57 protein-coding genes, 1 tRNA gene, 1 rRNA gene and 1 pseudogene (1 of these 60 running past the window's edge) are annotated in these 54,860 nt (G+C 64.6%); 33 read left to right on the top strand and 27 right to left on the bottom strand.

Annotated elements, in window-relative coordinates; translation table 11 throughout:
- The 7 genes from mutS to PCJ49_RS22215 all read right to left on the bottom strand — a co-directional run.
- Positions 1-1,948: the 5' portion of a DNA mismatch repair protein MutS gene (gene mutS, locus PCJ49_RS22245; RefSeq protein WP_269912965.1), read on the bottom strand. It extends 713 nt beyond the left edge of the window; only the first 1,948 of its 2,661 coding nucleotides appear in the window; it begins with the start codon at positions 1,946-1,948; its stop codon lies off the left edge, out of view.
- Positions 1,949-2,066: 118 nt separating this feature from the next.
- Entirely contained in the window at positions 2,067-2,600 is a 534-nt protein-coding gene (locus PCJ49_RS22240; protein WP_269912891.1) for a PAS domain-containing protein, read from the bottom strand.
- Positions 2,601-2,989: 389 nt separating this feature from the next.
- On the bottom strand, positions 2,990-3,490 hold the full coding sequence (locus PCJ49_RS22235; protein ID WP_269912890.1) for a hypothetical protein: 501 nt from the start codon (positions 3,488-3,490) through the stop codon (positions 2,990-2,992).
- A 181-nt stretch (positions 3,491-3,671) separates the two neighbouring features.
- Positions 3,672-3,914 (bottom strand): phosphoribosylformylglycinamidine synthase subunit PurS, encoded by a 243-nt coding sequence (purS, locus tag PCJ49_RS22230; RefSeq protein WP_269912889.1) that lies wholly within the window; start codon positions 3,912-3,914, stop codon positions 3,672-3,674.
- A gap of 56 nt (positions 3,915-3,970) precedes the next feature.
- Complete coding sequence (locus PCJ49_RS22225; RefSeq protein ID WP_269912888.1) at positions 3,971-4,393, bottom strand: hypothetical protein; 423 nt, start codon at positions 4,391-4,393, stop codon at positions 3,971-3,973.
- A gap of 17 nt (positions 4,394-4,410) precedes the next feature.
- Positions 4,411-5,175: a phosphoribosylaminoimidazolesuccinocarboxamide synthase gene (purC, locus tag PCJ49_RS22220; RefSeq protein WP_089285938.1), complete on the bottom strand. Its 765-nt coding sequence runs from the start codon at positions 5,173-5,175 to the stop codon at positions 4,411-4,413.
- 149 nt (positions 5,176-5,324) lie between these two features.
- Entirely contained in the window at positions 5,325-6,077 is a 753-nt protein-coding gene (locus PCJ49_RS22215) for an NRDE family protein (RefSeq protein WP_269912887.1), read from the bottom strand.
- Positions 6,078-6,248: 171 nt separating this feature from the next.
- Here PCJ49_RS22215 and PCJ49_RS22210 point away from each other — a divergent pair, with 171 nt between their 5' ends.
- Positions 6,249-6,569 (top strand): DUF1476 domain-containing protein, encoded by a 321-nt coding sequence (locus PCJ49_RS22210; RefSeq protein ID WP_269912886.1) that lies wholly within the window; start codon positions 6,249-6,251, stop codon positions 6,567-6,569.
- 47 nt (positions 6,570-6,616) lie between these two features.
- On the opposite strand, the gene PCJ49_RS22205 is transcribed toward PCJ49_RS22210, so the two are convergent.
- Positions 6,617-7,456: a 2OG-Fe(II) oxygenase family protein gene (locus PCJ49_RS22205; RefSeq protein ID WP_269912885.1), complete on the bottom strand. Its 840-nt coding sequence runs from the start codon at positions 7,454-7,456 to the stop codon at positions 6,617-6,619.
- 298 nt (positions 7,457-7,754) lie between these two features.
- Between PCJ49_RS22205 and PCJ49_RS22200 the strand changes: the two genes are divergently transcribed.
- Both PCJ49_RS22200 and PCJ49_RS22195 read left to right on the top strand, forming a co-directional pair.
- Entirely contained in the window at positions 7,755-9,140 is a 1,386-nt protein-coding gene (locus tag PCJ49_RS22200) for a DUF2142 domain-containing protein (RefSeq protein ID WP_269912884.1), read from the top strand.
- Positions 9,141-9,292: 152 nt separating this feature from the next.
- Positions 9,293-10,897, top strand: a complete 1,605-nt coding sequence (locus tag PCJ49_RS22195; RefSeq protein WP_269912883.1) for a phosphoenolpyruvate carboxykinase — start codon at positions 9,293-9,295, stop codon at positions 10,895-10,897.
- A 111-nt stretch (positions 10,898-11,008) separates the two neighbouring features.
- Here PCJ49_RS22195 and PCJ49_RS22190 read toward each other — a convergent pair whose 3' ends face one another.
- Together PCJ49_RS22190 and PCJ49_RS22185 are read right to left on the bottom strand one after the other, a co-directional pair.
- Positions 11,009-11,758, bottom strand: a complete 750-nt coding sequence (locus PCJ49_RS22190; RefSeq protein ID WP_269912882.1) for a hypothetical protein — start codon at positions 11,756-11,758, stop codon at positions 11,009-11,011.
- A gap of 334 nt (positions 11,759-12,092) precedes the next feature.
- Positions 12,093-12,500, bottom strand: a complete 408-nt coding sequence (locus PCJ49_RS22185) for a helix-turn-helix domain-containing protein (protein WP_089286824.1) — start codon at positions 12,498-12,500, stop codon at positions 12,093-12,095.
- Positions 12,501-12,578: 78 nt separating this feature from the next.
- Between PCJ49_RS22185 and PCJ49_RS22180 the strand changes: the two genes are divergently transcribed.
- The 5 genes from PCJ49_RS22180 (at position 12,579) to PCJ49_RS22160 (ending at position 16,844) form a co-directional block, all read left to right on the top strand.
- Complete coding sequence (locus PCJ49_RS22180) at positions 12,579-13,241, top strand: cation diffusion facilitator family transporter (protein WP_269912881.1); 663 nt, start codon at positions 12,579-12,581, stop codon at positions 13,239-13,241.
- Between the two features lie 226 nt (positions 13,242-13,467).
- Positions 13,468-14,433 carry a malate dehydrogenase gene (gene mdh / locus PCJ49_RS22175; protein ID WP_089285897.1) on the top strand — a complete coding sequence of 322 codons (966 nt, stop codon included), beginning with the start codon at positions 13,468-13,470 and terminating at the stop codon, positions 14,431-14,433.
- Positions 14,434-14,822: 389 nt separating this feature from the next.
- Positions 14,823-15,137 carry a hypothetical protein gene (locus tag PCJ49_RS22170; protein ID WP_089285896.1) on the top strand — a complete coding sequence of 105 codons (315 nt, stop codon included), beginning with the start codon at positions 14,823-14,825 and terminating at the stop codon, positions 15,135-15,137.
- 321 nt (positions 15,138-15,458) lie between these two features.
- On the top strand, positions 15,459-15,809 hold the full coding sequence (locus PCJ49_RS22165; RefSeq protein ID WP_269912880.1) for a hypothetical protein: 351 nt from the start codon (positions 15,459-15,461) through the stop codon (positions 15,807-15,809).
- An 81-nt stretch (positions 15,810-15,890) separates the two neighbouring features.
- Positions 15,891-16,844, top strand: coding sequence for an alpha/beta hydrolase (locus PCJ49_RS22160; RefSeq protein ID WP_269912879.1), 954 nt, complete (start codon positions 15,891-15,893; stop codon positions 16,842-16,844).
- A gap of 39 nt (positions 16,845-16,883) precedes the next feature.
- On the opposite strand, the gene PCJ49_RS22155 is transcribed toward PCJ49_RS22160, so the two are convergent.
- From PCJ49_RS22155 to PCJ49_RS22140, 4 genes are all read right to left on the bottom strand, one after another.
- The gene (locus tag PCJ49_RS22155) at positions 16,884-17,456 is read right to left on the bottom strand and encodes a YceI family protein (protein WP_269912878.1); all 573 of its coding nucleotides are present in this window, start codon (positions 17,454-17,456) and stop codon (positions 16,884-16,886) included.
- A 5-nt stretch (positions 17,457-17,461) separates the two neighbouring features.
- On the bottom strand, positions 17,462-18,061 hold the full coding sequence (locus tag PCJ49_RS22150; RefSeq protein WP_269912877.1) for a cytochrome b: 600 nt from the start codon (positions 18,059-18,061) through the stop codon (positions 17,462-17,464).
- A 105-nt stretch (positions 18,062-18,166) separates the two neighbouring features.
- Entirely contained in the window at positions 18,167-19,300 is a 1,134-nt protein-coding gene (locus PCJ49_RS22145; RefSeq protein WP_269912964.1) for an FIST C-terminal domain-containing protein, read from the bottom strand.
- 6 nt (positions 19,301-19,306) lie between these two features.
- Positions 19,307-20,011 (bottom strand): arylesterase, encoded by a 705-nt coding sequence (locus PCJ49_RS22140; protein WP_269912876.1) that lies wholly within the window; start codon positions 20,009-20,011, stop codon positions 19,307-19,309.
- Here PCJ49_RS22140 and PCJ49_RS22135 point away from each other — a divergent pair.
- The 3 genes from PCJ49_RS22135 to PCJ49_RS22125 all read left to right on the top strand — a co-directional run bounded on the left by PCJ49_RS22135 (position 20,010) and on the right by PCJ49_RS22125 (position 24,043).
- Positions 20,010-20,723 (top strand): ABC transporter ATP-binding protein, encoded by a 714-nt coding sequence (locus PCJ49_RS22135; protein ID WP_153202664.1) that lies wholly within the window; start codon positions 20,010-20,012, stop codon positions 20,721-20,723. The two genes, PCJ49_RS22140 and PCJ49_RS22135, sit on opposite strands and share 2 nt — an antisense overlap.
- Positions 20,720-23,323 carry an FtsX-like permease family protein gene (locus PCJ49_RS22130; RefSeq protein WP_269912875.1) on the top strand — a complete coding sequence of 868 codons (2,604 nt, stop codon included), beginning with the start codon at positions 20,720-20,722 and terminating at the stop codon, positions 23,321-23,323. Before PCJ49_RS22135 ends, PCJ49_RS22130 begins: the two co-directional genes overlap by 4 nt.
- Before the next feature lie 282 nt (positions 23,324-23,605).
- The gene (locus PCJ49_RS22125; protein ID WP_269912874.1) at positions 23,606-24,043 is read left to right on the top strand and encodes a PilZ domain-containing protein; all 438 of its coding nucleotides are present in this window, start codon (positions 23,606-23,608) and stop codon (positions 24,041-24,043) included.
- Between the two features lie 142 nt (positions 24,044-24,185).
- On the opposite strand, the gene PCJ49_RS22120 is transcribed toward PCJ49_RS22125, so the two are convergent.
- Both PCJ49_RS22120 and upp read right to left on the bottom strand, forming a co-directional pair.
- Positions 24,186-24,920 carry a hypothetical protein gene (locus tag PCJ49_RS22120; RefSeq protein ID WP_269912873.1) on the bottom strand — a complete coding sequence of 245 codons (735 nt, stop codon included), beginning with the start codon at positions 24,918-24,920 and terminating at the stop codon, positions 24,186-24,188.
- A gap of 137 nt (positions 24,921-25,057) precedes the next feature.
- Positions 25,058-25,702 (bottom strand): uracil phosphoribosyltransferase, encoded by a 645-nt coding sequence (gene upp / locus PCJ49_RS22115; protein WP_089290244.1) that lies wholly within the window; start codon positions 25,700-25,702, stop codon positions 25,058-25,060.
- A gap of 287 nt (positions 25,703-25,989) precedes the next feature.
- Here upp and PCJ49_RS22110 point away from each other — a divergent pair, with 287 nt between their 5' ends.
- On the top strand, positions 25,990-27,855 hold the full coding sequence (locus PCJ49_RS22110; protein ID WP_269912872.1) for an ABC transporter ATP-binding protein/permease: 1,866 nt from the start codon (positions 25,990-25,992) through the stop codon (positions 27,853-27,855).
- A 4-nt stretch (positions 27,856-27,859) separates the two neighbouring features.
- On the opposite strand, the gene PCJ49_RS22105 is transcribed toward PCJ49_RS22110, so the two are convergent.
- Positions 27,860-28,225, bottom strand: a complete 366-nt coding sequence (locus PCJ49_RS22105; RefSeq protein WP_269912871.1) for a PilZ domain-containing protein — start codon at positions 28,223-28,225, stop codon at positions 27,860-27,862.
- 196 nt (positions 28,226-28,421) lie between these two features.
- On the opposite strand from PCJ49_RS22105, the gene meaB reads away from it, so the two are divergent.
- The 9 genes from meaB (at position 28,422) to PCJ49_RS22060 (ending at position 35,768) form a co-directional block, all read left to right on the top strand.
- Positions 28,422-29,414, top strand: a complete 993-nt coding sequence (meaB, locus tag PCJ49_RS22100; RefSeq protein ID WP_269912870.1) for a methylmalonyl Co-A mutase-associated GTPase MeaB — start codon at positions 28,422-28,424, stop codon at positions 29,412-29,414.
- A 158-nt stretch (positions 29,415-29,572) separates the two neighbouring features.
- Positions 29,573-30,205 (top strand): imidazoleglycerol-phosphate dehydratase HisB, encoded by a 633-nt coding sequence (gene hisB / locus PCJ49_RS22095; protein ID WP_269912869.1) that lies wholly within the window; start codon positions 29,573-29,575, stop codon positions 30,203-30,205.
- 37 nt (positions 30,206-30,242) lie between these two features.
- Positions 30,243-30,893, top strand: coding sequence for an imidazole glycerol phosphate synthase subunit HisH (hisH, locus tag PCJ49_RS22090; RefSeq protein WP_269912868.1), 651 nt, complete (start codon positions 30,243-30,245; stop codon positions 30,891-30,893).
- Between the two features lie 68 nt (positions 30,894-30,961).
- Positions 30,962-31,465, top strand: coding sequence for a GNAT family N-acetyltransferase (locus tag PCJ49_RS22085; RefSeq protein ID WP_269912963.1), 504 nt, complete (start codon positions 30,962-30,964; stop codon positions 31,463-31,465).
- Between the two features lie 3 nt (positions 31,466-31,468).
- A complete protein-coding gene (hisA, locus tag PCJ49_RS22080; RefSeq protein WP_269912867.1) occupies positions 31,469-32,197 on the top strand; it encodes a 1-(5-phosphoribosyl)-5-[(5-phosphoribosylamino)methylideneamino]imidazole-4-carboxamide isomerase in 729 nt (242 codons plus the stop codon).
- 5 nt (positions 32,198-32,202) lie between these two features.
- Positions 32,203-32,976 carry an imidazole glycerol phosphate synthase subunit HisF gene (hisF, locus tag PCJ49_RS22075; RefSeq protein WP_269912866.1) on the top strand — a complete coding sequence of 258 codons (774 nt, stop codon included), beginning with the start codon at positions 32,203-32,205 and terminating at the stop codon, positions 32,974-32,976.
- 17 nt (positions 32,977-32,993) lie between these two features.
- Positions 32,994-33,350 carry a phosphoribosyl-ATP diphosphatase gene (locus tag PCJ49_RS22070; protein ID WP_089290310.1) on the top strand — a complete coding sequence of 119 codons (357 nt, stop codon included), beginning with the start codon at positions 32,994-32,996 and terminating at the stop codon, positions 33,348-33,350.
- Between the two features lie 74 nt (positions 33,351-33,424).
- Positions 33,425-33,781, top strand: a complete 357-nt coding sequence (locus tag PCJ49_RS22065) for a histidine triad nucleotide-binding protein (RefSeq protein WP_269912865.1) — start codon at positions 33,425-33,427, stop codon at positions 33,779-33,781.
- Between the two features lie 313 nt (positions 33,782-34,094).
- Positions 34,095-35,768, top strand: coding sequence for a methyl-accepting chemotaxis protein (locus PCJ49_RS22060; protein WP_269912864.1), 1,674 nt, complete (start codon positions 34,095-34,097; stop codon positions 35,766-35,768).
- Between the two features lie 105 nt (positions 35,769-35,873).
- Here PCJ49_RS22060 and PCJ49_RS22055 read toward each other — a convergent pair whose 3' ends face one another.
- The 3 genes from PCJ49_RS22055 to PCJ49_RS22045 form a co-directional block, all read right to left on the bottom strand.
- Entirely contained in the window at positions 35,874-36,320 is a 447-nt protein-coding gene (locus tag PCJ49_RS22055; RefSeq protein ID WP_269912863.1) for a DUF4167 domain-containing protein, read from the bottom strand.
- 210 nt (positions 36,321-36,530) lie between these two features.
- Complete coding sequence (gene prmC / locus PCJ49_RS22050) at positions 36,531-37,421, bottom strand: peptide chain release factor N(5)-glutamine methyltransferase (protein ID WP_269912862.1); 891 nt, start codon at positions 37,419-37,421, stop codon at positions 36,531-36,533.
- A gap of 2 nt (positions 37,422-37,423) precedes the next feature.
- Positions 37,424-39,988 carry a helicase-related protein gene (locus tag PCJ49_RS22045; protein WP_269912861.1) on the bottom strand — a complete coding sequence of 855 codons (2,565 nt, stop codon included), beginning with the start codon at positions 39,986-39,988 and terminating at the stop codon, positions 37,424-37,426.
- 100 nt (positions 39,989-40,088) lie between these two features.
- On the opposite strand from PCJ49_RS22045, the gene PCJ49_RS22040 reads away from it, so the two are divergent.
- Positions 40,089-41,528: a DUF2125 domain-containing protein gene (locus PCJ49_RS22040; protein WP_269912860.1), complete on the top strand. Its 1,440-nt coding sequence runs from the start codon at positions 40,089-40,091 to the stop codon at positions 41,526-41,528.
- 78 nt (positions 41,529-41,606) lie between these two features.
- Here PCJ49_RS22040 and PCJ49_RS22035 read toward each other — a convergent pair whose 3' ends face one another.
- Together PCJ49_RS22035 and PCJ49_RS22030 are read right to left on the bottom strand one after the other, a co-directional pair.
- Positions 41,607-42,383 (bottom strand): polymer-forming cytoskeletal protein, encoded by a 777-nt coding sequence (locus PCJ49_RS22035; protein WP_269912859.1) that lies wholly within the window; start codon positions 42,381-42,383, stop codon positions 41,607-41,609.
- 71 nt (positions 42,384-42,454) lie between these two features.
- Positions 42,455-43,150: an EI24 domain-containing protein gene (locus tag PCJ49_RS22030; protein WP_269912962.1), complete on the bottom strand. Its 696-nt coding sequence runs from the start codon at positions 43,148-43,150 to the stop codon at positions 42,455-42,457.
- Positions 43,151-43,279: 129 nt separating this feature from the next.
- Between PCJ49_RS22030 and PCJ49_RS22025 the strand changes: the two genes are divergently transcribed.
- From PCJ49_RS22025 to PCJ49_RS22005, 5 genes are all read left to right on the top strand, one after another.
- Positions 43,280-44,266, top strand: a complete 987-nt coding sequence (locus PCJ49_RS22025) for an adenosine kinase (protein WP_269912858.1) — start codon at positions 43,280-43,282, stop codon at positions 44,264-44,266.
- Positions 44,267-44,385: 119 nt separating this feature from the next.
- The gene (locus tag PCJ49_RS22020; RefSeq protein WP_269912857.1) at positions 44,386-45,138 is read left to right on the top strand and encodes a hypothetical protein; all 753 of its coding nucleotides are present in this window, start codon (positions 44,386-44,388) and stop codon (positions 45,136-45,138) included.
- Positions 45,071-46,783 carry a DNA polymerase Y family protein gene (locus tag PCJ49_RS22015; RefSeq protein ID WP_269912856.1) on the top strand — a complete coding sequence of 571 codons (1,713 nt, stop codon included), beginning with the start codon at positions 45,071-45,073 and terminating at the stop codon, positions 46,781-46,783. The genes PCJ49_RS22020 and PCJ49_RS22015 overlap by 68 nt, the downstream gene beginning before the upstream one ends.
- Positions 46,780-50,016, top strand: coding sequence for an error-prone DNA polymerase (locus PCJ49_RS22010; protein WP_269912855.1), 3,237 nt, complete (start codon positions 46,780-46,782; stop codon positions 50,014-50,016). The genes PCJ49_RS22015 and PCJ49_RS22010 overlap by 4 nt, the downstream gene beginning before the upstream one ends.
- Before the next feature lie 18 nt (positions 50,017-50,034).
- On the top strand, positions 50,035-50,424 hold the full coding sequence (locus PCJ49_RS22005) for a VOC family protein (RefSeq protein WP_269912854.1): 390 nt from the start codon (positions 50,035-50,037) through the stop codon (positions 50,422-50,424).
- Between the two features lies 1 nt (position 50,425).
- Here PCJ49_RS22005 and PCJ49_RS22000 read toward each other — a convergent pair whose 3' ends face one another.
- The 3 genes from PCJ49_RS22000 to PCJ49_RS21990 are packed head-to-tail and all read right to left on the bottom strand — an operon-like array spanning position 50,426 to position 51,588.
- Positions 50,426-50,839: a type II toxin-antitoxin system VapC family toxin gene (locus PCJ49_RS22000; RefSeq protein ID WP_269912853.1), complete on the bottom strand. Its 414-nt coding sequence runs from the start codon at positions 50,837-50,839 to the stop codon at positions 50,426-50,428.
- Positions 50,836-51,078: a type II toxin-antitoxin system prevent-host-death family antitoxin gene (locus tag PCJ49_RS21995; protein ID WP_269912852.1), complete on the bottom strand. Its 243-nt coding sequence runs from the start codon at positions 51,076-51,078 to the stop codon at positions 50,836-50,838. The genes PCJ49_RS22000 and PCJ49_RS21995 overlap by 4 nt, the downstream gene beginning before the upstream one ends.
- Before the next feature lie 60 nt (positions 51,079-51,138).
- Complete coding sequence (locus PCJ49_RS21990) at positions 51,139-51,588, bottom strand: DUF488 domain-containing protein (RefSeq protein WP_269912851.1); 450 nt, start codon at positions 51,586-51,588, stop codon at positions 51,139-51,141.
- A gap of 168 nt (positions 51,589-51,756) precedes the next feature.
- Here PCJ49_RS21990 and rpmI point away from each other — a divergent pair, with 168 nt between their 5' ends.
- The 6 genes and pseudogenes from rpmI to PCJ49_RS21960 form a co-directional block, all read left to right on the top strand.
- Entirely contained in the window at positions 51,757-51,957 is a 201-nt protein-coding gene (gene rpmI / locus PCJ49_RS21985; RefSeq protein ID WP_029012316.1) for a 50S ribosomal protein L35, read from the top strand.
- Between the two features lie 12 nt (positions 51,958-51,969).
- A complete protein-coding gene (gene rplT / locus PCJ49_RS21980) occupies positions 51,970-52,332 on the top strand; it encodes a 50S ribosomal protein L20 (protein ID WP_089290299.1) in 363 nt (120 codons plus the stop codon).
- A 141-nt stretch (positions 52,333-52,473) separates the two neighbouring features.
- A complete protein-coding gene (locus PCJ49_RS21975) occupies positions 52,474-52,719 on the top strand; it encodes a hypothetical protein (RefSeq protein ID WP_269912850.1) in 246 nt (81 codons plus the stop codon).
- Positions 52,716-53,141, top strand: coding sequence for a type II toxin-antitoxin system VapC family toxin (locus PCJ49_RS21970; RefSeq protein WP_269912849.1), 426 nt, complete (start codon positions 52,716-52,718; stop codon positions 53,139-53,141). The genes PCJ49_RS21975 and PCJ49_RS21970 overlap by 4 nt, the downstream gene beginning before the upstream one ends.
- Positions 53,142-53,169: 28 nt before the next feature.
- Positions 53,170-54,246, top strand: coding sequence for a phenylalanine--tRNA ligase subunit alpha (gene pheS, locus PCJ49_RS21965; RefSeq protein WP_269912848.1), 1,077 nt, complete (start codon positions 53,170-53,172; stop codon positions 54,244-54,246).
- A 127-nt stretch (positions 54,247-54,373) separates the two neighbouring features.
- Positions 54,374-54,540, top strand: a pseudogene (locus tag PCJ49_RS21960) (IS3 family transposase); the annotation flags it as partial.
- Positions 54,541-54,586: 46 nt separating this feature from the next.
- On the opposite strand, the gene PCJ49_RS21955 reads toward PCJ49_RS21960, so the two are convergent.
- Together PCJ49_RS21955 and rrf are read right to left on the bottom strand one after the other, a co-directional pair.
- Positions 54,587-54,663, bottom strand: a tRNA-Met gene (locus PCJ49_RS21955).
- A gap of 97 nt (positions 54,664-54,760) precedes the next feature.
- A 5S ribosomal RNA gene (gene rrf, locus PCJ49_RS21950) occupies positions 54,761-54,860 on the bottom strand; the annotation flags it as partial.

Below are 54,860 nucleotides of genomic sequence, written 5' to 3'. Positions count from 1 at the left end.
GCACGGCGATCAGCGCATTCTGGCGCAGGAAGGTGGATTTACCGGCCATATTGGGACCGGTCAGCAGCCATAGGCGCTGGCCGGGCGACAGGCCGCAATCATTGGCGACAAAGGCCCCGCCACCCTGTTCGGCCAGCGCCTCTTCCACCACCGGATGCCGGCCGCCCCTGATCTCAAAGGTCAGATCATCGCTCAGCTGCGGGCGGCACCAGTTTCGGTCCACCGCCAGTTCAGCCAGGGCTGCCGTCACATCCAGCGTGGCGAGCGCGCGGGCGGTGGCGGCGATGAAATCGGCCTTGGCCACCACCTCGGCCACCAGCTTGGCGAACAGCTCCAGCTCCAGGGCCAGCGCCCGATCACCGGCCTCCGCCACCTTGCGTTCCAGTTCCGACAGGGCCACGGTGGTGAAGCGTACCGCCCCCGCCATGGTCTGGCGGTGGATGAAATCAGCCCGGTGCTTTTCCGACATCAGCTTGTCGGCATGGGTGGCCGTGACCTCGATATAATAGCCCAGCACGTTATTGTGCCGAATCTTCAGGGACTGGATGCCCGTCTGGTCGGCATATTGCGCCTGCAGCCCGGCAATATGCCGGCGGCTGTCGTCGCGCAGCCCCTTCAATTCATCCAGTGGCGCGGAATATCCCGCCGCGATGAAACCGCCGTCGCGGGCCAGCAGCGGCAGTTCCGGCCCCAATGCCTGGGACAGCAGGTCGATCAGCGCGTCATGATCGGCCCCGGTTCCCCCCAACAGCCCATCGGCGACACGGGACAGACCTTCCGGCAGCGGCCCGGCATCGCCATAGGCCAACCGCCCCCGGATGGCCACGGCGCGGGCCAGACCGTCACGGATATTGGCCAGATCGCGCGGGCTGCCACGATCCAGCGTCAAGCGTGACAGGGCACGCTCCATATCGGGTGTCTGGCCCAGTTCGGCGCGGATATCCAGTCGAAGATGCGATTGTTCGACCAGCAGCGTCACCATGTCCAACCGGCGGGCAATGCGTGCCGGATCGGTCAACGGCGCTGAAAGCCGGGCGGAAAGCAGGCGCGCACCGGAACCGGTCACGGTTCGGTCGATGGCGGCCAGCAGGCTGCCGCGCCGATCGCCCGTCATGGTGCGGGTCAGTTCCAGATTGCGCCGGGTGGCGGGATCAATTTCCAGCACCTGGCCCGCCCCCTGCCGGCGCGGCGTGTCAAAGCGCGGCAGCCTTCCCTTCTGGGTCAGTTCGACATAATCGACCAGGGCGCCGGCCGCCGCCACCTCGGCCCGGGTGAAGGCGCCGAACGCATCCAGCGTGCCGACGCCATAGAGCGATAACAGGCGCTGGCGGCCATTTTCACTGTCGAACCGTGCATTGGGCTGGATGGTCAGCCGGTTGCGCCATTCCGCCCAGACGGGTTCCAGTTCGTCCGCCTGGGACAGCCGTTCGGGCAACAGCACCTCTCCCGGTGCCAGCCTTGCCAGGGCGGCCCCCAGCCCGGCGCGTTCCACCGGGGCCAGGGTCAGTTCCCCCGTGGACAGGTCCAGCCAGGCCAACCCGGCCTCGCCGCCGGCCTCTGCCAATGCCGCCAGATAATTGTTGGACCGGGCATCCAGCAACCCATCCTCGGTGATGGTGCCGGGGGTGACGACGCGCACCACCTCCCGCCGGACGACGGATTTGGAGCCGCGCTTCTTCGCCTCTGCCGGGTCTTCCGTCTGTTCGCAAATGGCGACACGGAAACCCTGGCGGATCAGCCGCAGCAGATATTGTTCATGGGAATGCACCGGCACGCCGCACATGGGGATTTCCTCCCCCTGATGCTGGCCGCGCTTGGTGAGCGTGATGTCGAGCGCCGCCGATGCCTGCACGGCATCGTCAAAGAACAGCTCGTAAAAATCGCCCATGCGATAGAAGAGCAGCGAACCCGGATGCTGCCCCTTGATGTCCAGATACTGGGTCATCATTGGGGAAACGGGGCTGGCGGCGGCGGGGGCGGCTTGGCTGTTCTGTCGCACTTGGGGTCTGGGTCCGTCGGATGCCGGGGCGGAAAGGCGCCAACCTAGCACCGCAGACGGGCCCGCTTCAAACCTCCAGGCGGTGGGCGCTGAATTCCACCAGATTGGGCGCCACGGGGCGGGGCCGCCGCCCTGTACCGGGAAGCGGTAGCCCCCCCAGGGCAACGCAACCGCAGATCAGCTTGTCGATATGGTCGCCATCGCCGGACAAAGGCAGTATCACGCCCTGCATCACCAGCCGGGTGCGCGGTCCGGCCAGCGTGGCCTGCACCAGCATCGGCGCCCGCTGGTCACAGGCATGGCGCAGCCAGGACAGCAGGGTCAGTTCCAGCGGCTGGGTGGAATCATGATCCAGCAGCAGCCCGGTCAAGGGGCGGCCGCAGATAGCCTCCAACCCTGTTCCGGCCAATCTTGTCTGAAAACCGTGATCGGTCACATCCAGAATGGACAGCCATGGCAAAAGCTCCGGAATATCCACCGGGTCCAATGCGGCACGCGGCGGGGCGATCCGGTCACCCCGCCGCACACGCCAATAATCCACGAGCTGGCGCAGCCGGTTGTCCGGCAGGTCGGCCAAGGCCGTATCCGTTCTCTGCACCATTGCCGCCAAACCCAAGATGAAACCCCGCGCCATTGCCGCCCTGCGGCCTTCCTGGGGACAGTCTGGAACGGCATCCGTAAAGAATTGCTTAGCCGACCCTAACCTTTCGCATAATACCGGGCTGTGATGAGTGGATTTCATCGCAGCCCGGTGCGACGGCGACTGCCGCCGCTCCGTTCTCTCCAGCAAGGCGCCGAACTCGATATCTTCGATTCGCCCAACGTGCATCCGTCAGCATCAGGCGTTCCATCCGATGCTTGAACACGCTCTCGCATCCGATGGAAGGTCAAATCTCAACAGGCCCTAAAGCCGGGTACGTTTAACCAGAAACGTACCCGGCTCTAAGTCCTTGTTCAGCGAGCGGATTCACGCTCCAAAGCGATCCCGCATCATTTGGCGCGGGAAACCTTGATCAGCGCCTTGATGCCTTCGACCCGCAGGTTATAGCTGCCCAGGATGGCTTTCTCGACCGTCACCTTGCGACCGGGCTTCACGCCGTAAAGGGTCTGCGTCACCACCTGTTGCCAGACCTGACCATTATCCAGGGTGAAGACCCAGCGGCCGGGGCTGCGTTCATAGGCATCCTTCAGGGTGGCGGTGATGGTTTCCACATCCTCCGCCATGGCGGCCGGCTTGTCTTCTTTGCTCAGCCGCCCGGCCCCGAAACGCTGTTCCGGTGGCACGGGTGGTGCGGCGGGGGTGGGCGGGGCAACCGTGACAGCCTGTGGCGGCAGGGCGCGAAGGCCTGGAACGGTGCGGTCAAAACAGGCCAGTCGGGCGGCATCTTCCTTCACCTCCGTGCATTTCAGCACATCGGCAGGCGTGGCATGAGCGAGGCTGCCCAGCAGCAGCGTGGCAAGCGACAGCGGAGCGATGACGGCAGCGCGCATGAAACCCCATCCTTGTAATGGCAGGCCGGCACCCCGGCATCGGCCCCTTAACCATCGTCTCTACGCTGAAGCGGCCGCTTTCTCAATCTCGTCGGCACTGAAACAGAAAAGGCGCGTCCAGCCGGGCCGGACGCGCCTTGATCCCTTCTTTCCCAACCGGCAGCCGTGCCGGTGGCGGAAATCAGCCAACCAGTTCGATCGAATAATTCTCGATCACGGTGTTGGCCAGCAGCTTGCGGCACATTTCCTCAATCTGGGCCTTGGCCTTGGCCGGGTCGGTCTCCGCCACGTCCAGTTCGATCAGCTTGCCCTGGCGAACTTCGCCCACGCCGTCGAAACCCAGATTGGTCAGCGCATGGCCAATGGCCTTGCCCTGGGGGTCCAGCACGCCGTTCTTCAGGGTGACGATGACTTTGGCCTTCATGGGGGCACCCGCTGTCTTGAGGCAGAAATCGATGGCGGTGGGATAGCAAAAACCGGTCAGCTTGGCGACCTGGAAAGATACCGCCGCAACGCAGGGAAGCCTTGCCCCAGATGGAGAAGGGCCAGTGCCGTGCCGGCGGTATAGATCACCGGGCAGGCGATCTTGACCCCCTCCCCCCAAGGGACGGACAGGCTGATGGCAGCGAAAAAGCCGATGATGGCCAAAACATAGAGCGCCAGAGCCCGCAGGTGCCGCGCCAGATGCCCCTTGGCGCCCGCCGCTGGCCATATCGCCATGGCCAGCCAGCAGAAGGGCAGTGGCACCAGCAGCCAGCCCCGCCCAGCGGTCAGGATATTCAGCGTCCAGTCGGTGGCGGGCAAATGCAAAAGGGCTGGAACGGCAAAAGCCAATTCCAGCCCCAGCATAAGCGCAAAATCAACATAGGCCAGCAACAAGGGCAGGGGCCGCCACCGGTCCATGCCCTGTCACCCGAACCTTACTGCACCAGCTTGGGTGCGGTATGGTCGCCGGGGCCGGCTTCCGGCAGAATGCCCAGACGGCGGGCCACTTCCTGATAGGCCTCGGCAACATTGCCCAGATCCTGGCGGAAACGGTCCTTGTCCAACTTCTCGTTGGTCTTGGCGTCCCACAGACGGCAATTATCCGGGCTGATTTCATCCGCCAGGATGATGCGCATCTCTTCATTCTCAAACAGGCGGCCGAACTCCACCTTGAAATCGACCAGCTTCAGGCCGATGCCCAGGAACAGGCCGTTGAGATAATCATTGATGCGCAGGGCCAGTGACAGCATGTCGTCCAGATCCTGCGGCGCGGCCCAGCCGAAGGCCGTGATATGCTCTTCGGAGACCATCGGGTCGCCCAGCTCGTCGTTTTTGAAGTAATATTCGACGATGGACCGGGGCAGCGGCGTGCCTTCCGGAATGCCGAACCGCTTGGTCAGGCTGCCGGCGGCGATATTGCGGACCACCACCTCGATCGGGATGATCTCCACTTCGCGCACCAGCTGCTCACGCATGTTCAGGCGGCGCACGAAATGGTTGGGGATGCCGATTTCGCCCAACTTCTGCATCAGATACTCGCTGATGCGGTTGTTCAGCACGCCCTTCCCGGTGATCGTGCCCTTCTTCTGGGCATTGAACGCCGTGGCGTCGTCCTTGAAGTACTGGACCAGGGTACCCGGCTCGGGGCCCTCATACAGAATCTTCGCCTTGCCTTCGTAGATGCGCCGGCGTCGGGTCATGGGTTGGTGTCCAGCAATCGTTCCAGCAAAAAGGGGAACGGACCCGTCAGGCGGGTGCCACCGGGTCCGATGTCTTTCCCTATAGCAAGCCGGGGGCTTTTATACAATGCACGCAGCGATGCGGACGGGTCAGTGCAGGGTATCGCCGCCTATAGGGTCAGGGGGGCGAAGGGGGTGCGGTCGGGGCGGCCGGGGGCGAAGCGGAAGACGGGCAGCACGCCCGAACGGCCCATGGCGGGCAGGGCGATGCTGGCCGAACTGCCGGTTTCAAACCCGATGGGCGTCACCACGCACATGGCCCCGCGCGGCCCGCTATCACAATCCCAGATGCGGCTGCCCAGCAATTCCTCCCAGGCTTTCCAGTCGCCTTTCTCCGGATCGGGCGCGGGTGCAGCCTGGAACAGCGGGCGGTAGAATTTCTGCCGGGCGGAGCTGTCATCATTCAGGTCGGACGCTGTCAGCATGGACAGGCCAACCGGAATCGGTTTCACCCGTACCCGCCCACCATCAGCCGGCAGCCACAGCCAGAAGGCATCACGGTTATCGGCAATCACCAGATTGAAGGGGCGGTAAGCCCTGCCATCCAGATCGGCCAGCGCCTCGGCCGCGTCCTTGGCGTCGGCATGGTCCAGCGCATCCAGCACCAGCTCCCCCCGCGACCTTTTGCCCGGGGCGGGGCCCAGCGTGTCCTTGCGGTTCAGGATCACGGCGACGACGCCATGATCATTCAGCCCCAGCCAGGAACCGCCCGCCGTTTCATCCAGCCCGGCCACCACATCGGGCCGGTCAGGCCAATGGCGGGCGGGCGGCTTCCAGGGGCGGTTGACCATCTCATCCCGATTGCCGGCCAGAATCAGCGGCCAGTCATGGCCGGGCCGGCGCAAAAGCACGATGCTGCACATGATCTCTCCCCAGAAAACGTTCCGGCTGCCAAACAAATTTCCCGGCCGCAGTGATGCAGGTCAATGCCTGACCAACCGGTCATGCCGCAACCATGGCGTATGGAACAGGTCCGGTATATAAGCGGATTATCCCAAGGGGGCGTTTACGCCCGGCTTACAGAGGAAGTGGATATGACCACGTTCGATGATCGCGAGCAGGCATTCGAAAACAAGTTCAAGCATGACGAGGAACTGCAGTTCCGCGTCTATGCCCGCCGCGCCAAGCTGATCGGGCTGTGGGCCGCCGAGCAGATGGGCCTGACCGGCGAGGATGCCGTAGCCTATGGCAAGCTGATGGTGAATGTGGATTTCGAGGAGCCGGGCCACAAGGATATCGTCCGCAAGCTGCTGGCCGATTTCAAGGCCAAGGGCGTGGATATCTCCGAACACCGGATCGAAAAGGAAATGGACGTGCTGCTGGAAAAGGCCCGGCAGCAGTTGCAGGCTGAATAAAGCGATTGGGGCCGCCCGTCTGATGTCGGGCGGCCCCTTCCCTTGATTTACTTCTTCAGGCCGATTTCGCGCAGGCGCTGGTCCAGGAATTCACCCGCGGTCAGTTCCGCCGACAGGCGGACATTGGCGCGCGGATGCAGGAACATCGGCATCGAATAGCGCGAGACATTATGTTCCGGCGGCGGGTTCACCACCCGGTGCGGCGTGGCCGGGATGTAATTGCCCGATGCCAGCTTCAGCATGTCACCGCCATTGACGGCGATCATCCCGGCATCGCACGGCACATCATGCCAGTTGCCGGCCGTATCTTGGGCCTGCAGGCCGGGTTCGGAACCGGTCACCAGCAGGGTGATCAGGTTGATATCCTCATGCGCCGCCGCGCGCACGGCCCCCGGCTCATACCCCTCGCCGATCGGCGGGTAATGCAGGATGCGGAACAACGAGCGGTCCGACCCTTGCATCATCTGGGGCAGCGGTTCGAAAAAGCTGTCGCGCACGGCGGCCGGCACCTGATCCTGAATCCAGCCCAGCAGCCGGTCACCCAGGCCCCGCAGATCGTCATACATGCGGTGCGTGGCATCCTCCACCCCCGGCGGCAGCCGGCGGGCGGGGTAGACATGGTAGAATTCTTTCAAATCCTTGACCGCGCTGTCCTTGGCATTTTCCGACTTGAAGGGGAAATAGCCGTCCTGGAACTGCGGGTCGAACGTATATTCGTGCTTGCCATCCCAGGCGAAGAAATCGGCCCAGACCTTGTACAGGTCGCCGATCAGGCCGGTATCGATGGGATGGTTGCGCAGCACGGCGAAGCCGGTTTCATGCATGGAACGCACGAACTGTTCGGCGGCATCGGGTGCCTGAAAATCCACGGTGGCGATGTTGAACATGGGGGTCCGCCCTCGGTGTCCATATTGTCGGGGAAGGTTGGGCGCACTATCACCATGGGGCGGCGGGTGACGTCAATAGATGCCGACCGCCGCCAGGGCGCTGGCCACCGCCACCCGCGATGCGGAGGCCAAAGGGGCCTTGAACCGGGGCTGCCCGGCGCTGGGGGTAAAGCGGCCGGAGGGGTATTGAGCAAACGGTTACCCCAACCGGTTGTCGGGCATGGGACGAACTGAATATTGGGACGTGTGGGCCATCTGGGGTATGAGGAAGCCGTGATGTTCCAGACCGGATGGTTCCATGTCCCGCCGCCTGTTCGTACTGCTGTTCCTGACACTGGCCCTGCCGGTATCGATCTTCATGGCCTGGTCCATGCCACCTTTTTTCAATGTGGATGAGACCAACCATATCATGCGTGCCGAAACCGCGCTGCAAGGCCAGTTTTTCGGCAAGAAGGTTGGTACAGACCAATCCGGCGGCAAGATCGATTCCGCCTTGCTGGGGCTGCTGGACCGGTACTGGCCCATGCTGACCGACCCGCAGAAGCATGTGACGGTCGAGCATATGGCCGCCGCCCGGGAAATCCATTGGGGCGCGAAACAACACTTTGTCCATATCCCCAATACCGCCATCTATCCGCCCAATCTTTATCTGCCCACCATGATCGGGTTGGGGCTGGGCAAGGTTTTTGACCTGCCGGTACAGGACAGTATTCTGCTGGCCCGCTTCTTCAATATCGGCTTTTCCACCGCCCTGATCGCCGCGGCACTCTGGCTGACGGCGTGGGGTCGGGGGGCCATGCTGGCCATCGCGCTCTGGCCGATGAGCGTGGCGCAATATGCCGCCTGCAGCCAGGATGGGCTGTTGATCGCTATGGCAGCGCTTTTCGTGGCGCTGCTGAGCCGCGCCATGGCCGACGGACGGCGATCCACCGGGGCGGAATTTCTGGGCATGGCGCTGCTGGTGGCGCTGATGTCCATGTCGCGGCCGACCAACCTGTTGTTCCTGCTGCCGCTCTGGTGGGTGATGCCGGCCCGGATCGGCCGCTGGCCCGGCTGGGTGGGGCCGGCTGTGGCGGCCCTGCTCACCATCGGCTGGTCGCTGCACGCCGCCCTTTTCGTGCAGGTGATGCAGCATCATGATGGCATCAGCCCCGACATGAAGGCCCAGCTTTCCTATCTGGCGACCCATCCGCTGGCTTTCCCCAAGGCCTTCCTCAACACGCTGGAACATTGGTGGTGGCCCTTCACCGTGGCCATGCTGGGCTGGGTCGGCTGGGCCCATACCAATATCGTGCTGCCTGCGCCGGCTTACGATTTTTATCTGAACAGCTTCGGCCTGCTGCTGCTGCTGATCCTGGTCGATCCGCAGAACCGGCCGGCGCCGCGCCAGAAGCTGACGGTCGGGCTGACCCTGCTGGGATCGGTGCTGGCGATTTTCTTCCTGCAATATCTCACCTTCACCGCCCCCGCTGCCGATATGGTGGGCGGCGTGCAGGGGCGGTATTTCGTCCCGCTGGCCTTCCTGCTCTGCCTGCTGCCGCCGGCCCTTTCCCGCTATCTGCCAGTCCGCCACAGCGTGCCGGCAGCCGCCCTGCTGGTGCTGGCGGTGGGGATCACCACCGCCGTAGCCCTGCCCTATGCCACCATGCTGCAGGTCTATAAAGGGGCAGCGGCGCTGCCCTGATGCCAAGGCCAGGGCTGAAAAGGTTGCGGCGGCAGAAAGAGAACGGTAAGTGTACAAAAGCCGTTACATAAAAATGCGCCGGCCGTGATGCGGACCGGCGTCGCCCGACAAAAGGGGCGGCGGCCTCGCGGATCACGAGGGAGAATGCGACCGTGGAAAAGACTGGTCCCGTCATCAGCCAATTCGGCCTTGATTATCTGGGTTTGGCCCATGTGAAGGCCGCCCATTGGAATCTCAGCGTCGGCGCCCTGTATGAACAGGCGCTGAAGCGCGGTGAGGTTGCCCTGTCCAAGGATGGCGCGCTGGTCGCCATTACCGGCCAGCATACCGGCCGTTCCCCCAACGATAAATTCACCGTGCGGGAGGAAACGACGGAGGCCGATATCTGGTGGGGGCCGAACAAGCCCTTCACGGAAGAGGCGTTCGACCGGCTGCACGCCCGCGTCACCGCCTATCTGCAGGGGCGCGAAGTGTTCGTGCAGGATCTGTGGGCGGGGGCCGATCCGGCCTATCGGCTGCCGGTGCGCATCGTCACCCAGCACGCCTGGCATAATCTGTTCGCCCAGAACATGTTCATCCGCCCGGCCCTGGCCGACCGGCTGGCGTTCGAACCGGGCTTCACTGTGCTGCAGGTGCCGGATTTCCATGCCGTGCCGGAACGGGATGGCACGCGGTCCGACGTGTTCGTCGTCATCAATTTCAAGAAGAAACTGGTGCTGATCGGCGGCACCTCCTATGCCGGGGAGATCAAGAAGTCGATCTTCTCCGTGCTGAATTTCATGCTGCCGGCCCAGGGCGTGCTGCCCATGCATTGTTCGGCCAATATCGGGCCTGCGGGCGATACCGCCATCTTCTTCGGCTTGTCCGGTACGGGTAAGACCACCCTGTCGGCCGACAGCAGCCGCACCTTGATCGGCGATGATGAACATGGCTGGTCGGACAATGGCGTGTTCAATTTCGAAGGCGGCTGCTATGCCAAGGTGATCCGCCTGTCGGCCGAGGCCGAGCCGGAGATTTATGCCACCACCCGGCGCTTCGGCACGGTGCTGGAAAATGTCGTCATGGACCCGGCCACGCGCGACCTGGACCTGGATGATGCCAGGCTGACGGAAAATACCCGCGCCTCCTACCCCATCGATTTCATCCCCAACGCGTCCGACACGGGCCTGGGTGGCCAGCCGCTGAACATCATCATGCTGACGGCGGATGCGTTCGGCGTGCTGCCGCCCATTTCCAAACTGTCGGCCGAACAGGCCATGTACCATTTCCTGTCCGGTTACACCGCACGCGTGGCCGGTACGGAAAAGGGCGTGACGGAGCCGCAGGCCACCTTCAGCACCTGCTTTGGTGCGCCCTTCATGCCCCGCCACCCCACCGCCTATGCCAAGCTGCTGGGGCAGAAGATCCAGGCCCATGGCGCCAATTGCTGGCTGGTGAATACCGGCTGGACGGGCGGTGCCTATGGCACCGGCAGCCGCATGAAGATCGGCCATACCCGCGCCCTGGTGAATGCCGCCCTGTCGGGCAAGCTGGCCGGCGTGGCGCACAAGCCGGAACCGAATTTCGGTCTGGCCGTGCCGGAAGGCTGCGAGGGGGTGCCGGTGGATGTGCTGCTGCCGCGCAATGCCTGGGCGGACAAGAGCGCCTTTGACGCCACCGCGCATGAGGTGGCGCGGCGGTTCGAAGCCAACTTCACCCAATTCCAGGACCAGGTGGACGAGAAGGTTGTGCGCGCCGGTATCCGTACCGCCGCGTAACAATCCAGGCACCACCTGTCCTGGCGCCTCCACGACCGGGGAGGCAACCGGCGGGCCGGAGGGGATATCCCCTCCGGCCCGTTTGGTTTTCAAGGGGGGGGGGCCGGCCCCTTAATAAGGGAAATCGGTAATGCTGGCCGCGAACCGGCGGCGCGCTTCTTTCAGGTCAAGCTGGCCCAGCCCGGCAGCGGCCAGCCGGTCCGCCGCCGCCTTGTTGTCAGCATTGGCGGGCGCGCCGCCATCCGGGTGGCCGGATGCCGCCTTGGCGTCCGCCACGGCCTGGAAGCGCTGCTGAAACCCGGTCTGAATGGCGAGGCCCGTATCCCCCATGGCCGCATTGCTTTGGCGCGCTTTGGCCGAGGCCTGCCGATAGCGGGCCGAGACCTCGTCCAACCGTTCGCGGGCCGCCACCACATCGCCGCTCCCGCTCTCAACGGCCTTGATATATTCTTCGCTGCGCGCCTCATTCTCCCGACTGATAGCGGCGAATTCCTGGAAATCCGCTGCGAAAGCCGCCTGCGAATCGTCGCGCAGCCGGGCCTGATCCGTCTCCTGCGCCGTGGGGGCCACCAGGGTCATGGCCTTGGTGAAGGTCACCTCATCAGCCCAGAATTGCAGGCCCCTCACGGCATCATCGACGGAAACCTTGCCGGATTTGACCAGGGTTTCCAGCGTGCCCCGCTCCTTATCATCCATCTGATTGAAGAAGGCGGCGGCCTGCCCCGTCAGTGCCTGCGCCAAGCCGCTGAGTTCCACCCGGTCGGTCGTCGTACCGGGGCCATTGGTGGATGGTGGGGACGTCGCACCCACCTTTTCCTTGGCGGGCGCAAACAGGCCATCCGGCGCTGCGGCACCAGCCATCTTCCCGACATGCGCAAAGGGGTTCCCCCCGGAGGAGGGGTTGTTACCATGCGCCAGAATAAGGAGATTATTGACGGCCATGTCGTCCCCCTTTGCAGCCCGAACAGACACTAAAATTTTGATAGAAAACGGGAAATTTCAAATCGATACAGAGATCATTATGAATCTATAAACTGTATCACTGGTTATTCATTATGTCGATAATGGTTGTATTTTATAATTCATATAACTCTTAATCGCATCCGAACGTATGCGAATACTGCGTGCATAGCGGAGACACCGACCAGCAGCCAAGCCCTCCCCTGTGCCCCATCAGGTTTTTAATCGGTCAGGTTCACCCCTCCCCACCGCTCAACGCCTCGACAATCCGGCATTCCCGCACAGTGCCGCCATGGCACTGGTTGGCGACATGGGCCAGTTCGGCGCGCAGGCGGGTCAGGTCGGCGATCTTAGCGTCCACCTCCGCCATCTGGGCGCGGGCCAGCTGGTCGATGCTGGCGCAGGGCTGGTCGGGACGGTCCACCATGCCCAGCAGGTCGCGGATCACATCCAGGTGGAAGCCAAGCGCCCGCGCCCGGCGGATGAAACGCAGCCGGTTCAGGTGCGCCTCGCCATAAAGCCGGTAATTGCCCTCCGTGCGCGGCGGTTCCGGCAACAGGCCGATGCGCTCGTAATAGCGGACCGTTTCCACCGCCGTGTCGGTGGCGCGGGCCAGATCGCCGATACGGTAATCCCTGTGCATATCCATTCCCCTTGACCCTGTAGCGGCTACAGGGTCCATCTTTCCGGGCAGCTTCTCCTTCTGACAAGGGAAAATCCCATGTCCGCTTCCTGCTGCCCCACCCCCACCAACGGCCCCACCAGCCCGGCCTATCGCCGGGTGCTCTGGCTGGCGTTGCTGATTAATGGGGGCATGTTTGTCTTCGAAATGCTGGCCGGCCTGCAATCCGGCTCTGTCGCCCTGAAAGCGGATGCCGCCGATTTCCTCTCCGATGCCGCCAATTACGGCATCAGCCTGTTCGTGCTGGGGGCCGCCCTGCATGTGCGGTCCTGGGCGGCCCTGGTGAAGGGGCTTTCCATGGGCGGTATCGGCCTGTTCGTCGCGGTGCAATCGCTGCTGAATGTGCTGGGCGGGCGGGTGCCGACGGCGGAAACCATGGGCTGGGTTGGCGCGCTGGCCCTGGCCGCCAATGTCGGCACTGCCATCATGCTCTATGCCTGGCGGCAGGGGGACGCCAATATGCGCAGCGTCTGGCTCTGCTCCCGCAACGATGCCCTGGGCAATATCGCCGTGATGGTGGCGGCGCTGGGCGTGTTCGGCACCGGCACCGGCTGGCCGGATATTGCCGTGGCCCTGGTGATGGCCTGGCTGGCGCTGAGTGCGGCCTGGCAGATCAGCCGTCAGTCCATCCGCGAGCTGCGCACCGGTCAGGTGGAAGATCACGGCCATGATCATGGTCACGGGCATGGCCATTCACACTGATCTGCCCCCCTGCCCGCCTGTCGGACGGGATGCATAAGGGGGTTGCTGCAGGCGCTTGCCAGCCTTCCCCCACCCTCGACCCTTGTCGGCTTGCCCACTGCATCATTTCGGGCTAAGCACCCGGCCCAGGGTCACCCGCGTCGCGGCCAGTTGAAAGCAAGCCCCCTCGCGGTTGCTCCAGACGAAATTTAATTTCCTGATCCGACCTACTCGAAGGGAATGACCCATGGCACGCAAGAAGATCGCCCTGATCGGCGCCGGCCAAATCGGCGGTACGCTGGCTCTGCTGGCCGGCCAGAAGGAACTGGGCGATATCGTCCTGCTCGACATTCCGGATTTCTCCGGCGTCGCCAAGGGCAAGGCGCTGGATATCGCCGAGCTGTCGCCGGTTGCCGGTTTTGACGCCGGTTACTCGGGCACGTCCGACTATGCCGATATCGCCGGCGCCGATGTGGTGATCATCACCGCCGGCGTGCCGCGCAAGCCGGGCATGAGCCGTGACGATCTGGTTGGCATCAATGCCAAGGTCATCAAGGCCGTGGCCGCCGGCGTCAAGGAACACGCCCCCAACGCCTTCGTCATCGTCATCACCAACCCGCTGGACGCCATGGTCGGCCTGTTCCAGGAAGTCTCCGGCCTGCCGGCGGAGAAGGTGGTCGGCATGGCCGGCGTGCTGGACAGCGCCCGTTTCCGCTGGTTCCTGGCTGAAGAGTTCGGCGTGTCGGTTGAAGACATCACCGCCTTCGTGCTGGGCGGCCATGGCGACACCATGGTCCCGTCGGTCCGTTACTCCACCGTCGCCGGCATCCCGCTGCCCGATCTGGTGAAGATGGGCTGGACCACGCAGGAGAAGCTGGACAAGATCGTGCAGCGCACCCGCGACGGCGGTGCCGAAATCGTAGGATTGCTGAAGACCGGTTCTGCCTTCTATGCTCCAGCCGCTTCCGCCATCGCCATGGCCGAAAGCTACCTGAAGGACAAGAAGCGCGTTCTGCCGGTGGCCGCCAAGCTGACCGGCCAGTATGGCGTTGACGGTCTCTATATCGGCGTGCCGACCGTCATCGGCGCCAAGGGCGTGGAAAAGATCATCGAGATCGAGCTGTCCGCCGAGGAGAAGGCCAATTTCGACAAGTCCGTCGATGCGGTGAAGGTTCTGGTCGACGTGACCAAGAAGGTTTCCGCTGAAGGCTGATAGTGCTCTGGCCCGTCAGGGCCGGTGTCCGATGGAACCCCCGCGCCATATTCTTTGGTGCGGGGGTTTTATTTATCGTGTTAACCATTTCGCAACCGCTACCGCTTAAGTTTTTCGCGTCACTGTTGACGCAATTTGATTGCATTTTAGACAATGCGCATGTTGCATGGCAGCAATGGAAGTGCTGACAATTGACGGTGACGGTCAACCAAAGTATCTCATCGATCGCGCGTCAGAGTAATCAGGCTATTCAATCTTGGTTATTGATGTGGATGCGCAGGTTGTAGCGTATCCATCCGTTGGTGGCGTTTTTATTACACCCGCCCTGGACAAGACGCGACCGAATTGCCGATCGAAATCTTGTATCACCTTATCAAGGACTAACCTTCATGAAGACCGCCGCTCTGCTGATCTCTGCCGCCCTTCTGTCGCTGACCGCTGGCACCGCCTTTGGCGCCGGCTGCGAACAGGGCAACCCGCCGGCTCTGCCCGATGGTGCCACCGCTTCGGCCGACGAAATGGGCGTCGCGATGAAGGCCGTGAAGGCCTATATCACCGCCACCCAGGAATATCAGGCCTGCCTGGAAGCCGCCGGCAAGGGCAAGGTGGATATGAACGCCTATAACAAGTCCACCGAGATGATGGAAAAGCTGGCCGCTGACTTCAACAAGCAGCTGAAGACCTTCAAGTCCCGCGCTGGTTGATTTCCGGCCCTCCGGGTGGCCCTGCCGCCTGGGGTCTGTCTGCAAAAGCCCGCATCCGGTTGCCGGATGCGGGCTTTTCCGTTTTTGTCCTATGACGGCGCAATACTGTGCCAAAGACATATTTTCCCGCGATAGGCTATTGACGCTGCTGCATCGCACAAATACCCTTTTGCCATAGTGGAAGAGAAGGTGGCCGGCTGCCCGATTATCCAGTCATTCCCGGTGGACTGACGCCCGACAGGCGTTCAGTTGCAGGATGGGACTGCCCCCAAGGCGGTCGCCGGTCCTGCTCTGCCGTGGCAAACGGATGGGAGAGGGCAGATGCGTATCGAACTCAAGCATACCGCTATCCAGCGACGTGGCGGCTTTGCCACCCTTGCCATCGCCAGCCTGATTCTGTGCAGCAGCCCGGCCTGGGCCGGCTGTGAGATCGGCGATCCGCCAGCCTTGCCGGACGGTGCCAGCGCCACCGCCGCCGACATGGCGGAGGCGGCCAAGATGGTGAAATCTTACATCGCCGCGACGGATGAATATCAGGCCTGCCTCACCGCAGAAGGAAAGGTACGCGGCCGGATTGATGCCGATTCCTACAACAAATCCACCGAGCGGATGGAAAAGCTGGCCGCCGATTTCAATAAGCGGCTGAAGACGTTCAAATCCCGCGCTGGATGACGATAGCGGGAGATGCAGCGACATAGCGGTGCCCGACCGGCACTGCTATGATCCCGGCAAAACTGCCGGGGAGCCACCATCATGCCGCAGGTGCGGGCCAACGGAATCAACATTGCCTATCAGGACCACGGCAGCGGCCCCGCCCTGCTGCTCTGCCATGGCTGGCCAGAACTGGGCCATAGCTGGCGCCATCAGGTGCCGGCCCTGGTGGGGGCGGGATATCGGGTGATTGTCCCGGACATGCGCGGCTATGGGGACACCGACGCCCCGGATGATGGGGGTGATTACACCATCCTGCATCTGGTGGGTGACCAGGTGGCGCTGCTGGATGCTCTGGGCATCGATCAGTGCGCCATTATCGGCCATGATTGGGGGGCTGCCGTGGCCTGGCACGCGGCTTTGCTGCGGCCGGACCGATTCCGTGCCGTGGCCGGGTTGTCCGTACCCTGGTCGCCCCGCGGTCCCCAGGGCGGCCCGATCAGCATGGCCCGTGCCCAGGGGATGGATCGATTCTACATGGTCTATTTCCAGGAACCCGGCGTGGCGGAGGCCGATCTGGGGGCAGACCCTTATGAAACCCACCGCCGCCTGCTGGTGGGTGCCTCTGCGGCCGGGGTGACGACCAGTGGACGCTGGCCGGCACAGGTGCCGGATGTCGGTCTGGTGCAAGGCTGTGCGCCGGTGGAGGTGCTGCCCGACTGGTTGCCGGAGGCGGATCTGCGTCTCTATGCCGATACGTTCGCCCGCACCGGCTATCGCGGCGGGCTGAACTGGTATCGCAACCTGGATCGCAATTGGGCGCTGATGGCCCCCTGGCATGGCGTGCCGATCAAGGTGCCGGCCTGCTTCATCGCCGGCCAACTCGACGGGGTGCTGCGGATGCCCAGCATGGAAAAGGCGCTGAAGGCCATGGATGGCCAGACCTGCACCGATTATCGCGGTACCATTCTGGTGCCCGATGCCGGCCATTGGGTGCAGCAGGAAGCGCCCGATGCGGTGAATGGGGCGTTGCTCACTTTCCTGCGGGGCCTGTGACAAGGGGGCGGGAAAGCCCGCCCCCCCCTTTCTGCCTGATCAGCCCTTCGGCACAGCCTTCAGGTCGAAATCGACATCCACCTTCAGGGCCACCCATTGGTCGGTGGCCCATTGGCCCTGGCCGACGCCGAAATCACTGCGCAGCAGCGTCACCTTACCCTTGGCGCGGGTGGCGGCACCGTCGGGCGACAGGGTGAAGGGCAGCACCAGCGGGCGGCTGACACCCTTCATGGTCAGGGTGCCCTCGGCCTCATAGGCATTGTCACCGGTGCGGCGGAACTTCGTTGCCGTGAAATTCGCCTGGGCGAACTTGTCGATGGCGAACCAGTCGGCACCCGGCAGGCTGCCATCACGCTGGGCATCGCCGGTCTTGGCGCTGGCCATGTCGATCAGCACCTCCACCTTGCCGCCCGCCTCGGGCTTGGCCGGGTCGAAATCGATCTTGGCGCTGAATTTCTCGAACTTGCCCTGGAAGCTCTGGCCCAGCTGGACGCCGGTAAAGCCCAGGCGGGATTGGGCCCCATCCAACTGCCATTCGCCGGCGGCGGCGGGCAGGGCCAACAGGGCAAGGGTGGAACCCGCCAGCAGCAGGCGTTTCAGTGCGGATATCATGATGATCAACCTTTCCGGGGGGCCAGCCAGCGCGGCAGCATACTGCGCAACACATGGTCATGCAGGATCAGCGCGTGGCGCAGGGCAGCCGCGATGTGCACAAATAACAGCGCCAGCAGCGTCCAACCGCCCAGCCCATGGGCCGTTTCAGACAGGCTGTTCAGGGTCTGGCGCATTTCGGCATCGGCCGGGACCGGCAGATGCGGGATCAGGAAATAGCCGAACCAGCTGGTCGGCAGGTTCAGCGGCGAGACGGAAACCAGCAGCCAGCCGGACAAGGGCAGCCCCAGCAAAAGACCATAGAAGCCCAGATGTGCCAGCCGCGCCCCCAGCTTCTCCAGGGCGGGCATGGCATCGGGCAGGGGCGGCGGCCGGTGCCCCAGCCGCCAGACCAGCCGGATCAGCGTCAGCGCCAGCACGGTGATGCCCAGCGCCTTGTGCCATTGGTAAAGATTGAAGGCCGTCATGCCCGGTGCCATGCGGGTCATGGTCAACCCGCTGGCCAGCATCAGGAAAATGGCGGCGGCCGTCGCCCAATGCAGCGCCATCGCAACCCCGCCATAGCGCGGGTCGTGCTGGCCCTCCTGCGTCACCGTACCCGTCATGTCGTGCCTCTTGTATTTACCCGTGACCTTGTATCTGGACGGTATCGCCGGTTTTGTGGCAGCCCATACCCAGTTGCAGTAAATTCTACTTATCGCAACTGGGTACTACAAAAACAGCGTCAGCACGCCCGTATAGCCATAAAGCTGGGCATTCGAAATCTCCCCGCCGGCGAAATAGCCGGTCAGGGGGAAATCCCCCAGATGCTGGCGGATCAGGCCCAGTTCCACCCCGTCCGTGCCGAACAGGTTGCGGCCCCGCGCCACGCAGCTGATATAGATGCCGGCCTGCACCGGGCCGGACAGGCGGCGTTTCACCTGTTCCAGCATCCGTTCCAGGTCTGCCAGGGCGGCATCCCGGTCGCGGCGGCAGAACAGGATAGGTTGGCCATTATTGAGGTTTTCCCCAATGGCGATCCAGCCACGTTCCAGATCAATGGCGGTCAGATTACGCATCAGATAATCGCCGCGATCAAAGCCCTGGATGGGCAGGCCGGCAAAGACCAATCCGCCCACGCGTCGCAGATCGCCAGCCAGTTCCGGACCGATATCCTGCTTGAACACCTCCAGCGCCGGCCTGCCGTCAATCTCCATCACCACATGCTTTTCGGCCCGCGTGATGGTGTGGATGCCGCCCAGAACAGTTGACCCTTGGGTCAATCCGGTGACCACTGGCACGTCCGCATCGAACAGCACGCCACCCACGCCTTCACCGCTGACCAGCGGGCCGGCGGCCAGCGCCTGTTCCCCCCGTGATGCCGTCAACCCGCCGACCAGGAAACAGCCGGTTCGCCCGGCCAGATCGGTCAGCAGATCGGGCAGGCGGGCATGGCGCGGATCGCCATGCACCAGCCCCAGCAGGGGCGCATGGTCGCGCAGCCAGGGTTCCAGGTTGGACAGCGGCACGGTGGCGTCGGTCAGCGGCGGCAAGGCGGTAAAGCTGCCTCCGTCGAACCGGCCCAGCAGTACCGACACGGCGGGCTGGTCGAACAGTTCCACCGATCCGGCACAGACACCCAGCCCCACCGTGCCCACCCAGTCGCGCACGCCGGTGACACCACGCAGCAGGGTGACGATGCTGGAAAACTGGTCGGCCAGCGCATCGGTGACATAGACGATGCCCAGATTGGCACCGGGTACCAGGGTCAAGCCATCCAGGCAGGCCTTGGCGGCCTGTGACCAGTCCGGCCCGATGCCCAGGCTGCTGGCAAAGCGGGGGGTATCCGCCGGCATTTCCTCCATGATCACTCAACCTGCCTTCTTCATCTTGTCCAGCACAGCGGTGACGCTGGGCAGGATATTGCGCACGATCACCGCCACACCTTCCTGTGTCGGGTGCATCCCGTCTTCCTGGTTCAGTTTCGGGTCCATCGCCACCCCATCCAGGAAGAAGGGATAGAGCGGCACATCATGCTGTTTGGCCAGTTCAGGATAAATGGCATCGAAGCGGCGGGCGTAATCCGCCCCCAGATTGCGCGGTGCCATCATGCCGGCCAAAAGCGCCGACACGCCGCGTTGTTTCAGCTTGCTCAGGATCTTGTCCAGATTTTCCCGCGTGGCGGCGGGGTCGATGCCGCGCAAGCCATCATTGGCGCCCAGTTCCACGATCACCAGATCGGGCTTGTCGGCCAGCAGCCAATCCAGCCGGGCCAGCCCGCCCGCCGTGGTTTCACCCGATACGCCGGTGGGCGGGGCCACCACGTTATAGCCTTTGTCCTTCAAGGCCTTTTCCAGCTGACTGGTGAAGGCGGCTTCACGCGGCAGCTTGTACCCGGCGGAAAGGCTGTCCCCCAGCACAATGATCTTGGTGGGGGCGGCCTGTTGCGCCGGGGCAGGGGCGGCCAATGCGAACAGAATGAACAGAAGCAGCCCGAAGACGGCAATCATCCGGTTGAATAAACCCCCATCGGGGCCATATCGCATCACATTGTCCAACACGCGGGATTCCCTCATGGCGCAGCCCATTTCTCCGGCCGAGTCCGTTGTTGCCCTTCGGCAGGTCCACCTTAAGCTGGAGAGTGAGGCCGGCCCCGTCAACATCCTGAAAGGTATCAATCTGGTAGTGGGGAGGGGTGAACGCGTGGGCGTGGTGGGGCCCAGCGGGTCCGGCAAATCCTCTATGATGATGATTTTGGGCGGTTTGCAGCCGCCCAGCAGCGGGTCGGTGCAGGTGAACGGCCATGAACTGACCCGCATGGGCGAGGATGATCTGGCCCGTTTCCGCCGGGATGAGGTGGGGATCGTTTTCCAGTCCTTCCACCTGATCCCCACCATGACGGCGCTGGAAAATGTCGCCATTCCCCTGGAATTTGCCGGCTTGCCCGATGCGTTCGACCGCGCCCGGCGCGGGCTGGAGGCGGTGGGGCTGGGCCACCGGCTGACCCATTATCCGGGCCAGCTTTCCGGCGGTGAACAGCAGCGCGTGGCCCTGGCCCGCGCCTTCGCCCCGGAACCGGCTTTGCTGTTGGCCGATGAACCGACGGGCAATCTGGATGGCGATACCGGGCGCAAGGTAATTGACCTGATGTTCGGCATGGCCGAACGCCACGGCACCACCATCGTGCTGATCACCCATGATCCGGCCCTGGCCGAAAGCTGCGACCGGGTGATCCGGCTGGTGGATGGGCTGATCGTCGATGACCGGGCGGGGGGGATCGCACCATGAGCGTGACAACCCTGCCAGGGCAGGCGACGGGCGGTCGTCCTGCCGCCGGACCGCTGGGCCAGCTTGCCATGGCGCTGCGCATTGCGCGGCGGGAGTTGCGCGGCGGCCTGTCCGGCTTTCGCATCTTCATCGCCTGTCTGGCTATCGGTGTGGCGGCGATTGCCGCCGTGCAATCCATTTCCGCCGGCATCACCGACAGTTTGCAAAGCGATGGCCGCGCCATCCTGGGCGGCGATGTCTCCGCCCGTATCCTTTACCGCGAAGCCACACCCGAACAGTTGCGCTGGCTGGCCGAGCGGGGGGAGGTGCTGACCAGTGCCGAAATGCGGGCCATGGCGCGCGACCCCGCCGATAGCGGGCAAAGCGCGCTGGTGGAACTGAAATCCGTCGGCCCGGCCTATCCGCTTTACGGGCAATTCCAGATCCAGGGGCCGGATGGAGAGCCGCAGACGGTGGATGTGCAATCCCTGCTGGCGGCGCGTGACGGCACCTTTGGTGCGGTGATTGAGGATACGCTGGCCACCCGGCTGGACCTGAAGACCGGTGCCAAGGTGGCGGTCGGTGAATTGACGCTGGAGGTGCGGGGCATCATCGCGGCCGAACCGGACAAGGCGGGATCGGGCAGCTTCTCCCTTGGCCCCCGCATGATGGTGTCGGAAGCGGCCCTGAAACAGACGGGGCTGATCCAGCAGGGCAGCCTGATCACCTGGTCCTATCAGGTGAAGCTGAATAATGGCGTGACGGTGGATCAGTTCCGCGATCAGGCCAAGGCGGAGATGGCGGACGCCAACTGGCGCCTGCGTGATTACACCAACGCCGCCCCCGGCCTGACCCGTTTCATCGACCGGCTGGCCCTGTTCCTGACCCTGGTGGGGCTGACGGCGTTGCTGGTCGGCGGGGTGGGCGTGGGCAATGCCGTGCGCGCCTATATGGATACCAAGTCCGCCACCATCGCCACGCTGAAATGTCTGGGCGCGCCGGGCGCGCTGATCTTCCAGGTCTATCTGATCCAGATATTGGTCCTGGCATCGGTCGGTATCGTCCTCGGCCTGATCGTGGGGGCCATTGTGCCGTTGCTGACGGGCCAGGCCCTGGCGGGGTTGCTGCCCATCACCGCCCGTATCGGGCTTTATCCGGGGGCGCTGGCCATTGCGGCGGGCTTTGGTTATCTGACGGCCCTCTGCTTCTCGCTCTGGCCGCTGGGCCGGGCGCGGCAGGTGCCGGCGGTGGCCCTGTTCCGCGATCTGGTGCAGAAGGCCCATGGTCGTCCCGGTGCGGCCTATCTGGCCGGCATTGCCCTGTCCGGTCTGGCGCTGGCCGGGCTGGCCGTGGGGACGGCGCGTGAACAATTATTCGCCGCCGGCTTTGTCGTTGGTTCCCTGCTGGTGCTGGCGGCCTTCTGGGGGGCCGGCTGGTTGATCACACGCGGGGCGCGGGCGCTGGGCCGGCCCAAGCGCCCGGTGCTGCGGCTGGCGCTGACCAATATCCACCGGCCCGGCAACCCCACCAGTGCCGTGGTGCTGTCGCTGGGGCTGGGCCTGACCGTGCTGGTGGCCATAGCCCTGATCGAAGGCAATTTCCGCCGCGAGGTGCAGGAGAAGCTGCCCGTCGATGCGCCCTCCTTCTTCTTTGTCGATATCCAGGGCGATCAGGCGGACACCTTCCGCCAGACCGTGCTGTCGGTACCCGGCGCCCATGACCTGAACATGGTGCCCAACCTGCGCGGCCGCATCGTCGCCGTGAATGGGGTGGAAGCCGAAAAGGCCGTGAAGGACAAGGCCAATGCCTGGGTACTGAATGGCGACCGGGGTGTCACCTATCAGGCGGTAGCACCCAAGGATGATGTGGTGCTGGCCGGCCAATGGTGGCCGGCGGATTATCAGGGCCCGCCCAAACTGGCCATTTACAAGGATATCGCCACCACCTTCGGCATCGGCCCCGGCGACCGGATGACGCTGAACATCCTGGGCCGCGATATTGAGGGCGAAGTGGCCGTGGTGCGGGAGATCGACTGGGAGAGCATCGGCATCAATTTCACCCTGATCTTCTCCCCCGGTGTGCTGGAGGCCGCCCCGCAGACCTATCTGGCCACCATCAAGGCCGATCCGGCCTCAGAAGCCACCATCCAGCGGGAGGTGGCGCGGCGCTTCAGCAATATCAGCGCGGTGCGGGTGAAGGATGCGCTGGAAACCATTTCCGGCATCCTGGGCAATGTCGGTGTGGCCGTGCGGCTGACAGCGGCGGTGACGCTGGCGGCCGGTACGCTGGTGCTGGCCGGGGCGATTGCCGCCGGGCACCGCCGCCGTGTCTATGATGCGGTGGTGTTGAAGGTGCTGGGGGCCACGCGCGGCACGGTGCTGCGTGCCTTCCTGCTGGAATATGGCTTGCTGGGGTTGGTGACGTCGGCCTTTGCCGGGCTGCTGGGCACGCTGGTGGCCTGGGCGGTGCTGACCAAAGTGATGGATTTCGGCTTCACCTTCCTGCCGCAGTCGGTGCTGTTCACCACGCTGCTCTGTACCGGCATCACCCTGACCCTGGGCTTCATCGGTACTTGGCGGGCGCTGGGCCAGCCGGCCGCACCGTTGTTGCGCAATGATTGAAACCAAGTTGCGATGAGGTGAACTCATCGCAACTTGGTACGGCGGCGACCGCCGCCGCGCGGCCCGTGCCGCGTGAAGCCAAGCTAACGGATGTTGGCGCCGGCGTTTGAGGGCCATGATCAGAACCTACAGGTTCTGATCATGGCAACTGAGTATGATGCAACCGGTTTTTGCTTGTTTTAACCTTGCCGGCCCATGATGGTGACAGTGCGGTATATTGACAGGAGATACCGCCCACAACCGTGATAGCAAGACAGACCTATCAATAAGCGGGGTTCGGGGATGGAAACGGTGGACGAGGCGCTGAACGCCAAGCTGATCGCCTGCTGGCAGGCAGCGCTGAATACCGATGACCCGGAGGAAAGCCAGCGCTGGGTGGATATGGCGGAATGGTTGAGCCACCGGGGCGACACCCCGCTGCCACCACCTGAACCCGCTGCCGGCCGCCGGCGGGTGAGCGACGAACGCCGCCGCTTCCCCCGCGTGCCCGTGCGCAGCCCCGCCTTGCTGGCCCTGGAAGGCCGGGTGCTGCGCGGGGAAACCCTGAACCTCTCCCGCACCGGCGCCTGTTTCATCTTCACCGATCAGAGCGATCTGGGTGAGGGAGAGAGCGGCAGCTTCACCGTACAAGGCTGGCTGGAAGACCGCCCGGCCCTGGTGGTCGCCGTGGAGCCGGGCATGTTGCGCCTGCGGTTTGATACCAAGGGTCATGGTACATGACCCTTGGAGGCCGGCGACGGCCGGCCCGCCGCTTGGTAGCAGCGTAAGCCAAGCCCGCGGATGCGGGCGCCCGGCGATTGAGGGAGCATACGAATGCCAAGAGCATGATCCATGGCTCTTGGCATGACAGCCGGTAACGCCGTTACGGGGCCGGCGGCTTGGCAAAGCTGGACAGGGTGATATCGGCCGTTACCACCATCTTGTCCTGCACGCCGGCCATCACATCGGCCGCCATGGGGGCGGCGGCCATCTGTATTTTGGCGCTACGGTTGTTCATCACCATCATCTCCGTGCGCTCGGCGAAATTGATCTGGCCGACGCGGTATTCCCGGTTGGGGAAGGCCGTCTTCAGCCGCTTCACCTCATCATTCACCTTGGCATAGATCTGCTCGCGCAGCTTGGCGCGGGCCGCCTCTGTCTCTGCCAGCGTCGGTTCAAAGGCGACATTGCCCACGCGCACCTGCAGGCCGGGGCGGCTGGCCTTCTTGGTGCGGTCGGCCAGGGTGCCCAGCTGGCTTTCCGGCAGGCGGGCTTCCAGCGTCGCCTGCCAGCGTTCCAGCCCGGCGCTGTCCGATTGCTGGTTCATGGCGGTGATGCGCCATTCCGCCTTGTCGGCGATGCCCGCGACGGCCTTCAGGATATCGGCGCGCAGGGTGCCGGAATTTTCCGCCCCGTTGCTGGCCGCATCCACCACCAGGGTGACGCGCGCCGTCTCCGTCTTCACCCATTCCTCCACCGCCAGGTTCAGCGTCACATTATCGGATACGGGTGCCGGGGCCACCACCAGGGGGGCCGACTGCGCCCAGACGGGCGATGCTGCCAGCGGCAGGGCCAGCATGGCGGCGGACAGGGCGAACAGGGCAACGGGGCGGCGCATGGAATTCTCTCCTTATCGTCAGCGGGTTCCATACCCGCTGTTGAGGGGGGAGAGTAGCGCATCCCCGGTGGCGGAAATACGACCGGAAGGGGATAATTCAAGGGTAATAGGCCGGGCCTCCCCCCTCACCACCCGCCCTATTTCGTGCCGAACAGCCGGTCGCCGGCATCGCCCAGGCCGGGCACGATATAGGAATTGGCATCCAGATGGCTGTCCAGGGCGGCGGTGAAGACCGGCACATCCGGGTGGTGCTGGTGGAACACCGCCACCCCCTCCGGGGCCGAGACCAGGGCCATGAAGCGGATCTGGCTGTCGGCCACGCCATGGCGATTCAGCACATCCACGGCATGAACGGCGGAATAGCCGGTGGCCAGCATGGGATCGACCAGGATGAAGATGCGGCCCGCCGGGTCCGGCAGCTTCACCAGATATTCCACCGGGCGCTTGGTGTCATGGTCGCGGTAAAGCCCGATATGGCCTTCGCGCGCCGCCGGCACCAGTTCCAGCAGCCCTTCCGCCATCACCAAGCCTGCGCGCAGGATGGGCACCACGGCCAGCTTGCGCCCTTCGATCACCGGGGCATCCATGGTGGCCAGCGGGGTTTCGATGCGCTCCGTCGTCATCGGCAGGTCGCGCGTGATCTCGTACCCCATCAACAGGGCGATTTCCCGCAGCAACTGGCGGAAGCCCATGGTGGACCGGCCCTTGTCGCGCATATGCGACAGCTTGTGCTGGATCAGCGGATGGGTCAGCACATGAAGATTGGGGAAGTCGCGGGTCATGGCCGGTTCCTGGCAATAAAGGATGATTTTCACTACCATAGAGCGGATCGCCCAAAGGCGGAATCGCCTTTGGGCGTGAATCTGCTCGCGGACAGACAAAGCGAGAGCGGGCTGTGGTTCCTACAAAACGCAGCCCGCTCTCGCCGCCCCGGCCGGCCGCGTCAGCGGTAACGATGCCCCATGCTTTGCCTGGGCGGCTGACGCGCGTGGCGGATGGGCTGTGCCGGGCAGCGATCTCCCCCATATTCAACGCCCCATACCCCCGCCTTTCCAGACCCCCGGTTTCCATGCGCCGTCACGACCGCCCCAATGGCAATTCCGCTGCCGATCGCGCCAACCGCACCCGCCTGACCGATGGGCAGGTGCTGGCCCGCCTGCTGCCCTATCTCTGGCCGGCGGGCCAGCCGGCCATGAAGCTGCGGGTGGTGCTGGCGCTGCTGTTCCTGGCGGTCGCCAAGGGCGCCAATGTCACCGTGCCCATCTGGTACAAGGGCGCGGTGGATGCATTGTCTGGCGAAGGGCTGGCCCAGGCCGTGGCGGCCAACCCGGCGGTTGCCATCCCCATTGGCTTCATCCTGGCCTATGGGCTGGCGCGGGTGTTGAGCCTGGCGTTTGGCGAACTGCGCGACGCGATTTTCGAACGGGTCAGCCAGCGCGCCATGCGGGTGGCGGCCCTGAATGTCTTCCGCCATCTGCACGCCCTGTCGCTGCGCTTCCATCTGGAACGGCAGACGGGCGGGCTGTCGCGCGTGGTGGAACGCGGCACCAAGGCAATTGACAGTCTGCTCAGCACCTCCTTGTTCAATGTGCTGCCGACGCTGCTGGAAATCCTGCTGGTGACGGGCATCCTGTGGAAATTGTTCGATTTCCGCTTCGCTGCCGTCACGTTCGGCACGGTGGCGCTTTATATCGGCTATACCATCACCGTCACCAACTGGCGTACCCGCATCCGCCGGTCGATGCTGGATGCCGATACCAGCGCGAATGCCAAGGCCATCGACACGCTGCTGAATTACGAGACGGTGAAGTATTTCGGCAATGAGGTGTTTGAGGCCAACCGGTATGACAAGGCCCTGCGCGTTTATGAGGATGCGGCGGTCCGCACCCAGGCGTCGTTGTCGCTGCTGAATATCGGCCAGGGCATCATCATCGCCGTGGGCGTGGTGGCGGTGATGTGGATGGCGGCGACCGGCATCATCAACGGCCAGTTGACCATCGGCGATTTCGTGCTGGTGAACACCTATCTGCTGCAGCTTTACCAGCCGCTGAATATTTTCGGCTTCGTCTATCGCGGCATCCGGGAATCGCTGAATGATATGGAGCGGATGTTCGAACTGCTGACCGTGGATCGGGAGGTGGAGGACAAGCCGGGCGCCCCGGCGCTGGTGACGGCAGGGGCCGCCATCCGGTTCCGCGATGTGCATTTCGCCTATGACAAGCGCCGGCCCATCCTGAAGGGCATCGATTTCACCGTGCCGGCCGGGCGCACCGTGGCCGTGGTCGGACCCACCGGGGCCGGCAAATCCACCCTGTCCCGCCTGCTGTATCGCTTCTATGACGTGACCGGTGGCGCGGTGGAGATCGATAACCAGGATGTGCGGCAGGTCACCCAGGCATCGCTGCGCGCCGCCATCGGCATCGTGCCGCAGGATACGGTGCTGTTCAACGACACCATCCGCTACAACATCGCCTATGGCCGCGTCGATGCCAGTGAGGCGGAGCTGGAGCGGGTGGCCGCCGCTGCGCAAATCCTGGATTTCATCAAGGCCCTGCCCGATGGCTGGAACACCATGGTGGGTGAACGCGGCCTGAAACTGTCCGGCGGGGAAAAACAGCGCGTGGCCATCGCCCGCACCCTGCTGAAAGACCCGCCGATCCTGATTCTGGATGAGGCGACCAGCGCGCTAGACACCCATACGGAACGCGAAATCCAGGCTGCATTGACCGATGCGGCGCGCGGGCGCAGCACCCTGGTGATCGCCCATCGCCTGTCCACCGTGGTGGATGCCGATGAAATCATCGTGCTGGATGCCGGCCAGATCGTGGAACGCGGCAACCACGCCGCCTTGCTGGCCCAGGGCGGGGCCTATGCCGCGCTGTGGGCGCGGCAGCAGGAAGGGGTGAACCGCGCAGAGACGAAGCTGGAAGCGTAACCGGTTACGGGTTTTTCACAGAGAAGCGCGACAAAACCTGTTGCGCTTCAATCCCCAGCGCATAGAAGGCGACACCCATCCGGTCGCCCCGCCGCCAGGCAACGATGGCTTCGCCGCTGATCTCCGTCCCGTCCACGGTCAGACGGAAACCGAACCGGTCCTGCTGGTCCAGCAGCCCGCGATATCCGGCCACGCACATGCCACCCAGGCTGAGATCGACCAGTTCCAGCCGCTGCTGGGCCACCGTGACATGCCCATCGGCAAAACCGCGTTTGGGGGCGGACCGGTCACGCCGCAGCAGCCGGCCCAGCCAGGATGGTGGGCGGGGCGGGGCCGGGGCGGTGAAGGGGGAATTGGCCGCAATCTCCATGACTTGGCCTCATCTATCCAAATATATCGAACCGACCCCAGAATCGCACGTGAGCACGGATCGGAAAACCGGACCTTTGGACACATGTACGATGGGCATATCACCTGCCCATCCCCCTACCGATTTGACGATCCGGCGGGCCTGTCGCACTATCCGGGATAGGCCCTGTTCGTCACCGCTGCCGATGGAATGCCCCATGCCGGATGCCCTGCCCCCCACCGATCTTGCCGACCGGCTGCGCCGTGGCGAACGGCGCGCGTTGGCCCAAGCCATCACCCTGGTGGAAAGCACGCGGGCCGATCACCGGGCGCTGGCCGATGATCTGCTGGCCAGCCTGCTGCCCGATACGGGCAATGCGGTGCGGCTGGGCATTACCGGCGTGCCCGGTGTGGGCAAATCCACCTTTATTGAGGCGTTTGGCCTGCATCTGATTGCCCAGGGGCTGAAGGTGGCCGTGCTGGCCATCGACCCCACCAGCCAGCGCACCGGCGGTTCCATCCTGGGCGACAAGACGCGGATGGAATTGCTGTCGCGCGACCCGCAGGCCTTCATCCGCCCGTCGCCGGCCGGCGGCACGCTGGGCGGGGTGGCAAGGCGCACGCGCGAAGCCATGCTGCTGGTGGAGGCCGCCGGTTTTGATGTGGTGATTGTGGAAACCGTGGGGGTGGGCCAGTCGGAAACGGCGGTGGCCGACATGGTGGACCTGTTCCTGCTGCTGCTGCCGCCCGCCGGCGGGGATGAGCTGCAGGGCATCAAGAAGGGTATTGTCGAGTTGGCCGACATGATCGTGGTCAATAAGGCCGATGGTGAGTTGGCCACCGCCGCCCGCCATGCGGAGGCGGAATATCGCCATGCCCTGTCGCTGCTGCGCCCGGTCAACCCGCTCTGGCGGGTGCCGGTGCTGTCCTGCTCCGCCCTGACCGGCAAGGGCATTGATGCGGTCTGGGAGCAGATCACAGACTATCACCGCCTGCTGGGGGCCGACGGGTCCGGCGACATCGCCCGCCGCCGGGCCGAACAGGCCCGCGCCTGGATGTGGAGCGAGATTGAGGAAAGCCTGGCCGATGCCTTCAAGGCGGAACCGGCGGTAAAGCGGGAACTGCCCGCATTGGAACGCGCCACCGCCACCGCCGCCATCACGCCGGGTGCGGCAGCCAAGCGCCTGCTGGCGCTGTTTCGGCGGGGGTAGGGGCTTTTCTGATCCCCCCTGTTCTTTCCTGCAACCTCTCCCCACCGCACAAGCAACGATCTTTCCATCCGGCAAGCCCCCATTTCACGCGCGGGGGCCGGTTCTGCCTTGCAATCAGGTGGGGTGACAGCGGCCGTTGCGCTTGATACGACACCATCATGTCGAACGCGACCGTCACCCCCGCCAGCGCTCCGCGCCGTGCCGTTGTTGAACGCACGACGAAGGAGACCCGTATCCGCGTCGCCGTCAACCTGGACGGCACCGGACAGTACAAGGTTTCCACCGGCATTGGTTTTCTGGACCATATGCTGGAACAGCTCTCCCGCCATTCGTTGATGGATCTGGAGGTGGAGGCCGAGGGCGACCTGCATATCGATTTCCACCACACGACCGAAGATAGCGGCATCGCCATCGGTGAGGCGGTGATGAAGGCGCTGGGCGACCGTAAAGGCATCCAGCGCTATGGCGACGCGCTGATCCCGATGGATGAAACGCTGACCCGCGTGGCCATCGACCTGTCCAACCGGCCCTATCTGATCTGGAAGGTCCATTTCACCCGCGACAAGCTGGGTGACATGGATACCGAACTGTTCAAGGAATGGTTCCAGGCCTTTGCCCAGGCAGCGGGTGCCACGCTGCATGTCGAAAACCTGTATGGTGAGAATAATCACCATATTGTGGAGAGCTGCTACAAGGCGCTGGCGCGTGCCTTCCGTGCTGCGGTCGAGATTGACCCGCGCAAGGCCGATGCCGTTCCCTCCACCAAGGGCGTGCTGGGCGGGTCGCTGTAATCCCGTTCTTAACGCTGGTCATACGAAGGCGTACCCGATGACCGAAACCGTCGCCCTGATCGACTATGGTTCCGGCAACCTGCGTTCCGCCGCCAAGGCGTTGGAACGCGCGGCGGCCGATGCCGGGCTGGATAGCCGCATCCTTGTCACCGCCGATCCCGCCAATGTGGCCAAGGCCGACCGGGTGGTGCTGCCCGGCGTCGGTGCCTTTGGCGATTGCCGCGCCGGGCTGGATGCGGTGCCGGGCATGGTCTCCGCCCTGTATGAGGCGGTGATCGTGCATGGCCGGCCCTTCCTGGGCATCTGTGTCGGGATGCAGTTGCTGGCCCGGCTGGGCCGCGAGCATGGTGACCATGCCGGTCTGGGCTGGCTGGATGCGGAGGTCGGGCCGCTGACGCCTTCCGACCCGGCGCTGAAAATCCCGCATATGGGCTGGAATGAACTGCACCTGCAGGCCCCCGCCCATCCGGTGCTGGCCGGGCTGGCAGAGGGGGTGCACGCCTATTTCGTGCATTCCTATGCCATGCGGGTGGCGGACCCGGCGCAGGTGCTGGCCACCTGTGATTATGGCGGGCCGTTCACCGCCATTGTCGGGCGGGATAATATTGTCGGCACCCAGTTCCACCCGGAAAAAAGCCAGCAGGCCGGCCTGACCCTGATCGCCAATTTCCTGCGTTGGCAGCCATGAGCGACAGCACAGCCCCCAAAACGGCCACCAGCGTCGAACTGGTCACGGAATTCCGCCGCGTCGACCTGATGGACCTGTATGACGCCACCGAAGCCGCCATCCTGGATGGTGGCGGCTTCGGCTGGGTGATGCCGCCGGAACGCGATGTGCAGGAACGCTATTGGAAGGGCGTGCTGGCCGTGCCGGAACGCAGCCTGTTCATCGGCCGGCTGGATGGCATTGTCGCCGGGTCGGCCCAACTGGTACGCCCGACCCGCAATAATGAAGCGCAGAGCTTTGCCTGCAGCCTGACCACCTCCTTCGTGGCTCCCTGGGCGCGCGGCCATGGGCTGGCGCGCAAGCTGACCCAGGCGGTGATCGATCAGGCGACCAAGGAAGGCTTCCGGCTGCTGAACCTGGACGTGCGCGACACCCAGCACAGCGCCATCCGGCTTTATGAGAAGATGGGCTTCATCCGCTGGGGCACGCACCCGCATTATGCCCGCGCCATGGGCCGCGATATCAGCGGCCATTTCTATTACAAAACCTTGGAACAGCAGGGGGACGGGGAAAACCCGTCCGGGGAGCCTTAAGCCATGATCCTTTTTCCCGCCATCGACCTGAAGGACGGCAATGCCGTGCGCCTGCTGCGCGGTGAGATGGAACAGGCCACCATCTTCAATGCCGATCCGGCCGCCCAGGCGGAAAGCTTCGCCGCCCAGGGCTATGAATGGCTGCATCTGGTGGATTTGAACGGCGCTTTCGCCGGCAAGCCGGTCAATGGTGCTGCGGTGGAAGCCATCCTGTCCCGCGTCTCCCTGCCGGCCCAGTTGGGCGGTGGCATCCGCGACATGGAAACCATCGAATACTGGCTGTCGCGCGGCATTGCGCGGGTCATCCTGGGCACCGTGGCGGTGAAGAACCCGGCCCTGGTGAAGGAAGCCTGCAGGGCCTTCCCCGGCAAGGTGGCCGTGGGCATTGATGCCCGCAACGGCTATGTCGCCGTGGAAGGCTGGGCAGAGACCAGCGAGCTGAAGGCGCTGGATCTGGCGCTGAAGTTTGAGGATTGCGGCGTGGCCGCCATCATCTACACCGATATTGACCGCGATGGCGCCATGGGGGGGGTGAATGTGGAATCCACCGCCGATCTGGCCAGCCACCTGACCACGCCGGTCATCGCGTCCGGCGGTGTCTCCTCCATCGCCGATCTGGCGGCGTTGAAGGAGGTGGAGGAGACCGGCATCATCGGCGTGATTTCCGGCCGCGCGCTTTATGATGGCCGCATCGATCCGGCGGCGGCCCTCGCCCTGCTGCGCGGGGAGTAAGGCCGATGCTGAAGGCCCGCATCATCCCCTGTCTGGACGTGAAGGACGGGCGCGTCGTCAAGGGCGTGAATTTCGTCGATCTGATCGATGCCGGCGACCCGGTGGAACAGGCCCGCGCCTATGATGCCGCCGGGGCTGACGAGCTGACCTTCCTGGACATCACCGCCAGTTCCGATAACCGCGACACCATCTATGACGTGGTGCGCCGCACCGCCGAACAGGTCTTCATGCCGCTGACCGTGGGTGGTGGCGTGCGGGTGGTGGAAGATATCCGCAAGCTGCTGCTGGCCGGGGCCGACAAGGTGTCGATCAACACCGCCGCCGTCCACCGCCCGGAATTTGTGCGTGAAGCGGCGCAGAAATTCGGGGCCCAATGCATCGTGGTGGCCATTGATGCCAAATCGGTGGAGCCGGGGCCCAACGGGGAACCGCGCTGGGAGATTTTCACCCATGGCGGGCGCAACCGCACCGGGCTGGATGCGGTGGAATGGGCCCAGCGCATGGCCGAATATGGCGCGGGCGAAATCCTGCTCACCTCCATGGACCGGGATGGCACCAAGCAGGGCTTCAATCTGCCGCTGACGCGGGCGGTGGCCGATGCGGTCAGCATCCCGGTCATCGCATCCGGCGGGGTCGGCAACCTGGACCATCTGGTGGAAGGGGTGAGGCAGGGCCATGCCTCGGCCGTGCTGGCCGCCAGCATCTTCCATTTCGGCACCTATTCGATCCGCCAGGCCAAGGAACATATGGCCGCGGCAGGCATCCCGGTACGGCTGTGAGTAGAACGGAAAACACCATGGCAAGCAGCAAGGATAAGCCGGTGAATGGCGGCGGTGCCGCTGTGCTGGATGAGGTTTATCAGACCATCCTGGAACGCCGGGGCGGCGATCCGGAAAGCTCCCACACCGCGCGCCTGTTCGCGCGTGGCCGCGCCAAGATCGCCCAGAAGGTGGGTGAGGAAGCCGTGGAAGCGGTGATTGAGGCGATGCGCGGTGACAAGGATAAGCTGGCCGACGAATCCGCCGATCTGTTGTACCATTTGCTGGTGCTGTGGGCCGATGCCGGGCTGGAACCGGCGCAGGTCTATGGCATTCTGGAAGGGCGCAAGGGCATCAGCGGCATTGCGGAAAAGAAAAGCCGCAAGCCCGCCTGAGGGGCGGTGACGCCATACCCGGTCTTCGCCATAGTGGGCGGGAATAACAGCGTTTCAGCGGAAGGATATGCCCCTTGATCTATGATCGCAGCAACATCTTCGCCCGCATCCTGCGGGGGGAAATCCCCTGCAAGAAGGTCTATGAAGACCCCTATGCGCTGGCCTTCCACGATATCAACCCGCAGGCCCCCACCCATATTCTGGTGATCCCCAAGGGGCCCTTCTGCTCCTTCGCGGATTTCAGCGCCCAGGCGACGGAACAGGAAATTACCGGCTTCATCCGCGCCGTCGGGTTGGTGGCGCGTCAGGCCGGGCTGGATGACAGCGGCTATCGCCTGCTGGCCAATCACGGGCCGGACAGCCACCAGGAAGTGCCGCATTTCCATGTGCATATCGCCGGCGGCCGCCCGCTGGGCAAGATGCTGGCCTGAGGCAGACCTTTCCGGCGGCTCCGGATACATGCCCGGGCGCCGCCGGCGGTCTTAGAATTACCGACAAAAGCACGCATGATTATTTTCTTTTCGGAATATTTCTGTGAAGCAGATGGCATAAAGAGTTTCATTTTACGCAATATATCAAAATAATTTAAGTAGTTAGCGTTATGCGCTTTGTTTCCATTTAGGAATTTAAAAAATTAACAATAAAAATCTATAAATTTTGTTACAAAACTTCGTTATCTGTTGATTTTATACATTATTCACTCATCATTGAGTTGCCCATTGCATACATGAATAGGGAGCGGAAATGCGTATTTCCCACCGGCTTTTGATTCCGGTTGTTATCCTGTCCCTGGTCACCTTGGCGGTCTTCGCGGTCTCGGCCATAGGCTTCCGGCAGGAAAAACAAGCCAATATCAATATGATCCGGTTGGATCTGATGCGTTACCACGCCGGTGAAATCCGCTCCCTCAGCCGTGCCGTGCAGCGCGATACGCTGAACACCCTTGTTGAGAGGGCCGAGGACCGCAAAGCCTATGCGGATCGGGCAACCAAGCGGATCAAGGAACTGAATGCGCGGGTCGACCTGTTGTCCAGCATCATGGGGGCGGAGACCGCTGCCCTGCAGATGGATGGCTTCGCCCCCACCCAGCGACAGGTCATGTCCAGCCTGACCCGGGTGATTGATACGGCCCTGGCGGGCAATATTTCCGCGGCCCACAGCCTGTTCAACGATGAGACACGGCCAGCGGAACGCGCCGCTTCCAAGGTGACCGACAGCTTTGTCGAGGTGATGGACAAGCGGATCGAGACGGCCACCCAGGAGAGCAAGGCCCTTGCCATCCTGGTAGAGCGGGCACAGATGATCACCGCCGTGGTGGGGATCGTCATTGGGGTTGGTCTGGCCCTGTTGATTACAAGGCGGGGCGTCAGCGAGCCGCTGGCGCGCCTGACGACGGCCACCAGCGCCATTGCCGCCGGCCAACTGGATACCAATATCCCGGCACAGGAACGGCGGGATGAACTGGGGGCGCTGGCACGTGCCCTGCTGATCTTCCGCGATCAGGCGCGCGCCAACCGCGATCTGGAAGAACAGGCGGCCCTGGCCCGTGCGGCTGCCGCCCAGCAGCGACGCCAGGCCCTGCAGGCCATGGCGGATACGGTCGCCAGTGAGACGAACCGCACCGTAGACACGGTCAGCCAATCCACCCGGCTGATGGGCCAGTCGATGCAGCACCTGTCCAGTCTGGCCGCCAGCGTGGCCGATGACAGCGCCGCCGTCGCCTCTGCCAGTGCCCAGGGGCTGGCCAATGCCCAGGCGGTATCCAGCGCCGCGGAGGAGCTTTCAGCTTCCATCCAGGAGATCAGCGGCTCAGTGCAGCGCGCTGCCACTGTCATCGGCACAGCGGTGGCCGGGGGCAACCGGGCGCAGGAGACCATCGCCAGCCTGTCGCAGGCGGTGGAGCGGATTTCGGAAGTAACGGTTCTGATTGGTGAAATCGCACAGCAGACCAATCTGCTGGCATTGAACGCCACGATTGAGGCTGCCCGCGCCGGCGATGCGGGTAAAGGCTTTGCCGTGGTGGCAGGGGAAGTGAAATCGCTGGCGACCCAGACCGCACGGTCCACGGACGATATTACCCGGCAGATCAGCGACATCCAGTCCGCCACCCGCGCCGCGGTAGAGGCCATGGCCAATGTCAGCACCCACATTGAAGAGGTGAATGGCGTTGTCACCATCATCGCCGCCGCGATGGAGGAACAGGGGGCGGCGACGCAGGAAATTGCCCGCAATGTCAGCGAAACCAGCCGGGCCAGCCTGGAAGTGACCGAACGGATCGGCAATGTCAGCCAGGGGGCCGGCGAGGTGGATCAGCGGGCAGGCGACGTCGCCCGTACGATCGCTGTCATTTCCCAGGATATCGGCACCCTGCGGGACACCCTGATCCAGGTGGTGGAAGGGGCCAGCAAGGCAGCATAACCACCGCCCCTGCGGCGGTGGTTATCGGCAGACCAGAGCGAAGGAAAAATATCCGGGATGGCATCGCCATCCCGGTGCAATCACCAAGACTTAAGGCAAAGCCGGTCAAACGACCGGCTGTTCCTGTTCGGCCTCGTTGCCATCAACCTCGTCACCGTCATCGCCCTCTTCACCTTCGAAGGGGCCGCTGCCGGCCGGGCCATTGTCATAGCGCGGGTTATTCTGGCGCTGACGGGCCTCGTGCTCGTTGATCTGGCACATGATGCGGAAATAATGCTCCGCGTGCTGGAGATAATTCTCCGCCGCGATGCGATCGCCAGACGCCTGGGCATCGCGCGCCAGCGCCTGATACTTGTCATAAACCTGGAAAGCATTGCCACGGATGCGCACATCCGGGCCATTGCTGTCGTAATTCTGCTGACGCTGCGGCCCGTTCTGACGGCGATTGCCGCCATTATTATTGCCACCGCCGCCGCCGTTACCACCGTTGCCGCCGCCGCCATTATTACCGCCGCGGCCGCGTGAACGCCGTGTATTCGGTCCTTGTCTCATTCGTTTTGTGCTCTGGCCCCTGGAGTTTCCTGCCCTCGGACTGTCGGCGTTTTGGTCCATGCCTGTTCTTGGCGATTGACCATTTTCAGGGGGCATATTGACCCCATGCCCCCATGGGCACGCCCCAAGCCCTGGTCCCGAGGGCTGTCATGTCGGCAGGCGCCCCACGCGCGGCTGCCGCATAAGCCGGACCCTAGCGGGTGTTGCGACCTATTCCAACAGGTTTTTTTCGCTGGCCGGGGCTGGCCATTCACCAACCGCCACGCGGTCACGCCCGCCCAGATCGCAAATGGTGGCAACCTTGTCCAATCCGGCCGCCTGGAACAGGGCCGCCACCGCTGGCCCCTGCTCCGCCCCATGCTCCATCGCCACCAGCGCAGCAGGGGCCGCCAGCCGCGCCAGATCGGGCAGCAGCAGCCGGTAAGGGCCCAGCCCGTCCGGCCCGCCAGCCAGCGCCCGCCAGGGTTCGAACCGCGCCACCTCCACCTGCAGACCGGCAATATCGGCATCAGGGATATAGGGCGGGTTGGAGACGATGATGTCAAAGCCCCCTCCCCCCAGCGCCGTCGCCCAATCCCCCGCCAGGAATTGCGCGCGCTCCCCCAAGCCCAGCCTGTGGGCATTGCCCCGCGCCACGGCGGCAGCATCGGGCGACAAATCCACCCCCACCCCGAAGGCCGTGCCATATTCAGAGAGCAGCGCCAGCAGGATGGCCCCCGTGCCGGTGCCAAGATCAAGAATACGCCATGACCGGTCACGGCTTGGCCGGTGCTTCAGCACGGTTTCAACCAGGGTTTCCGTATCCGGACGGGGGATCAGGGTTTCCGGCCCCAGCAGCAGTTCCAGGCCCCAGAATTCCCAATTGCCCAGGATGCGCTGCACCGGTTCCCGCGCGGCCCGCCGTTCCACCAGCCCGTCAAAATGCGCCAGCTTGTCCGTTGGCACGCGCAGGCCCTGTGGCCGGCGCAGGCGGCTGGTAGGGATGCCAAAGGCTGCTTCGGCCAGATAGAGCAGGTCCAGCCGCGCCTCCTCCACGCCCAGCGCTGCCAGCCTTGCCTCTGCCGCCGCCAGCAGGGGGGAAAGTTCAACTTCGTCCGACATGCTCATTTCCTTGATCCCGCTTCCCGCAGCCGGGCCAGGGCGGCGAAGGGGTGGTTTTCATCCACCGGCGGGGCATTGCGCTGGCGTTCCGCCTTGGCCTGGGTGGGGCGGCGGCGCACCCAGGCGGGCGGCGATGGTGCCTCCCCCTCTGCCGGGGGCGGCTGGCGGCGTTCACGCCAGCCCAGGGCAGCCAGAATGCCCGGCACTTCCTCATTGGCGCAGGCCGCCAGCGGGGCCAGCCCGGCCAGATCGCTCAAGCGTCCATCGGCACCGCTGCGCCGCGCCAGTTCCGCCTCCAGCCGATCCACCATATCCATGCGGATGGCGCGCGGCCCCACCGGCAGATATCCTGCGGCCAGCAGCAACCCATCGGCCACGTCTGGCCCGCGCGGCACGGAAATCCGCCCCGGCGGCGGCACCGGGGCCGGCAGGGGCGCCCCTTCCCGCACGGACCAGAGCAGGGCCAGCAGGGAGGCCGGGCGCGGCTTGGCGAGTGCGGGCAGGAAGACGCGGCTGAAGCCCAGCCGCACCCCATGATCGTAAAGCTGTTTGCGGGCGGGCTTGTCCAGGCTGTCGATCAGCGGGTCCAGCACCGGGCGGGGCAATTGCCCTGCCGCATCGGCCAATTGATAGGCAATGCCCCGCGCCGGGCCGGACAGATCGGCATCACGCAGCCGCAACAGGGCGGACAGGTCACGCTTTATCCGCTCCTGCACGAAATCCACCAGCCTCTGCCGTGCCCGGTCACGCTGTGTTCCATCCAGTAGATCATCGCGCAACAGGCGCACATCGGGGTGCAGCAGGTCGCGCCCTGTGGCCAGCCGGGCCAGCGGCACATCCTGCCAGCGCAGCACCCCGTCGCTGCCCAGCGCCAGCGTGTCCGGCCCTGCCGCTTCCAGGGCGGCCACCCGGCGCGCCACCTCTTCCCGCAGCACGCGGCGGGCGGCGGTCATCAGGGTGGGGCGGTCATCCTCCCCCACATCGGCTTCCATGGTGAAGGACAAGCCGGTCAGCGCGCCGACCCGGTGGCCTTCCACCATTACCACGCCTGCCGTATCGACATGGCCCAGCAGGTCGCGCCCGTCGCGCAGCACCTTCACCAGCCCGGCCGATCGCTTGTCGACAAAGCGCTGGGTCAGCCGTTCATGCAGCGCGTCGGACAGCTTGTCCTCCACCGCGCGGGTCAGCCCCTGCCAGTGGCGGGCATCCTTCAACCAGTCGGGCCGGTGGGCCACATAGGTCCAGGTGCGCACATGGGCGATGCGGGCCACCAGCGCATCAATATCGCCTTCCACCTTGTCCAGCCGCTGCACCTGGGCGGCGATGAAATCGGTGGGCAGCCGCCCGCCCGGCGCCATCAGATGGTGATAAATCTGGGCCAGCAGCTTGGTATGGGCATCCGTCATGGTCTTGCGGAAATCGGGGATCTGGCAGACCTCCCATAACTGTTTCACCCCGCCAGGCCGGCGGGTCAGGCCCATCAACTCGCCATCCTGGGCCAGGGCCTGCAAGGCCAACTGATCATCCGCCGGGCGGGCCCGCAGCAGCAGGGGCGAGGGGGGCCGCGCCTCAAGCGTGCGAATCAGCCCCTCCACGGAGCGTAAATCCAGGTCAGAATTGCGCCAGGTCAGGTTGGTCAGCGGCTGGAATTCATGGTTTTCCACGGCCTGGATGGTCTGTTCATCCAGCGGCGAACAGTCCCAGGTGGTGCCAAAGGTGCCGTCACTCTGGTGGCGGCCGGCGCGGCCGCCGATCTGCGCCACTTCCGGTGCGGTCAGCCGGCGGGGGCGATGGCCATCGAACTTGGACAGGCGGGCAAACCAGACATGGTCCACATCCATGTTCAGGCCCATGCCGATGGCGTCTGTCGCCACCAGATAATCCACGTCGCCGGCCTGATACATGGCCACCTGGGCATTGCGGGTACGGGGGCTGAGCGCCCCCATCACCACCGCCGTGCCACCACGCGAGCGGCGGACCATTTCGGCCAACTGATACACTTCCGTCACCGAAAAGGCGGTGATGGCGCTGCGCGGCGGCAGCTTGGTCAGCTTCTTGTGCCCGCCATAGGTCAGCTGCGAGAAGCGGGGGCGGGAGATGATCTCCACCTTGGGGATCAGTTTCTGGATCAGCGGGCGCATCATGTCGGAGCCGAGGAACATCGTCTCCTCCCCGCCGCGCGCGTGCAGCAGCCGGTCGGTGAAGATGTGCCCGCGCTCATCATCGGCGCAAAGCTGGATTTCATCCACACACAGGAACTGCACGCTGCGGTCCAGCGGCATACTTTCCACGGTGCAGACCCAGTAACGCGGGGAGGAGGGGATGATCTTCTCCTCCCCTGTCACCAGGGCGACATGCGCCTCCCCTTTCAGCTTCACCAGCTTTTCATAATTTTCACGCGCCAGCAGGCGCAGGGGAAAGCCGATCATCCCCGTGCGATGGGCGGCCATCCGCTCCATCGCCAGATAGGTCTTGCCGGTATTGGTGGGGCCCAGCACGGCGGTCACCCGGCCCTGGATGGTGGCAAGCGGGGGGCCCGCAGGGGCGGATGGCGGATGCGCGTTCATACCCCTATGGATGGGCGGGCCGGCGCGATAATGCAAGAGGCCCCGCGATGGCCCCAGACCCGCCATAGAATCGCCACGCCCGCCCACCATCTCAGGTTCCATGCGACAGATATTCCGCCATATCACCCGCGCCGCCCCCGCCCTGCTGCTGCTGGCCGGGTTGTCATTGCCGGCGCCCCAGGCCCTGGCCCAGGCCACGCCGGCCGGTGCCGCCAATCTGGAACGGCTGATCCAGGACCGGCTGGGGGCTGCCACCAGCAACGAACCGGACCAGTTCCGCCTGGAACGGGTGCCGGAGGTGCAGGTGACGGCCCAGGGCGACATCTATGCCGTCAGCCTGCCCAAGCTGCGGCTGCTGACCGATGGCGGCTGGCTGCTGGAAGCCCCGGTGGTGGAAGCGGAGGTGAAGCCCCTGCCCGATGGCGGCTGGGAGGTGGAGGCCAGCATCCCGCAACCGCTGTCGGTGTTCAGCGAACGCGGCTTCCGCGCCGGTGACCTGACCATCGGTCAGCAGAAACTGCACGCCCGCTGGTCGGCGGACGGCTATCTGCTGAACGCGGCAGACCTGTCCCTGGCCAATGTCGCCTTTCACCCCACCAGCGGCGGTGGCCTGTTCAATCTGGCCAGCCTGACCCTGAAACTGGACCCCGCGCGCGTGACCGGTGACGCCTGGACGGGGATTTTCAATCTGGCCTTGGGTGGGCTGAATTTCCAGGCCCCCACGGGGATGGAGAAGATCGCCCTGCAGAAGCTGCGCCTGCGCGGCGATGCGGCGGGGCTGGATCTGACCAAATTCGCCCAGGCCAGCCGTATCTGGCGGGGGGGCGGCCTGCCCACCGCCAACCAGTTGGAACGGCTGGCCACGGCCCTGAAGCTGGAACTTGATCTGGCCGGTTATCAGCAGGTGCATAATGATGGCCGCCGCACCAAGCTGGACAGCGGCGGCGGCACCCTGGCGCTGGATGGCTTGTCCGGCGACCGGGCGGGAATGCGGCTGGATTGGCGCCATGCCGGGCTGGACCGGCGCGGGGCCGATATCGAGCCCGCCCTGGTGCCCGCCAGCGCCGATATCGCGCTCAATGGCAGCCGGCTGCCGCCGACCCCGCTGCTGGCCTTGCTGGCAACCTATGCCAGTGACACCAGCGACGGGCCGCGCAAGGCCGCGCGTGAGCAACTGTTCACCGCCATGCAGACCGCCGGTTCCAACCTCAATATTGACCGGCTTTCCCTGAAAGGCCCGCAAACAGCGGTCAGCGGTAATGGTGCCTTCAAGTTTGCCAGCCAGAATCCGCGCGGCCTGACCGGCCAGGCCGATCTGTCGATGAGCGGCATTGACCGTCTGATCGCCGCCATCCAGGCCAGTGGCGGGACCAAGGCGGCCGGCACAGCCATAGCACTTTATGCGGTGCAGGGGCTGGGCCAGCCGGAACAGGGGGCCGATGGCATCACCCATCGCTATCAACTGCAAATCCTGCCCGACGGGCGAATCATGTTGAATGGCAATGACATGCAGAATGTGGCCGGCCTGCTGACCCGGTAAGGGGCGGGCAGCAATGAAAAAAACCCCCGCCCGGTGGCTGCCGGGCGGGGGGTTTTCTTTACGGCAGCTCGGGCGAAATTAATCCACCAGACCGCCATCAGCCAGGATCGGGGCCGGATTATAGACCGGAGCCGGCGCCGGGGCCTTGGCGGCGGTGCCGGTCAGCACCTCCACGGTGCCGGAGAGCTGGCCACCATTTTCCACTTCCAGCGTGCCATAGCGGATATTGCCCTGGATCTTACCGGTGGCGCGCACCCGCAAGGTGCCGCGCACAGTGATATCGCCTTCGAAGCGGCCACCAATATCGGCATCGTCGATTTCGACCGAACCCTTGAACAGGCCCGTATCGGCGATTTCCACGATGCGGCCGTCACGCAGCTTGGCTTCCACCGTGCCTTCCACCACCAGCACATCACAGGCGGCGATCTCACCCGACAGGCTGATGTCGCGGCCGACGATCAGCTTGCGCATTTCCGTCGCCGGGGTGGCGCTGTCCGTGCTGGGGGTGGTGCGCTTGGGCGGGGTGCCGGGAATATCCACCACGCGGCGCGGAATATCCGACTTCAGCGCCGCACCGGGAGCCGTGCCGGGGGCGGGACTGGTGGAAAAGGGCGTGTTCATCGATGGCCTCGTGCTGGTTTCGGAACCCGTGCTGGGCGGGGTGGGGCTGACGAAAGGCGAATAGGCGCTGCGCTCCCCGGTTGCCGGGGCTGCCGGCGCCTGTGGGGGAACGGGTGGTTCCGCGGCCGCCGCGAAACCAGGGCCCCCGCCGCTGGCCGGCGCCGGCTCAGGGACAGGCGGCGGTGGCGGTTCCGGCTTGACGGGCATGGAGGGCGGTTTCTGGCGTCGGAACATGGTGGAAAAGTCCCTGGTCTCGCTTCAACGGGCGGTCTTGGCGCCCCGGTGGCCGAACCTGCAAATGGTTATCACATCTCCACCCCCCGTGCAGCCGCCTCCGGCGGCAAAGAACGGCGGATCTGTTCAAAAAGATGCACCATGAAGGCGGCGGCCACGACGGGCACGACAAGATTCACGATCGGCAGTGACGAAATAAAGGCAATAATGATGCCAGCCGCAAAAAGTCTCAGCTTTTCCTGCACGCGCAGCCAGTGCACAGCCGGCTTGTTCAGCCGCCGCACGGCCACCAGTTCATAATATTCCCGCCCGATCAGATAGCCATTGACCAGATAAAAGACGACCAGATTGACCACCGGCACGAAATAGAGCGGCAGCGCCACCAGGTTCAACAACAGCACCAGCCCCAGAAAGCGCAGACTTTCCGCAATGGACCGCCAGAGCGGGATTTCCAGCGCCGGCCCCAGATGCGGGTAATGCCGGCGCTCCACCGCCTCCACAATCCCGTCCAGCATCAGGGAGGAGATGGCCACGGTGACGGCCGGGAACATCATCCAGGCCAGGAACAGCCCGGCCAGGCCGCCCAGCAGATCGATCCCCGTATCCAGCCAGGGAATATCGAAGAAGCTTGTATGGGTCAGCGCCCAGCCGAACCCGGCCAGCAGCAGGGCAAACATCACAAGGCTGCCCAGGATGGACAGGATGATGGTGCGGGTGAACGCCTTGTCCGGCAATTGCAGCACGGCGCGTGTCAGATGGGCAATCATCACGATTTAAGCGTCCCCGTCAGCCATCCATGCGTTCCAAGCGTTCATATGGGTATCAGGCTGCACTTGCCGCAAGGCCCGCCATGTCTATACTCCGCGCCAATTCCCCTATTTGGTTGGAGAGTATTCGTGACGACTGCGTATGATGTCGTGGGTATCGGCAATGCCATCGTGGATGTGATCGCCAAGGCCGATGAGGCTTTCCTGGCCGCCAATGGCATGGCGAAAAGCGGGATGCGTCTGATCGACGCCGCGCAGTCGGAAGATCTCTACAGCAAGATGGGGCCGGGGCTGGAAATGTCCGGCGGGTCGGCCGGTAACACCATGGCCGGCATTGCCGGCCTGGGTGGCAAGGGCGCCTTCATCGGCAAGGTGGCGCATGACCAGCTGGGCAAGGTCTATCGCCACGATATCCGCGCCGTCGGCGTGCGCTTCGATACGCCCGACCTGACCGATGGTACGCCCACCGGCACCTGCCTGATCCTGGTGACGCCGGATGCGCACCGCACCATGAATACCTTCCTGGGCGCCTGCCAGCTGCTGACCCCGGATGATATTGATCCGGCGCTGATCCAGTCGGCCAAGGTGACGTATCTGGAAGGCTATCTGTGGGACCCGCCGGCCGCCAAGGAAGCCTTCCTGAAGGCTGCCAAGCTGGCGCATGAGGCCGGGCGCAAGGTGGCCCTGTCGCTGTCCGATGCCTTCTGTGTGCATCGCCACCATGAAAGCTTCCTGGAACTGGTGCGCGACCATATCGACATCCTGTTCGCCAATGAAAGCGAGATCACGGCCCTGTACGGCGGCGATTTCGAGAGTGCCGCCGCCGCCGCCCAACGCGATGTCGAGGTTGTGGTGCTGACCAAGGGCGAACAGGGCGCCTATGTCTTCACCGGTGGCCAGCGCGTCCATGTGAATGCCGAGCCGGTGGCCCAGGTGGTGGATACGACCGGTGCGGGCGACCTGTTCGCTGCCGGCTTCCTGTTCGGTTATACCAATGGCCGCGACCCGGAAAGCTGCGCCCGTCTGGGCGCCATCTGCGCCGGGGAGATCATCAGCCATTATGGTGCCCGTTCGGAAGCCAATCTGGCCGAACTGGTGAAGGCCAAGGGTCTGTAAGCCAGAGGCTGGCCTTGCCATTGATCAGGGGGGGGGCGGTCCGCCGGGCGGCCCCCTTTTTGCTGGCACGAACAACTTCAAGGCTTGAGTTTAAGAACAAAACAAGAACATAATACGGCATGACAAACCGTGCCGACACCATTGCCGCGCTGCGTGCGCGGCTGTCCGTGATGGACCGCATCCGCGCGCCTGCGGGGCAGGAAGCCCTATCGCTGGGGCTGGTGGCGCTGGATGGCGCGCTGGCCGGGGGCGGGCTGGTGCGCGGCGGCCTGCATGAATTTCTGGGGGAGGCGGCGGATGCCGCCCCGCATGGTTTTGTTGCCAGCCTGCTCGCGCGGCTACCGGTGACGGCGGGGCCGGTGCTGTGGTGCCGCCTGCCCCCACCCGATGCACCCACCGACAGTCCCTATGCGCCGGGGCTGGTCTGTCTGGGGGCTGATCCCGACCGGCTGATCCTGGCCCGCCCCCGGACGCTGGAGGACGCGCTGTGGGTTCTGGAGGAGGCGTTGCGCTGCCCCCGGCTGGGTGCCGTGGTGGGCGATGGCATCACCCCGCCCCCGGTGGCCGGGCGACGGTTGCAACTGGCGGCGGAGGAAGGGGGGATGCTGGGGATGCTGATCCTGCCGCCGCAGGGTCGCCCACCGCCTTCCACCGCGCTGACCCGCTGGCGGGTACGCGCCCTGCCCGACCGGCCGGGTGAGGGGGATTGGGGGCGGCCCTGCTGGCAGGTGGATCTGCTGCGGGCACGCGGCGGCGGCCTGACCGGTACAGCCGCCGATTCGGGCACATGGAAGGTGGTGTGGGATGACGCGGCGTTTCGTCTGCATCTGGTTGAGCCGTTGGCCAACGGACCGGTGGCAGCGGCGGAATAGCCCTGGCGGCACCCATCCCGGCCCGCTGGCCCTGGTGCTGCCCGGCCAGGGCGGCATCCGCCTGCACGCGGTCAACGCCCTGGCCAGTGCCGATGGCCTGTCGGTGGGCATGTTGCTGGCCGATGCCCGCGCCCTTTGCCCCGCCGTGACGGCCCCGCCCGCAGACCCGGCAGGCGACCGGGCGGAGCTGGGCCGGCTGGCCCTGTGGGCCCAGCGCTATACACCGCAGGCCGCCAGCGATGGTGCCGACGGGCTGGTGCTGGATATCACCGGCTGCGCGCACCTTTGGTCTGGGGAAGTGGGCTTGCTGGCCGACCTGTCGCGGCGGCTGCGCCGGGCCGGGTTGACCCACCGGCTGGCCCTGGCCGACAGCCCCGCCGCCGCCTGGGGTTGGGCCCGCCACCGGCCCGCCGGGGCGGGTGAGATTCTGCCGACGGGTCGCGCCGCGTGGGAGGCACTGCTGGCCCTGCCGCTGGCCGCCCTGCGGCTGGATGCAGCGCTGACCGCCGATCTGGCGCGGGTGGGGCTGCAACGGGTGGCCGACCTGCACCGCCTGCCCCGCGCACCCCTGACCGCCCGCTACGGCACCGCCCCCGCCCGCCGGCTGGACCGGCTGCTGGGGCTGGGGGCGGAACCGCTGGCCCCGCAGGCCCGCCCGCCGCAGTGGCAGGCCCGGCTGCCACTGGCCGAACCGATCTTCACCCGCGACGCTATCGATACCGGGCTGGACCGGCTGCTGCGCGACCTGTGCGGGCAATTGGAAGCCAGCGGGCGGGGGGCAAGGCGGCTGGAACTGCTGCTGGTACGCAGCGACGCCAGCCAGCAGACCCTGGCACTGGGAACCGGGCAGCCATTAAGGGATATTTCGACTCTGAAACGATTATTTCGGGAGAAGCTGGATCAGGCTGAACCTGGTTTCGGTATCGAAATGATGTTGTTGACGGCGACGCTGACGGATCGCTTCACCGCCAGCCAGACGGCCCTGGGCAGCGGCGATGCCTTCGCCCTGACCTTTCTGCTGGATCGGCTGTGCAACCGCCTCGGCCCCGATCGCATCGGCCCGCCCTTGGCAGAGGATGAACATCAGCCGGAACGGGCGGTGGGGTTTGCCGGTGGGGGGATGGGGGGACAAAACCTCACTGGCCCGGCAGCGGAAATCTCGAAAGGCGTTACCCCCATCTCTACCGTCACCCCGGCGCAGGCCGGGGTCCAGGGGCCACAGGCGCTTTGCTCTACGAACCTGGACCCCGGCCTGCGCCGGGGTGACGGTGGGGTATGTGAAGTGGGTAATGAGGGAAGGGCGAAAGGAGAGGCCAACACTCCCACCCCCTGGCCCAAGGCCCAGCCGCGTGCCCACAGCCCGCGTCCGCGCACTTGGCAGGTGGAGGCCCCCCGCCCGCTGCTGCTGCTGGACCCGCCGGAACCGGTGGAAAAACCTGAAGCCGCCGCTCTGGTCTGGCGGGGGCGGCGGCATGGGATTGACTGGATGGAAGGGCCGGAGCGCATCCGGCCCGATTGGTGGCGCGCGCGGCCCGGCACCACGCGGGATTATTTCCGCCTGCAACTGGCCGATGGCCGCCGGCTCTGGCTGTTCCGCACGGCGGAGGAGGTGCCGCGCTGGTTCCTGCACGGGCTGTTCCCATGACCCGCCCCACCCCCGCCTATATTGACCTGGAAGTGACCAGCAATTTCAGCTTCCTGCGCGGGGCCTCCCACCCGGCGGAACTGGTGCTGGCCGCCGCCGCCCTGGGGCGCAAGGCCATCGGCATCACCGACCATGACAGTCTGGCGGGGGCCGTGCGCATGATGGCGGCGTGCGAACAGCAACGGATGCGGCTGGTGGTGGGGTGCCGGCTGAACCTGGCCGATGCGCCGCCGGTGCTCTGCTACCCCACCGACCGCGCTGCCTATGGTCGGTTGACCCGGCTGCTGACCCTGGGCAAGCGCCGCATGGGCAAGGGGGAAACCCATCTTTCCCTGGCCGATCTGGCAGCAGCCTGCGAGGGGATGATCCTGGCCGTCCTGGCCCCGCCGGGCCGCCCCCTGCCGGCACGGCTGGCCCGGCTGCAGGCCGATCTACAACGGTTCCAGGCCCTGCCCGCCGCCGGGCTTTATCTGGCAGTCGCCCCGCTTTACCAGGGCTATGACCGGCCCCGGTTGGTGCGGCTGGGGCAATTGGCCGATGGGCTGGGCATCGGGCTGCTGGCCAGCCATGATGTGCGTTACCACAGCCCGGATCGCCAGCGCCTGCATGATGTACTGACCTGCATTCAGCATGGGCGCAGGTTGGCCGATGCCGGGCGCTGCCTGCCGGCCCATGCCGACCATTATCCCAAAACCGATCAGGCCATGGCCCGGCTGTTCGCCGCCCGGCCCGATGCGCTGGCCGCCACGCTGGAACTGGCCGACCGCTGCCATTTCAGCCTGCGCGAACTGCGCTATGACTACCCCATTGATCCCGTCCCCGATGGCCGCACCCCACAGCAGGAGCTGGAACGGCTGGCCCTGATCGGGGCCGACTGGCGCTACCCGGCGGGCGTGCCGGAAAAGGTGCGCCATCTGCTGGATTATGAGTTCAAGCTGATCGCCCAGCTGAACTACGCCCCCTATTTCCTGACCGTGCATGACATTGTGCGCTTTGCCCGGTCGAAGGAAATCCTCTGCCAGGGGCGCGGATCGGCGGCCAATTCCGCCGTCTGTTACTGCCTGGGCATCACCGCCGTCGACCCGGCGGTGAATGAGCTGCTGATCGAACGTTTCATCTCCCCCGACCGGGACGAGCCGCCCGATATCGATGTCGATTTCGAGCATGAGCGGCGGGAGGAGGTGATGCAGTATATCTACAATAAATATGGGCGCGACCATGCCGGGCTGGTCGCCACCGTTATCTGCTACCGCTCCCGCATGGCGATCCGGGAGGTGGGCAAGGTGCTGGGCCTGTCCGATGATGTGATCGGCGCGCTGGTGCGGCTGGGCTGGAACTGGCGCGATGTGCAGCCGGATGAGGCAGCACGGCAGGCCGGGCTGGACCCGGCCGACCCCACCCTGGCGCTGTGCATGGAACTGGCGGCGGAACTGCGCGGCTTTCCCCGCCACCTGTCCCAACATGTCGGCGGCTTCGTCATCGCCCGGTCGCGGCTGGATGAGCTGGTGCCGATCGAGAATGCCGCCATGGCGGATCGCACCGTGGTGGAATGGGACAAGGATGATGTGGAAACGCTGGGCCTGCTGAAGATCGATGTGCTGGCACTGGGCATGTTGAGCTGTCTGCGCCGGGGGTTTGAGCTGCTGGCCCAGCGCCAGGGGCGGCCCTTCGGGCTGGCCGATGTGCCGCCGGAAGATGAAAAAACCTATCAGATGATCCAGCGGGCCGACACGATCGGCGTGTTCCAGATTGAAAGCCGGGCGCAGATGTCCATGCTGCCGCGCCTGCGCCCCAACACCTTCTATGATCTGGTGATCGAGGTTGCCATCGTCCGCCCCGGCCCCATCCAGGGCAATATGGTGCATCCCTATCTGCGCCGCCGCCAGGGGCTGGAACGGGTGGAATATCCCAGCCCGGCGCTGAAGGCCGTGCTGGTGCGCACGCTGGGCGTGCCCTTGTTCCAGGAACAGGCGATGCAGATCGCCATTGTCGGGGCCGGCTTCTCCCCCGCCCGCGCCGACCAGTTGCGCCGCGCCATGGCCACCTTCAAGAAGACGGGCGGGGTGGAGGCGTTCCGCGACGAGTTCATCCGCGGCATGATCGCCAATGGCTATCACGCCGATTTCGCCCAGCGCTGTTTCAGCCAGATCGAAGGGTTCGGCAATTACGGCTTCCCGGAAAGCCATGCCTGTTCCTTCGCGCATCTGGCCTATGCCTCTTCCTGGCTGAAATGCCATCACCCCTCGATCTTCACCTGCGCCCTGCTGAACAGCCAGCCGATGGGCTTTTACAGCCCGGCCCAACTGGTGCGCGATGCGCGCGACCATGGGGTGGAGGTGCGGCCGGTGGATATCAACCGGTCGGAATGGGATTGCACGCTGGAGGAAGGGCGCGGCCCCCATCCGCCGCTGCGCCTGGGCTTCCGGCAGGTGCGCGGCCTGCGGGAAGCCGATGCCCTGGCCATCGCGCAAGGGCGGGGTACGGGCTATCGCACCATCCGCGATGTCTGGAAACGGGCCAGGCTGCGGGTATCGGTGCTGGAACGGCTGGCCGATGCCGATGCCTTTGCCAGCCTGGGCCTGGACCGGCGTCAGGCGCTGTGGCAGGTGAAGCGGCTGGGGGACAAGCCGCTGCCTTTGTTTATGGTTGCGGAGGAAGCCGCCCGATTCGGCGACAACCAGCCCCCCGCCGATCTGGGGGATGAACCGGAAGTGATCCTGCCCCCCATCCCGGTGGGTGAACAGGTCTGGGCCGATTACCGCACCCTGCAACTCACCCTACGGGCCCATCCGATGCAGTTGCTGCGCCCGGCACTCGCCGGGCTGGGGCTGGTGCGGGCGGAAGACCTGCGCACCCTGCCCGATGGGCGGCGGGTGGAACTGGCGGGGCTGGTGCTGGTGCGCCAGCGGCCGGGCACGGCATCGGGCGTCATCTTCGTGACGCTGGAGGATGAGACGGGCACCGCCAATGCCATCGTCTGGACGTCCATCCAGGAACGCTATCGCCGGCCCCTGATGGCCGCCACCCTGATGGCGATCCGGGGGCGTTTGCAGAAGGAGGGGGAGGTGATCCATCTGGTGGCGGAAAAGCTGACCGACCTGTCCTTCCACCTGCATGGCTTGCGTCAGGTGGGGGAGCCACGGCAGGATGCCGCCCCGCCATCCCCCCTGCCCCCACCTTTGCCCGATGCCATGGCCGCCAAGGTGTTCGGCGAAGGGCGCAATTTCCATTGATTGAGGAGCAAACCGACCATGGCCTCACATCTGGGTGCCCTGACCCTGCTGGTCCGCGACTATGACGAGGCCATTGGCTGGTACCGCGACAAGCTGGGCTTCACCCTGCTGGAAGACAGCGATCTGGGCGGCGGCAAGCGCTGGGTGCGCCTGGCCCCGCGCGGCGATAATGCCACCTGCCTGCTGCTGGCCCGCGCGGTGGGGCCCCAGCAGGAAGCCGCCATCGGCAACCAGGCCGGCGGCCGGGTCTTCCTGTTCCTGCACAGCGATGATTTCATCCGCGACCATGCCGCCATGCGGGCCGCTGGGGTGACGTTTCTGGAAGAACCAAGGCACGAGGCCTATGGCAGCGTCGCCGTGTTCCAGGATCTCTATGGCAACAAGTGGGACTTGTTGCAGAAGCGGTAAGTCAGGGGAGCGAGGCGGCACGGAGCCCCAGGGCCGTTGCCGCCCCCACAAGCTTTTGATCCAGGCTGATCAACCGCAGGCCATTTTCACCCGCCACGGCAAGATGCAGGGCATCACCAGCCCGCAACGACAAATCATGTCGATCAGCAAAACGGGCTGCCAAACGGAAATGTTCCGGCCCGATGGGTACAGTCGTGAATGATCGTGAAGCATGACGATTGAACAGAGCCATTGCGTCTGCCCGATGGGGTGCGCTGATCTGACCTGTCCGCAACTTGATCGACAGGGCGGAAGAGAATTCGGTGATGACCCAATCGCTGATGAACAGGCTGCCCAACCAGGCCTGTGCTTTCCCGGTGGCCGCCTCCCGCGTCAATGCGGATACCAGCAACGATGTATCCAGATAGAAGCTCAATAGCGGGCACCATCCCGCATTTGGCGTACAAGGTCTGCTGCGTCCTGAGGGGCTTCCGCCATCTGATCGGTCAGCGCCTTGAAGGCGGCAACATCAACGGCCATACGGGACGGGACGACCGCCACCAGTTCCACCGCTGACCCGTTCTGGGCATTGATGCGAACAGCTTCGCCGCCGGCAGCGCGGGCCACCAACTCATCCAGTTGATCTTTTGCCTGGGCCAGCGTCACCGTGCGCATCGCGGTACCTCCTTGATGTCTGCCTTCAATATAGCATCGATACCCCTTATCCCCAACCTGTCAGAACCCCGTATCCGGGTTCAGATGCGTGACCGTGAAGCCCCGCAGTGCCGCCAGCCGGTTGGCCACCACCAGCCGGTGACAGGTACGGTGGTCGGCTTCAAAACACAGCAGGCAGGATGGGGCGGATGCGGCCAGTTCGCCGGCCAGTGCCAGCTCATATTCCGCCTCCGGCCGGGCCAGCCCCGCATCGACGATTCGCCAGAAATCAGCCATCCGGCCCGCCCGGTTGGCCAGCCGCCCTTCCTTGGGCGTACCCAGCTTCTTCAGGTGCAGATACTCAATGCCATCGGTCTCCAGGCTGGCGCGCAAGGGGGATTTGGAAAAGCCGGCCCGGCGGGACGAGGGCAGTTCGCGCACATCAATCAGCCGCCGTACCCCCGCCGCTTTCAACGCCGCGATCACCGCCCCCTGCGATGCTGCCTCGTACCCGATGGTGAAAATCTCCATGCCTGTTCCTCTCCCGCAATGAATCGGACCCGCCATGCGGGGCGTGCGCGGCTTGGCCCTTGTCAGGGGGCCGCCACTCCACTATACACGACCGCTCTATCGGACGGCGAGGCCGGGCGCGATGCCCGGGGCATGCCCACCGTCCACATAGATTGAAAAGGACCGAAAATGCCCAAGTTGAAGAACCATTCGGGCGCCAAGAAGCGGTTTAAGTTTACCGCTTCCGGCAAGGTGAAGGCCCAGGCCGCTGGCAAGCGCCACGGTATGAGCAAGCGCCCCCTGAAGATGAAGCGTAACGCACGTGGTACGTTCGTTATGTTTAAGGCCGACGGCGAGAAGATCGCCGAGAATTTCCTGCGGGTTAAGTGAGGAGGCTGACTAATGGCACGCGTTAAGCGGGGCGTCACCACCCACGCCCGTCACAAGAAGATCCTGAAGCTCGCCAAGGGCTATCGTGGTCGCGGTTCCAAGTGCTATCGCGTTGCGATTGAAAAGGTCGAAAAGGCGCTTCGTTACGCCTATCGCGACCGTCGCAACAAGAAGCGCGATTTCCGCGGCCTGTGGATTCAGCGTATCAACGCCGGTGCACGTCTGCACGGCCTGAAGTACAGCACGCTGATCCACGGCCTGAAGCGCGCCGGCATCGAGCTGGACCGTAAGGTTCTGTCCGATATCGCCGCCCGCGAGCCGGACACGTTCAAGGATCTGTGCGGCAAGGCCCAGGCCGCGCTGCAGGCCGCCTGATAACCCATCCAAGGGTTTTCAGCGGACAGATTGGGAAAAGGGGCTGGCCCGTTGGGCCGGCCCCTTTTTTCTTGGGATTTCGGTGCCAGCCCTGATTCGTGCTAGAATCACCTGAATGCTGCCCGGTCATGGAGGGATGCCATGGGATCGCTGACCATCCGCAATCTGGATGATAGCCTGTTGCAGGGCCTGACCGCGCGCGCCCGCCTGTCCGGTCGCAGTGTGGAAGAGGTGGCAGCCGACATCCTGGCCAGCGCTGTACAGCCGGTCCCCGGTATGGACCGGGTGGAACTGCTGACACGGATGGATGCTTTCCGGGCGCAGACGGCGGGTACCGAGCAAACCCCCTCCGAAGTTCTGTTGCGCCAGATGCGGGACGAAGGGTGAAGCTGGTTGTTGACAGCAGTGTCGCCATCAAATGGCTGATCACGGAAGCAGATTCCGATCAGGCGGCACCGTTGCGCCTGCATGATCTCTGGGCGCCGGAGCTGTTATGGGCGGAGGTGGCCAGTATTCTGTGGAAGAAGGTGCGGCTGGGCCAATTGACCGGCCCCATGGCCGAAACCGGCCTGCTGTTTCTCCGGGCCATGCCCATCACCAGCGTTCCCCTGGCCGATCTGGCACAGCAGGCATTGAAACTCGGCTATAGTCTTGATCACTCCCCTTACGACATGTTCTTTGTCGCCTTGGCGCTTCGGGAACGGATGCCGCTGGTCACTGCCGATGAACGGCTGATCCGCAGCATCCGGGAAAAACAACCGCTCTGGGCGACCGATATCGTTTCGCTTCGCCAGTTCCAACCGGGCTGATGCCCCTTCATTGTTTTCCAGGACCATCATGGACACGCTCGACACTCTTCAGTCCGAATTGCTGGCCACCATCGCCGGGGCCTCCGACAGCGCTGCGCTGGAGGAGGTGCGCGTGTCGGCCATGGGCAAGAAGGGCCGCATCACGGCGCTGATGGGCGACATGCGCAACCTGACACCGGATGAGCGCAAGACGCGCGGTGCCGCCCTGAACGCCGTGAAGACCGCTGTGGAAACCGCCATCGAGGCGCGCCGCGGCGAACTGAAGACCGCTGAACTGGCCCGGAAGCTGGAGGCGGAGCGCATCGACGTCACCCTGCCGTCCCGCCCGGAAAGCCAGGGCCGGATCCACCCGATCAGCCAGACGGTGGATGAGATCGTGGCCATTTTCGGTGCCATGGGCTTCACCGTCGCCGAAGGGCCGGATATCGAGACGGATTTCCATAATTTCACAGCACTGAACATCCCGCCGGAACACCCCGCCCGGCAGATGCACGATACCTTCTATCTGCCGCCGGCTGCCGATGGGGCGGCGCGCGTGCTGCGCACCCATACCAGCCCGGTGCAGATCCGCACCATGCTGACGGAAAAGCCGCCTATCCGCATCATCGCCCCGGGCCGCACCTATCGCTCCGACTATGACCAGACCCATACGCCGGTGTTCCATCAGGTGGAAGCGCTGGTGATCGGGGAAGATATCCATATGGGCCATCTGAAGGGGACGCTGCTGGAATTCTGCCGCGCCTTCTTCCAGATCGACGATCTGCCCATCCGCTTCCGCCCCAGCTTCTTCCCCTTCACCGAACCGTCGGCGGAGATCGATATCGGCTGCGCGCGCAAGGGCGGGGAACTGAAGCTGGGCAATTTCGGCGACTGGCTGGAAATTGGCGGCAGCGGCATGGTGCACCCCAAGGTGCTGGAAAATTGTGGTATCGACAGCACCAAGTATCAGGGCTTTGCCTTTGGCATGGGGATTGAGCGCATGGCGATGCTGAAATACGGCATCCCCGATCTGCGCACCTTCTTTGAGGCCGATCTGCGCTGGCTGAAGCATTACGGCTTTGTGCCGCTGGACCAGCCCAATCTGGCCCAGGGTCTGGCCCGCTGAGGCGCGGCAGCTGCTGCCAAAGTGGACGTGGTGCAGAAAAGCGCCAGCACCAACCGACACCATCAGCTGGTCCCGCCCCATGGCGGGACCTTGCTTGATCAGGGGCGCCCTGCGCCACATCAGTCCGGGAAAGCACAAGGCTGAGGTCATCCACAGGCGGGGATCACGGAAATCCTTGAAGCCGTGGAATACGCACCCCTGGAATGGGTCGACTGGTTCAACAACCACCGCCTGCCCGAACCCATCGGAAATACCCCGCCTGCCGAGGCCGAACAATGCTATTCCTTGGAGTGAACAGCAAAAACCCCAGCAAGACGTTGATCTTGCTGGGGTTTTTGTATGGATGCGGGGACAGGATTTGAACCTGTGACCTTCAGGTTATGAGCCTGACGAGCTACCGGGCTGCTCCACCCCGCGTCAGAGGGGATTTGTTTCCCCAAACGGTAACGCCGCCTTTATGAGGCGGCGTTGGTGTTTTTGGATTTCGTGACGTGTTGTTACCTGTTACGAGCGGACCTGGCGGTGACCTACTCTCCCGTGCCTTAAGACAAAGTACCATTGGCGCAGAGGGGTTTCACGGCCGAGTTCGGGATGGGATCGGGTGGGGGGCCCTC

This window comes from Niveispirillum sp. BGYR6, from assembly GCF_027568365.1.
Taxonomy (GTDB): Bacteria; Pseudomonadota; Alphaproteobacteria; order Azospirillales; family Azospirillaceae; genus Niveispirillum.
The sequence above is the reverse complement of the archived record's forward strand: the minus strand, read 5'-3'. Positions and strand labels throughout refer to the sequence as shown.

Coding starts and splice junctions, on each gene's coding strand:
- PCJ49_RS22240 (WP_269912891.1), bottom strand. CDS start 2,600: ATGGTGCAGAGAACGGATACGGCCTTGGCCGACCTGCCGGACAACCGG.
- PCJ49_RS22235 (WP_269912890.1), bottom strand. CDS start 3,490: ATGCGCGCTGCCGTCATCGCTCCGCTGTCGCTTGCCACGCTGCTGCTG.
- purS (WP_269912889.1), bottom strand. CDS start 3,914: ATGAAGGCCAAAGTCATCGTCACCCTGAAGAACGGCGTGCTGGACCCC.
- PCJ49_RS22225 (WP_269912888.1), bottom strand. CDS start 4,393: ATGGACCGGTGGCGGCCCCTGCCCTTGTTGCTGGCCTATGTTGATTTT.
- purC (WP_089285938.1), bottom strand. CDS start 5,175: ATGACCCGACGCCGGCGCATCTACGAAGGCAAGGCGAAGATTCTGTAT.
- PCJ49_RS22215 (WP_269912887.1), bottom strand. CDS start 6,077: ATGTGCAGCATCGTGCTTTTGCGCCGGCCCGGCCATGACTGGCCGCTG.
- PCJ49_RS22210 (WP_269912886.1), top strand. CDS start 6,249: ATGACCACGTTCGATGATCGCGAGCAGGCATTCGAAAACAAGTTCAAG.
- PCJ49_RS22205 (WP_269912885.1), bottom strand. CDS start 7,456: ATGTTCAACATCGCCACCGTGGATTTTCAGGCACCCGATGCCGCCGAA.
- PCJ49_RS22200 (WP_269912884.1), top strand. CDS start 7,755: ATGTCCCGCCGCCTGTTCGTACTGCTGTTCCTGACACTGGCCCTGCCG.
- PCJ49_RS22190 (WP_269912882.1), bottom strand. CDS start 11,758: ATGGCTGGTGCCGCAGCGCCGGATGGCCTGTTTGCGCCCGCCAAGGAA.
- PCJ49_RS22185 (WP_089286824.1), bottom strand. CDS start 12,500: ATGCACAGGGATTACCGTATCGGCGATCTGGCCCGCGCCACCGACACG.
- PCJ49_RS22180 (WP_269912881.1), top strand. CDS start 12,579: ATGTCCGCTTCCTGCTGCCCCACCCCCACCAACGGCCCCACCAGCCCG.
- mdh (WP_089285897.1), top strand. CDS start 13,468: ATGGCACGCAAGAAGATCGCCCTGATCGGCGCCGGCCAAATCGGCGGT.
- PCJ49_RS22170 (WP_089285896.1), top strand. CDS start 14,823: ATGAAGACCGCCGCTCTGCTGATCTCTGCCGCCCTTCTGTCGCTGACC.
- PCJ49_RS22165 (WP_269912880.1), top strand. CDS start 15,459: ATGCGTATCGAACTCAAGCATACCGCTATCCAGCGACGTGGCGGCTTT.
- PCJ49_RS22160 (WP_269912879.1), top strand. CDS start 15,891: ATGCCGCAGGTGCGGGCCAACGGAATCAACATTGCCTATCAGGACCAC.
- PCJ49_RS22155 (WP_269912878.1), bottom strand. CDS start 17,456: ATGATATCCGCACTGAAACGCCTGCTGCTGGCGGGTTCCACCCTTGCC.
- PCJ49_RS22150 (WP_269912877.1), bottom strand. CDS start 18,061: ATGACGGGTACGGTGACGCAGGAGGGCCAGCACGACCCGCGCTATGGC.
- PCJ49_RS22145 (WP_269912964.1), bottom strand. CDS start 19,300: ATGGAGGAAATGCCGGCGGATACCCCCCGCTTTGCCAGCAGCCTGGGC.
- PCJ49_RS22135 (WP_153202664.1), top strand. CDS start 20,010: ATGGCGCAGCCCATTTCTCCGGCCGAGTCCGTTGTTGCCCTTCGGCAG.
- PCJ49_RS22140 (WP_269912876.1), bottom strand. CDS start 20,011: ATGAGGGAATCCCGCGTGTTGGACAATGTGATGCGATATGGCCCCGAT.
- PCJ49_RS22130 (WP_269912875.1), top strand. CDS start 20,720: ATGAGCGTGACAACCCTGCCAGGGCAGGCGACGGGCGGTCGTCCTGCC.
- PCJ49_RS22125 (WP_269912874.1), top strand. CDS start 23,606: ATGGAAACGGTGGACGAGGCGCTGAACGCCAAGCTGATCGCCTGCTGG.
- PCJ49_RS22120 (WP_269912873.1), bottom strand. CDS start 24,920: ATGCGCCGCCCCGTTGCCCTGTTCGCCCTGTCCGCCGCCATGCTGGCC.
- upp (WP_089290244.1), bottom strand. CDS start 25,702: ATGACCCGCGACTTCCCCAATCTTCATGTGCTGACCCATCCGCTGATC.
- PCJ49_RS22110 (WP_269912872.1), top strand. CDS start 25,990: ATGCGCCGTCACGACCGCCCCAATGGCAATTCCGCTGCCGATCGCGCC.
- PCJ49_RS22105 (WP_269912871.1), bottom strand. CDS start 28,225: ATGGAGATTGCGGCCAATTCCCCCTTCACCGCCCCGGCCCCGCCCCGC.
- meaB (WP_269912870.1), top strand. CDS start 28,422: ATGCCGGATGCCCTGCCCCCCACCGATCTTGCCGACCGGCTGCGCCGT.
- hisB (WP_269912869.1), top strand. CDS start 29,573: ATGTCGAACGCGACCGTCACCCCCGCCAGCGCTCCGCGCCGTGCCGTT.
- hisH (WP_269912868.1), top strand. CDS start 30,243: ATGACCGAAACCGTCGCCCTGATCGACTATGGTTCCGGCAACCTGCGT.
- PCJ49_RS22085 (WP_269912963.1), top strand. CDS start 30,962: ATGGACCTGTATGACGCCACCGAAGCCGCCATCCTGGATGGTGGCGGC.
- hisA (WP_269912867.1), top strand. CDS start 31,469: ATGATCCTTTTTCCCGCCATCGACCTGAAGGACGGCAATGCCGTGCGC.
- hisF (WP_269912866.1), top strand. CDS start 32,203: ATGCTGAAGGCCCGCATCATCCCCTGTCTGGACGTGAAGGACGGGCGC.
- PCJ49_RS22070 (WP_089290310.1), top strand. CDS start 32,994: ATGGCAAGCAGCAAGGATAAGCCGGTGAATGGCGGCGGTGCCGCTGTG.
- PCJ49_RS22060 (WP_269912864.1), top strand. CDS start 34,095: ATGCGTATTTCCCACCGGCTTTTGATTCCGGTTGTTATCCTGTCCCTG.
- PCJ49_RS22055 (WP_269912863.1), bottom strand. CDS start 36,320: ATGAGACAAGGACCGAATACACGGCGTTCACGCGGCCGCGGCGGTAAT.
- prmC (WP_269912862.1), bottom strand. CDS start 37,421: ATGTCGGACGAAGTTGAACTTTCCCCCCTGCTGGCGGCGGCAGAGGCA.
- PCJ49_RS22045 (WP_269912861.1), bottom strand. CDS start 39,988: ATGAACGCGCATCCGCCATCCGCCCCTGCGGGCCCCCCGCTTGCCACC.
- PCJ49_RS22040 (WP_269912860.1), top strand. CDS start 40,089: ATGCGACAGATATTCCGCCATATCACCCGCGCCGCCCCCGCCCTGCTG.
- PCJ49_RS22035 (WP_269912859.1), bottom strand. CDS start 42,383: ATGTTCCGACGCCAGAAACCGCCCTCCATGCCCGTCAAGCCGGAACCG.
- PCJ49_RS22030 (WP_269912962.1), bottom strand. CDS start 43,150: ATGATTGCCCATCTGACACGCGCCGTGCTGCAATTGCCGGACAAGGCG.
- PCJ49_RS22020 (WP_269912857.1), top strand. CDS start 44,386: ATGACAAACCGTGCCGACACCATTGCCGCGCTGCGTGCGCGGCTGTCC.
- PCJ49_RS22015 (WP_269912856.1), top strand. CDS start 45,071: ATGACGCGGCGTTTCGTCTGCATCTGGTTGAGCCGTTGGCCAACGGAC.
- PCJ49_RS22010 (WP_269912855.1), top strand. CDS start 46,780: ATGACCCGCCCCACCCCCGCCTATATTGACCTGGAAGTGACCAGCAAT.
- PCJ49_RS22005 (WP_269912854.1), top strand. CDS start 50,035: ATGGCCTCACATCTGGGTGCCCTGACCCTGCTGGTCCGCGACTATGAC.
- PCJ49_RS21995 (WP_269912852.1), bottom strand. CDS start 51,078: ATGCGCACGGTGACGCTGGCCCAGGCAAAAGATCAACTGGATGAGTTG.
- PCJ49_RS21990 (WP_269912851.1), bottom strand. CDS start 51,588: ATGGAGATTTTCACCATCGGGTACGAGGCAGCATCGCAGGGGGCGGTG.
- rpmI (WP_029012316.1), top strand. CDS start 51,757: ATGCCCAAGTTGAAGAACCATTCGGGCGCCAAGAAGCGGTTTAAGTTT.
- rplT (WP_089290299.1), top strand. CDS start 51,970: ATGGCACGCGTTAAGCGGGGCGTCACCACCCACGCCCGTCACAAGAAG.
- PCJ49_RS21975 (WP_269912850.1), top strand. CDS start 52,474: ATGGGATCGCTGACCATCCGCAATCTGGATGATAGCCTGTTGCAGGGC.
- pheS (WP_269912848.1), top strand. CDS start 53,170: ATGGACACGCTCGACACTCTTCAGTCCGAATTGCTGGCCACCATCGCC.